The sequence below is a fragment of the Microbacterium sp. EG9 genome (genome assembly GCF_059759475.1).
In genome coordinates, this window is the sequence record NZ_CM186217.1 from 731,399 (window position 1) to 787,315 (window position 55,917).

Sequence of the window (55,917 nt, forward strand, 5' to 3'; positions counted from 1 at the left end):
CGCTGGGCAGGGCCCTCTACGTTCTGCCGTGCAGGGCATCACTGACCTCGTGGATGGCTTCAACGGGCTTCCGGAAGGTGCGCAGTCGGCCGTCTATTGGGTCGGAGTGGTCACGGCCGCCGCCGCCCTTGCTGGGGGGACATTCCTGCTCGCAGTGCCTAAGATTGCGGCCTACCGGGCGGCGGTAGAGCTGCTCAGCCCTGCTGCGCAACGCGCTTCACGAGCGATCGGCGCGCTGGCTCGTGTTGGAGCGATTGGTGCCGCCGCGGGCGCCGCAGCGTGGGGTGTGGATGCCCTCTCGAATGCTATCGCGCAGGGTCTACTGCCATCTGCCGACAAGATCGACAACCAGATGCGTCAGGCGAAGTCTGGCGTTGATCTGTTCGCGGCTGCGCTCAACAGCGAGGGCATCACCAATACGCAGCAAGCGACGAAACTTCTGCAGGGTCTTGGTGGCGAGCTCGACGCTGTCGCGAAGAGTGACTTCTGGAACCCGCGATCGACGTCGGGTACTGCGGTGACGGTAGCTAACAAGCTCGCTGACATCGCGAACTCTGGCGACATGGCGACGTTCTCGGCTCAGTTCCGTCGCCTCGCGAGTGATGCGAAGCTGACTGATGCGCAGATGCAGACGTTCATCCAGACGAACGAGCCTCTTGCGGACGCTCTGACGAAGCAAGCAACGACCGCTGGCCTCACTGCTGACGCCCAGACTCTGTTGAAGATTGCGATGGGGGATGCCGAGGCATCCACTAAGACGGCGTCGGACGCGTATCTCGATCAGGCGAAGCAGGTTGATGGTGTCCGCGACGCATTGAAGAACCTGTACGACCAGATGGACGCTCAGAACAACGTGCAGCAGAAGGCGATCACTGCGAACGCCGACTGGTTGAAGGGCCTCTCGGGGATCACGGCGGAAGTCGAAGCGCAGAAGAAGGCCTTCGAGGACGCGAACGGAACCCTGGACGGGTTCACGCTGTCGCTTGATGAGTCGACGACTGCTGGCTCCTCGAACGCGGCGATGCTCGCTGGTATTGCTGGTGATGCTCGGGATGCTGCCAAAGCTCAGTACGACGTGGACCAGACGACGATGGGCGCGAAGGAGTCGGCGGATAAGTACGCTGCGACTCTCGCGGATCAGCGGCAGAAGTTCATGGATTCTGCGGTTGCGGCGGGTTTCAACAGGGACGAAGTGCAGAAGCTCGCGGATAGGGTGTTTGCCCTTCCGACGTCGAAGCAGATCGATCTTCTTGTTGACACGTCGAAGGGGTTGACGGAGGCGGAGAAGTTCGCTGAGCGGATCGCGCAGATTCGTCCGATCATGACGATCGACACCCAGCCTGGAACGCTGGTCCCAATCGGGCGTCTGGGCGGCTACGCCGAGGGTGGTCCTGTGCGCGGTCCTGGCACGGGGACGAGCGACAGTATCCCTGCGCTTCTGTCGAACGGTGAGCACGTGTTGACGGCGGCGGAGGTCGCACGGATGGGCGGTCATGGTGCCGTGCTGCGGATGCGTTCGTCTGTGATGCGTGGTTCCGTGCCTCGTTATGCCGAAGGCGGGCCGGTCTACGCGACGTCTACGACATTCGTCACGCCCCGGGCGCAGCCGATCAGCCTGGACGGGATGCGTCTGAGCGGAACCCTTGATCTCGGCGACGGGCTCTCGGGGTATGTGAACGGGATGATCACGGCGTATGACAAGTCGCAGAAGAAGGCCGCTCAGCGTGGTTGGGATGGGAGCTTCTGATGGCATCTACGGTGACCGCGTTCTCGGACATGGCCCCGTCGCCTCGTGCGGTTATCGATATCGATGATGCGGACCTGGACCCGTCGTGCGTGACGGCTCAGGTGATGCAGGTGTCGCAGTGGGGGAGTGTTCCGGTTGAGAACACTCCCCGCACTGTGGCGGGTGGTTTCGTGGTGTATGACTACACGATCCCTGCTGGCGTTTCGGTGGTGTATCGGGTGCGTCAGTTCGATGCGTCGGGGAATGACATCGGCTTGGTGTTGAACATGCCGGTTGAGGTGGAGATCCCGTTTGGTCGGGTGATCCTGTCTGATCCGTTCGCTCCGGCGACGGTGGTGGCCCTGGATGGTGAGGCGCAGTTCGCTGGTCAGCGGGGCCGTTCGCGTCCGTCGAAGGTGTACCAGGCGGGTACGAGATCGTTTGCGATGTCGGGTTTGATGTCGGCGTTTCAGCAGGTGAACTTGTCCTGCTACACGGACACCGTTGATGATGCGGACAAGCTGAGCGATGTTCTGGATCAGCCGGTCGTGTTGGTGCGGACGCACCCGCGTACGGGGTTGCCGGGATCGTTTTACGCGACGATCCCGACCCCGACGGCTGACTCCACCGATCATGCCCGTTTCGGGCGGGACACGAACCTGTGGCTCATGTCTGGGTCGGAAGTGTCGCGCCCGTCGGTTGACGTGCTGGTCCCGGTGTACACGTACGCGCTGTACAAGGCGTACCTGGATGCGAAGTACCCGCCCGAGGCAACGTACGACGATGCGGCGGCCGAATGGGCTACGTACATTGAGGCGATCCGTAACCCGCCGTCGCTGGTCTGAGGGGGTCTGATGCTTCAGGTTCCCGTGGACGTGGCGGCGGCTTTGGAAGATTCGGTCGAGTCTGAGGCTACTGCGGTGGCACAATATCGCGGCCAGTCCGTCGCCCTTGATCTGCACCCTGATGGTGGGTTCTCGTGGGATGCGAACGGGGAGATTCAGAGCAACGGTTCGATCCGGGTTTTCGGGTTCGGTGATTCTCTGGTCCCGAAAGCGCGGGACGCTTTCCTCGCCCCGTACGGGCAGGAGGTGTCCGTTTCCCGGATTGTGAAGTTGCGGTCAGGGGATTACACGATCCCGTTGGGCGTGTACCGGATCACGGGGAACGACGGCGGCAGGGAGACGTTCCGGTGGGAGCGGAAACAGGTCACCGTTGATGCGCCGTACGTTCTCCACGACGACCTGTTCGATGACGTGTTCGACGACGAGTTCCCGGGGTATGTGACAGGTGGGCCGTTCACGTATCTCGAGGAGCCGACGCTCACTGGTCAGGTTCTTGACTGGGAGGTGGGCGTTGATCTTGCTGACCGGTTGCGGATGCTGCAGCGGGCGAAGATCGTCAACCCTGCCTCGCCGCCGGCGGGTGCGACGGTGTATTCGGAGTTGCAACGCCTGACGTTGTTCCCGTTGATGCAGTCGGCTGATGTCCCTGATGTGCCGGTTCCTGCGGGGACGGTGTATGAGGATCGACGGTCTGCGGTGTCGATGCTCGCTGGGTTTGCTGGTGCGAAGGTGCGGGTGACGCGGCAGGGTGCGTTGACGTTGCGCCCGGCTGACAGGTGGGCGACGGAGACGGTTCTCGATTTCGACCTTGATGGTGTTGTGGAGGCGTCCGACGCGCAAACCGACGAGTTCGTGAACTATGTGTGGGCGCACTCTCCGAACGGGGATTTCTCCGCGTTCGCTGCGTTCACGGATGATACGGACCCGCGGTCTGTGGCGAATGCGGGGCAGGCGGACTACGAGCATGTGTCCCCGGTGTACGACTCTGCTGCTGCGGCGACGGCTGGTGCGCGGACTGTTCTTGCGCGCCTGTTGAACCGTCGATCGCGGACGGTGACGGTCAAGTTGGGTGCGGTGGGGCTGCTGCTTGACCTGTCCGATTTTGGTCGTGTCACGGACAGGGCTACGGGCAGGGCGTGGACGGGTGAGGTGTCCGCTATCAGCATCCCGAACGATCCGACGGAGACGGTGCAGGTGTCGTTGATTGTGGCGGAGGATTCATGACCGACGAGGAACGGTTTTACGAGCTCGCGCAGGGTCGGGCGGACTCTACAGAGGGCATTTGTGTGGATGTGCTGTGGGGTTCGAGGACGGTCCTGGTCAACACGAATGGTGTGGAGGCTGAGTACCCGTGGGAGGGTCCGCCGCCGTGGCCTGGTGATCGGGTGCGGGTTGTGAAGGCTGGGGTTGGGAATGTCGTCTGCACGTTGGTGATGGGTGCCCCGTTGGGGACAGTGTTGACGACTGCGGCGGGGGTCGCGACGGTCGACGGCGACGATGGTCAGCAGTACGTGTACCCGCATCTTGGGGCTGCTCCGGCTAATGGGGCTCGGGTCCGGTTGGATCATGCGGGCCGGTGTGTTCCCGCGGGGACGTACTCGGTGGAGCCGGCTGGGTCCGATTTCGTGACCCCGCCACCGCCTCCTGCTACGGGAGGGTCCGCCACGTTCACGCCGACATGGTCAGGGTCGTGGCGTCTGGGGACGCTGGACAATTCGGGTGTCGAATCGTCGCAGAACCGTGTCGCTGGTGTTGGTTTCGGGGATCAGATCGTGAACACGATCCCGGCGGGCGCGACGGTCACGAAGTGTGTGCTGCTGCTGGTGCGGGAGTGGAACAACTCCTACTCGCCCGCGGCGGTCAAGTTCGGGGTTCACGGGTACGGGACGATCCCGACCGTGCTGGCGTCGGGTGACCTGTCAGGGCTGGTTTCGGTGGGGCAGGACGAGACCAGTAAGGACATCTCCGGTTTCGCTGCGGCCCTGAAATCGGGGTCTGCGAAGGGCGTCGGGATCTACCCGGATTCCGGTTACTGGATTCGTTACGCACCCGCGCCGACGGGTGTCCGCATCTACATGGAATGGACGAGCTGATGGCTGATGTGACTGGTGGTACTCCGCCGACGGGTTCTTCCCCGTTCCGCCCTCCGGATGATTTCGCTTCGGTGTACGCCCACTTCGGTGACCCGTCGATGTTCACGGCGGCGACGAAGTCTGCGTTGCCCGCGTCGGGGAACTGGAATGGTCGCATCCTCGGCGTGACCGACATTGCGGCGGTGTTCGTCTGGTACGGGCAGTGGGTCGGGGTCGCGTCGAAGGAGACGGCCCGCGGGTCTGTTGTCCCGGTTGCCGGTTCTGGATTCACGCTCTCGAACAACAACTTGTACATCCGCTCGGGATTCGTGCTGGGCTCCATCGACGTGGTGAAGAGTTCGGACATCGCTCATGCCGACGTGATGCTGACATTCCCCGTGGGGGCTCGACCCGTTGAGGAGTACGTGGTGCAGGCGACGATGGGCCCGTCGCCGTCTCAGATTGTGCCGCTGAACGTCAGCACGTCTGGGGCGTTGACGGCACTGACGCCGCCGGCTGGGCGCCGCTCGGCGACGGTGAAAGTCATCTACCCGGTCCCGATGTGAGGTGAGTGATGAGCGCACCGCAGAACGTCCTCGACTTCTACGCGGAACGGTACTGGTCGTTGCCGTTCGGCGCGCAGGGTGACGCGTACACGATCGTGCCCGGCCGGCACATCGGCATGGACATCCTCGCCGGGAACGGGGAGGACATCCCCGCCCTGTGGCCGGGACGGGTGGCCGCGGTCGTCCTCACGGGCACGATGGCGTGGGTTGTCGTGGTGCTCGGCACGGACGGCAACTACTACTTCTACTGCCACATCGCCAACGACCGTCTCCCTACGGTGGGTGACACGCTTGAGCAGGGCGACCGTGTGGGGCGGGCTGCGAACGGCCCGAAGACTCTGCCCGCGATCTCTCCCGACTTCCCCGGGAGCGCGTGGACGGGCCGTCACCTGCATCTCGTGGTCACGACGAACCCGACCGCGGCGTACTCGTTCGTGCCCGGCTACCGGACGCTCGATGCGTTCACCGACCCGGCCATCATCATCCGCTCCGTACTCGCGGGGACGTCGGCGGACACGTCCCGCCCCTTCACCCCGCAGACCGCACCCGAACCCGAGCCGACAGGAGTTCTCCCCATGCCGAACATCAGCATCATCTTCAACCTCGACGCGCCCGGGCAGAAGCAGCAGGTAGCCGTCGGTCCGCGGGGTCGGGTCGCCCTGAACGGGCAGACCGCTGACCTCCTGAACCGGTGGATGCGGTGGCAGATCGGCGGTGGGGACGTGTCGAAAGCCGCTGGCATGTCGGTCGCGGAGATGGACCTGCTCATCAGCAGCGTCCTGTCGAAGATCTCGTGATCCGCCGCCTCTGGGCGGCATCCGTGTGGGCGCCGGGCGTCGTGCCCGAGGATGATCCATGGCGCACGGCGAAACGGGTGTGGCTGCCGCTGTTCGACGTGATCATGATGTCCGCCGGCGTACATGCGGTTGTGTACGGTTCGCTGCTGCTGGACCGGCTCTATGGCGACGCGACGGACCTCATCGGTGCCGTGTTCACCCTGGTCGCTTTCGCGTGCCTGACGGGGGTCGTGTGGCCGCGGATGTGGCCCGTCGAGATGATCGGGAAGATCCTGCTCGTCTCGCTGATCGTCGGGTACGTGTTCGGGATCATCCTGTCACCGTCGCCGGAACAGATCACGGCGAAGGAAGCCCCGAACTGGTTCATCGTGTCGATGATCCTCGGGCTCACCATGCTGCCGATCGCGCGACTGGACCGCCTGATCGACGAGTGGGTCGAACGGCGGGCAACGCGGCGGCGGGGAGGCCGCGCATGAACGACGGCATCCTGATCGCACTCCTCTCGTTCGTCTCTGCGGTGCTGATTGCGCTGCTCGCCTGGCTCCGGTTCCGCCGCAAGGATCGCGCCGACGCTGTCGACGTGGAGGAAGGCACGATCTCTGCCCGCTTCAAGGATGCGGACGCGCTCATGCGGTACATCGACGAACGGGTCGAGGAGCGCACCAAGGCACTGACGCTGAAGGTCTCGGAGATGAGCACCGCGCTTGAGACGGTGAAGCGCGAGTCCCACGAGATCCACGATGCGGTGCGCACGCACTTCTACCAGCTGTGGATCTGGGATCAGAAGGGTCGCCCTGGTCCGTTGCCGATGCTTCCTCCGACGATCCTTACCCGGCTAGGGATCGCTGATCCCCTCGAAGACACACACCCATCCCTGAAGGAGCAGTCATGACCGATCAGATCGTCCCCGCTGCGGTGCAGCTCGCCGCGAAGCGTGGTTTCGTCCGCACGTTCACGCAGTCGCTCGCGTCGGTGATCCCGATCACCGCGATCGCGATCCCCTCGACGGGTGATGCGCTTCTCGGCATCGGTCTGGGTGTCGCCGGCGCTGTCGTGTCCGCGGTGCTCGCGGGTGCCGCCTCGTACCTGTCGATCACGTCGAAGGGTATCCCCGGCGACTATGCGGATGCGACGCTCGTGCAGCAGTCGGTCTTGGAGCCGTCGGAGGCGGAAGCGGATCAGCAGGCCGCGGCCGCGCGCGTGCTGCTCCGCCGTGACCTGAAGGGGTAACTCGTGACGGTCGTGAACTTGACCGTCGATGAAACGATTCTCGGCGGTACGGGCGCGGCGACCAGCGGCCGGGTGACGGTCGACTACTTCGCCGGCACCAGACGTTTCGTCCGGGTTGACGGTGAAGTGGTGACGCTCCCGAAACCCGTCATTGTCACGTACGCGGATGGTGAGCTCGCGGCACCGCTCATCCTGGAACCAACGGGTGATGTGTGCTGCGCGCATCGTGATCCGTTCCGACGCGACCGGTGCGCAGCTCCGCCGGTACGTCACCATCCCCGACACGGGTCCCGTCGATTTCGGCGCGCTCGTTGACGTGGACCCTTCCTTGTTCACCCCAGTCACGCCGGATGAGTCGTTGCGGGACTGGATTGAGAACGAGATCACCACGCGCACTATTGACCGGTTCTGAGGAGGACCAGTATGACGTTCACTCCTGGCCAGACTGGCCACACAGCGGAACACAACAGCATCCGCGCAGATCTCGACGGGCGCCTCTCAGACGGAGAGCTTGGGGCCAACTTCGTTCGGGTCCGCACTTCTGATGGGCATCCCCTTCCGCCTTCGACGGTGGTCGTGATCACGCTCGACAGGACCCTCGCCGAGGTCACCGCAACACCGACTGCCGATATCTACGACATCACCTTCGAGGAGGCCTGAAATGGGAGGACTCGCCAAGAGCGCTGATTTCCGCACCTTCAACCTGCCGCCCGGGCTGCTGCCCGAGGGGTACGACCAGGTCATCTCCGATGACACGTTCAACGACGGGTACGACGGGTGGCAGGACCATTCGGAGCGGAACGGCTCCGCGACGTCGTGGAACCCGCCGATCGGCCTGTCGCAGCAGCGCACGTTCAACGGTTCCCGCCATTCGCTGAAGCTGTCGACGGGAACGTCGACGACCGCGAACGCCGCCTATGGCGGGTCGTGCAGCGCGTACAAGCGCGGTGCTCGCACCCACGAGACCGGGTTCCTGCTGCTGCTGCAGTGGATCGCGTACCGTGGCACGGCGGAGCAGGCCGCGCCTCGTTCGATCCACATGGGCATCGACACGCAGAAGATCGACAACTCGTCTCGCATGTTCCCGAAGCTGATCCTTCAGCGGTGGGTCGGCTCCGGCCCGGACGTGTTCGCGCCGAAGTACTCGATCATCGACGACTCCAGCAACTCCGTCGACATCCCGGGTGCTGCGGCCGCAAGCGAGACGAGCCCGACCGCCGGGCAGGGCGTGGTCTTCGGGTGGAACGAGAACAAGGCCGGCTTCTTCCCCCAGGCCCTCGTCGTCAGCCTCGACGCGAACAGCGGCGTCGGCGCATACCACCGGGCACTCCTCGGGGGGAAGTGGTTCGACCTGACGGGCCTCGGCGCGGGCCGTGGTGCGCAGTCACCGCAGCTCACCACCGGCGGCGGGGGCTCCTCGTACGCGGGTGGGCAGAACATCGGCAACTCGATCTTCAACCGCACCGCGACCGCTGACGGGCCGGCTGCCCTGTTCATCGGACGGTCCACGCTGCTCCACTACCCGGAAGGGACGGTGTTCCCCACATCATGACCGCACACACGATGGTCCTCGGAGCCGACCGCACTGTCGACTCCGGCAACAACGCGACCCGCTACTTCCCGCAGAACCCGATCGAGTTCGGGATCTACTCGCGGGTCACGTTCCAGATGTACTGCTCCGCCGTCACCGGGTCACCGTCCGACTGGACGATGACGTACAAGTTCCAGTGGGCAATGGAGCACACGACCGGGGCGCAGTTCGCGGCCGCACCGTCGTGGAAGGACTTCTCCGCCGCAGACATCGCCACGTTCGTCGTGGGCGGTGCGGACTGGACTCCCATCACGACCGCGGACGCCAACCCTCGCATCCAGCAGCGGACGCTCCTGCGCCCGCCGAGCCTCGTCCGGGTGATCGCGACCCCGTCGTACACGGGCGGCTCCTCACCCTCGAACACCGTCACAGGCCTCGCGATCTGCGAGTTCTGAGCTCACCACTAGAACAGCCCCGGCTTCTCTTCGGAGAGGCCGGGGCCGTTTCTGCGTTGATCATCCGTTCAGGATGCCCTTCGACGTGAGCATGTCTGCCAGCAGCGGCGCGATCCTCTCCGCGTACTGCGGTGTGAGGTGGGTCGCGTCACGCTTGATGAGGGTGGTTCCAGCGAACGCGGGGCACGCCGTCTTCACGCAGAACCACTCCCGGGTGTCCAGGTAGGCGGTGTTCTCCGCGGGGAGTGACGCCTGCTCCGCCTGCGAGAACGGGAACCACGTCTCCGGGATGGTGAACGCACACGCCTGCGGCTTCGAGATCTTCGTCGCGCATTCGACGGGATCCTTGCCGCGGGGCGGCTGCGAGAGGATCACGAACGTGCCGTAGCCGCCGCTGATGCGATCAAGCATCGTCTTCGTCGCGTCGCCCCAGTGGGCGGCGTCGCTCGCGTAGCCGGTCGGGTCTTGGAAGTTCGTCCCGTAGACGTTCGAGGAGATCACGATCTGCGGATGGATCCGGTTGATCGTGTCGACGACGATGTCCTTGTGGCCTCCGCACGCGGCGGTCACGCCGTCGTCAGGATTGACGGTGTCGGCGTTCACGAACGGGCATCCGATCATCGTCAGCGCGATGACCTCCCAACCGCGCGGCTCGAAGACGCTGCGGATAGCGGGGAGCCAGGCGACCGCAATCGAGTTCCCGACCACGACGACCGTGCGCGACGGGTCACCGACGGTGATCTCCGCGCAGTCCTTCCCGTCCGGGTTCGCTGGGGCGCACCCGTTCGCATCGGCGTTGTCGAACTTGATCGAACCGAGCTCGTCGACGGTCGGGGACAGATCGGGCCATGCGGTTGCCGCGAGCGCTGCGGAAAGCTCAGCCTGAATCGCTGACTGCCCTCCGCCCGGAGTGGGGCTGGCCGTGGGCGTGGACGTGACGACGGGTTGAGGGTTGGTCGCGGCGGTGCTGCTGGGACGCGGGGTGAGCGCGAGGATGACGAGCACGCCGGTGATGAGTGCGACAGCGCCGAGGGCGGCGAGCTGCTTCCCGAGGTTCGGTTCGTACCCGCGGTGGTGGCGGTGGCGCCGGCGCGACCGCGTCTGACGCTCGGGCTCCCAGAGTGAGGAGCGTCGGATCGGGTCCTCGACGAGGTGGTAGGAGACGATCGCGAGGGTGAACATCGCACTGATCGTGAGCAGGTAGAACGTGAGGTCGGGGGTGGGGAAGAACTCGCTGGCGAAGATGATGACGGGGAAGTGCCACAGGTACAGGGAGTAGGAGATGTCGCCGATGTAGTTGGAGACGGGGTTGGTGATGGGCCAGATGAAGCGGGCGGGCGCTCCGGTGCCGGCGATGATCACGAGGGCGGTCGCGGTGACGGGTAGTGCGGCCCACGGGGCGGGGAAGCCGGGGCCGGCGCTGACGAGGAAGACGCTCGCGACGATGCCTGCGAGACCGACCCACGCGATGATCGGACGCGCCCAGTCGGGGAGCTTGCTGAACACGGGTGCGATCACGGCGATCAGCGCCCCAAGCCCGAGCTCCCACGCTCGGGAGAAGGTCGAGAAGTACGCCCACGTCGGGTGGGTCGCGGTCTCGTAGAGCGCCCACCCGAACGATGCGACCGTGATGAGGGAGATCGCGGCGAGCACGACGCCGCGTGCGTGTCGCGCGGTTCCCCTCGTGGATGCCACGACCCAGAAGATGAGGAGCATCAGCCACGGCCACACGAAGTAGAACTGCTCTTCGACGGAGAGGGACCAGTAATGCTGCAGCGGGGAGACAGCGGTCTCCGCACCGAAGTAGTCGGTGCCCTGCAGTGCGAAGTGCCAGTTCGCGCCGAAGAACGTCGCCCAGATCCCGTCACCGATGGTCTGTTCGAAGCGGACCCGGTTGAAGATCAGCCATGCGGCGATGAGCGTGACGATGATGACGAGCATCGCGGCGGGGATGATCCGCTTAATGCGTCGACGGTAGAACCCCCAGAAGGAGATCGTGCCGGTCTTCTCGTGCTCCCGCAGCAGCAGCGAAGTGATCAGGAAGCCCGAGATCACGAAAAACACATCGACGCCGACGAACCCGCCGGTGGGCCAGTGGAAGAGGTGGTCTGCGATGACCGCGAGAACCGCGATCATGCGCAGCCCTTGGACGTCTGGACGGAACGCTGACTTCTTCACGCCCGAGGGGGCGACGCGGTCTACGACAGCGGCAACGGCGGGACCTGAGGGCATGGGGGTGCTCCTATCTCATCGATGAGCATAGGGAACACACATGACCGTCGTGTAACGGTTCCGCCGGTGGTCAGCCGACGCTCGCGGACTGGTAGTAGAGGATCGCCGCCCAGACGAGCACGCCGACGCCGATCATGAGGACGCCGACGCCGGTGAGCTGCCAGAGGATCAGTCGGCGCGCTGCTGGGGGGAGGTCGCGGTAAGCCATGCGCGGATCATACAGATGCGGTGTTTCGTCAGATCGCTCGCACGCTGAGGAGCGTCCACCCGTCGGGCACCTTCGCCTCGAGCTGCGTCATGGTGTCGGCTTCGATCTCGCGGATGCCGTCGCGGCGTTCGATCGTCCCGGTCGCCTTCAGCGAGGTCGACCCCGCCGTCATCGTCACGGGCGCCTTCGTGAGCTCCCACCCTGCCGGCACCTGCGCGACCAGCTTCGCGTGCACGTCGGCGAGGGAGTCGCCTTCGACGTCGACGGTGCGGGTCTCCACGGGGCGGATAAGGCCGGTCAGCATGCTCACCAGCCTACGGTCGCACCTGCGGGGCGCCGTGCACGGGAGCATCCCGCCGTTCCCGCCCGAGCGCGACCCACGCGTCCGCACCGGGGATCTCGAGCAGCGCATCACTGAGGGTCCGTGTGTGGTCGTCGCCGTAGTATCCGACCCATGATCCGGCGACGCGCGCGAGGATGTCAACACGTGCGCCGGCGATGCGGTGCAGTTCGACGATGACGGGCGCCGCATTGGTCGTGTACCGGTGGCGGGAGCAGGTCGCGGCGAGGAGCACGTCGAGGGCGGTGTCGGGGTCGAGACCTGAGCGGGGCATGCGGTGAGCGTAGGAGACACCGACGACATCGGTGTCGGTGGCCGCGCGCACACTGTCGCCATGCCAACTCCGACGATCCCGCAGCTGCTCGACTTCGCGGCCGCGCACCCGGTCGTGCGCGGTGAGGTGGAGAACCAGATCCGCCGAGACCTCGGGATCACCCCGGCACGGTACTTCCAGCTCCTCGGACGCGCGGCCGCATCACTCGAAGGCCAAGCGCACGACCCGATCACCGCACACAGGGTGTTGCGCGGTTCAGCCGGGCGTATGCACCATGGGATGCACCATGGCTGACTTTTGTGTGCCCCCGACAGGAATCGAACCTGCGACCTTTGGTACCGGAAACCAACGCTCTATCCCCTGAGCTACGGAGGCGTACCGATCGAGGGTATCACCGCTGCAGCGCCGCGACCGCCGCCGCGAGCCGCTCCGCGAGGTAGCGGTGCCCGGCGGTCGAGGGGTGCTGGCGCCCGGCACCGGCGTCGATCACCTGCGCGTAGTTCGCCGGCGTGATCCACCGCTCCCGGACGGGGGAGATGTACCACCAGCCGCGCGCAGCGGCCGCGGCGGCGAGATCCGCGTCGATCCGCGCCGTCGCCGCTTCGACGGGCAGCACCTGCGGCGCCGTCCCGAGGATGACCACCTGCGCGCGCGGGAGCCGATCCGCCAGGGCGTCCCACGCGGCATCCACCGCCTGCCGATAGCCCGCCGCCGGCTCGCGTCGATCGTTGATCGAGCCCTGCACGATCACGAGGTCCGGATCGAGCCGCGGGTCGAGCGCCGCGATGCGCGTGGCGTAGTCGGGCCCGTCGATCCCGGGTGTGAGATACCCGGAGCCGCGCACGCCGTCGACCACCGTCGTCCAGCCGGCGAGCTCGCCGACCACGGCGGCGTAGCCGAGGGCCGGTGATGCGGCTGCCGAGCCGTACGTCCAGGAGTCGCCGAACACCAGCACCGTGGGGTGATCCGGCAGCACGAGGGATGCCGGTGCCACCGCCACGGCGTCGCTGCCGGCGGCCGTGACCGCGGCCGGTGCCGGGTCGGCGATGCGCATCGCGAGCTGCCAGACGCCCACGCCGCAGGCGACCGCGACGAGCGTCGCGAGCGTCGCCCGTGCGCCCGCCGGAAGGCGGCGACGCGGGCGGCGGACGGCGGACATGCGACGAGAGTAGGTCACGGTCGGCGCAAACCGGAATCGGCCGTCGGGGACCCGCGTGAGAGGGTCCCGACATCCGTGTGCGCGACCGCCTCCGCGGCGTGCGAGGATACTGCGGTGCAACGCCTCGTGACCGCCGAACTGGACCTCGATCTCGGGGCCTCCGTCGACCTCATCTTCCAGATCGCGGCGGCCCAGCCGGCCCCGGTCCTGCGCGAGGAGTTGACCTTCACGCAGGGCGATCGCGTGTACACCCCGACGGAGATCATCGACCAGTCCGGGAGCCGGCTGCACCGCCTTCTGGGCGAGTCGGGACGTCTCGAGGTGCGCTACGAGGCGCTCATCGAGGGCCACGTCGCCCAGCGCGCGACGAGCGACCTGGAAGCCATCACCTACCTGCGCCCCAGCCGCTACTGCCAGTCCGACGAGGTCTTCTCGCAGGCGCGGCGTCAGTTCCGGGGGCTGCAGGGCCTCGACCTCATCGCGGCCGTCAGTGAGTTCGTCGCCTCCAGCACGACCTACACGCCGGGGCTCAGCCAGGGCACCGACTCGGCCGTCACCACGCTGATGACCGGCCAGGGCGTCTGCCGCGACTACGCGCACGTCGTCATCGCGCTGCTGCGGGCCATGGACATGCCGGCCCGCTACGCCGCGTGCTTCGCGCCGGGGCTGCGCCCGATGGACTTCCACGCCGTCGCCGAGGCCTACCTCGACGGCAGCTGGTACGTCATCGACGCCACCCGGCTCGCGAACCGCCGCTCGCTGGTGCGCATCGCGACCGGCCGCGACGCCGCCGACTGCGCGTTCCTCAGCTACCACGGCGGCTACGTCGGCCTGCAGCGGATGCGCGTCGACGCGTGCGTCCTGCCGGACGACGCGTCCGACGTCGCGGCGCAGGATGCCGCGGCCGCGGCATCCGACCCCGCTCTCGACGACTTCGCCGAGCTCGTCCAGCTCGCCTGACCCGGCCGGGCCAGGCGGGCCGCCACCGCGGCCGTGGGGCTCGACGCGCCTGCGCAACTCCGCCTGTAGGCCACCAGGCTGCGGCTATCGCTCCCGCGCGCACGACCGAGCTGGAGTTGCGCACGCCAGCGGCGCGCGGATGCGGCCCGAGTCTCCGGCCGCGCCAGCCGGGCCGCCACCGCGGCCGTGAGGCTCGACGCGCCTGCGCAACTCCGCCTGTGGGTCTGCTGTCCGCAGCTTTCGTGGCTTCGCAGACGTCTCAGGTGGAGTCGTGCCGGCGCCGGTGCGCGGGGCGGGCCCCGCAAGACCCCGCACCTCACGACGGATGCCGAGCCGCGCACGCAGGTTGCGGGCGGCACGCGCCCGTAGACTTGACGGGCTATGAACCCCGACGCCCTCTCCGCCGCCCTCCTCGCCGTCATCGCCCCGCTCGCCGAGGCGCGACGCCCCGGTGCGAGCGCCGGTCTGACCGCGGCCGACCTGCCGCTGGAGCGGCCGCGCAACCGCGACCACGGCGACTGGGCGTCCAACGCCGCGCTGAAGCTCGGCAAGGCGGTCGGGGCGAACCCGCGCGAGTTCGCGCAGGAGATCGCCGACGCGCTCGCCGCCACCGACGGCGTCGCGAGCGTCGAGGTCGCCGGTCCCGGCTTCATCAACATCCGTCTCGAGGCGGGCGCCGCCGGTGCCCTGGCCCGGACGATCGTCGAGGCCGGCGCGGCCTACGGCACCAACGAGACCCAGCGCGGGCAGAGCATCAACCTGGAGTTCGTGAGCGCGAACCCCACCGGCCCGATGCACATCGGCCACACCCGGTGGGCGGCCCTGGGCGACGCGATCGCGCGGGTGCTCCTGGCCAGCGGTGCGACGCTCGTGCGCGAGTTCTACATCAACGACGCGGGCGCGCAGATGGACCGCTTCGGCCGTTCCGTGCTCGCCGCCATCAAGGGCGAGCCGACCCCCGAGGACGGCTATCCGGGCTCCTACATCGACGACCTCGCCCGTCGCGTCCTCGCCGAGCTCCCGGGCATCCTCGACCTGCCGGCGGAGGACCAGGTGGTCGAGGCGCGCGATCGGGCGTACGCCCTGCAGCTGGCCGACCTGCAGGCGTCGCTGGAGAAGTTCAACGTCCACTTCGACGTGTTCTTCAGCGAGCGCACGCTCCACGCCCACGGCCCGAACGGCGAGCCGAGCCTCGTCGACGAGGCCGTCGACCGCCTGCGCGCCCAGGGGCACGTGTTCGACCAGGACGACGCCGTGTGGGTGCGCACGACCGACTTCGGTGACGACAAGGATCGCGTGATCCGTCGCTCCAACGGCGAGTACACCTACTTCGCCGCCGACGCCGCCTACTACCTCAACAAGAGCGACCGCGGCTTCGCGCACAAGATCTACCTCCTCGGCGCCGACCACCACGGCTACGTCCACCGCCTCAAGGCGCTCGCGGGCGCGGCGGGCGACGACCCCGAGAAGGACATCGAGGTGCTGATCGGCCAGCTCGTCTCGGTCAACGGCGCGCGGCTGTCCAAGCGCGCCGGCAACATCATCGAGCTCGACGACCTGCGCGACTGGCTCGGCACCGATGCGCTGCGCTACTCGCTCGCGCGGTACCCCGCCGATTCGCCGCTGACCCTCGACCCCGAGATCCTCACGAAGCGCACGAACGACAACCCCGTCTTCTACGTGCAGTACGCGCATGCCCGCACGCACAACGTCGCGCGCAACGCGGCGGACTCCGGCGTCGACCGCAGCGCGTTCGTGCCCGAGCTGCTGGACCACGAGAGCGAGTCGGCCCTGCTCGGCGCCCTGCAGGAGTTCCCGCGCATCGTGGCCTACGCCGCCGAGGTGCGCGAGCCGCACCGTGTCGCGCGCTACCTCGAGGAGCTCGCGAGCCTGTACCACCGCTGGTACGACACCTGCCGGGTGACGCCGCTGGGCGACGAGCCGGTCACCGACCTGCACCGCACGCGGCTCTGGCTCAACGACGCGACCGGTCAGGTGCTGCGCAACGGACTCGGACTCCTCGGTGTGAGCGCGCCCGAGCGGATGTGACGTGAGCGACCAGCACCCCACCCAGCCGCTTCCCGACCCGACGGCGCAGTGGGTGCTGTCGACGGATGCCGCGGCATCCGCACCGCGACGACGTCGCAGCCGCCGCTGGCCGTGGCTGATCGCCGTGCTCGCGGTCGCGGCGCTCGCCGTCGGCGCGTGGTTCGCGGGGGAGTACATCGCCCGCGGTGTCGTGGAGCGGACGATCCGCGAGCAGGTCGTGTCGCGGCTCGACCTCCCCGCCGATCAGCAGATCGACGTCGCCGTCCCCGGTCAGATGCTGCCGCAGCTGATCGCGGGCCGTCTCGACGAGGTCACCGTGTCCGCCGCGGACGTCCCGCTCGGGCAGCTCACGGGCGACGTCGAGGTGCACGCCGCGGGTGTGCCCGTCGGCGGCGACCAGCCGCTGCAGAGCGCGTCGGCGACCGTGCGTCTGGACGAGGCCCAGGTGCGGGCGCTGCTCGGCACCGTCGAGGGCTTCCCGTCGGATGCCGTCACGCTCGAGGCGCCGGACATCGTGATGTCGACGGAGCTGAGGCTGTTCGCCCTGGCGGTGCCGGTCGGGGTGAGCCTCGCGCCCTCGGCGTCGGACGGCGACCTGGTGCTCACGCCGCGCACGCTGCGGGTGTCGGGCGCCGAGGTGTCGGCCGACGTGCTGATCGACCAGTTCGGCGCGGTCGCGCGCACCGTGGTGCGCGACTGGGACGTGTGCGTGAAGCAGTACCTGCCCGCCGGGCTCACGCTGTCCGCGGTGCGCGTCGACGGATCGCAGGTGGTCGCGGACGTCGCGGTCGATCCGCGGATCACCGTCGACACGGCCCTGCAGCAGAAGGGCACGTGCAGCTGAGGCGGGGCGGGCCCGGGGCGTCTCGCGGGGGTCGTCACATGCGTGAGGCGGCATGCGGGGGTGCCCTAGACTTCTAGGACTGCCGGGCGTGACGTGACCGTCGGCAGCCCGACCCCACACGATTGGTTCCGCACGTGTCCGCCGCCTCCGACCGCCCGCTCGTGCCCGCGTGGCTCACCGTGCCGGACGATGCGAACGCGCTCGCCGCGGCTGTCTGGCCGGCCTCGGCCGCCCGCGACGACGACGGCCAGCTGCTCATCGCCGGCGTCGGCGCCGCCGCGCTGCGCGCCCGCTTCGGCACACCGCTGTACGTCCTCGACGAGGATGCCGTGCGCCGCCGCGCCCGCGAGGTCCGCGAGGCGTTCGCCGCCGCCGCCGCCGGCCACGGGGTGCAGGCCCGGGTCTACTACGCCGGCAAGGCGTTCCTGTCGACGGAGATCGTGCGGTGGGTCACCGAAGAGGGACTCGCGGTCGACGTCGCCACCGGCGGTGAGCTCGCCGTGGCCCTCGCCGCCGGCGCCGACCCGTCGCGGCTCGGGCTGCACGGCAACAACAAGTCGGTGACCGAGCTGGAGCGCGCCGTCGAGATCGGCATCGGCTCGATCGTCATCGACTCCCGCATCGAGCTCGAGCGGCTCGCCGCGATCGTGGAGCGCCGCGTCGCCGCCGGGGCCGAGCCGCAGGCGGTCCTCGTCCGCGTGAACAGCGGCGTGCACGCCGAGACGCACGACTTCCTCGCGACCGCCCACGAGGACCAGAAGTTCGGGTTCGCCCTCGCCGACGCCCCGGCCGTCGTCGCCCGCATCCGCGAGCTGCCGGGCCTGCGCTTCGTCGGCCTGCACTGCCACATCGGCTCGCAGATCTTCGGCGCGCGCGGCTTCGAGGAGTCCGCGGCTCGCGTGGTCGACCTCCACGCGCAGCTGCTCGCCGGCGGCGACATCCCCGTCCTCAACCTGGGGGGCGGCTTCGGCATCGCCTACACGTCGGTCGATACGCCCACGCCCATCGCCGCGCTGGCCGACGGCATCGTCGACGCCGTCGCGCGCGAGTGCGAGGTCCGCGGCATCCCGCTGCCTCACCTCGCCTTCGAGCCGGGCCGCACGATCGTCGGCCGCGCCGGTGTGACCCTGTACGAGGTGGGCACCGTCAAGCCCGTGCAGGTCAGCGACGAGCTCGAACGGCTCTACGTCAGCGTCGACGGCGGCATGAGCGACAACGCGCGTCCGGCGCTGTACGGCGCGCAGTACTCCGCCCGTCTCGCATCGCGCACCTCGGATGCCGCGCCCGCCCTGGCCCGCGTGGTGGGCCGCCACTGCGAGTCCGGCGACATCGTCGTCGACGCGGAGTACCTGCCCGGCGACGTCACCCCCGGCGACCTGCTCGCCGTGCCCGCGACCGGCGCCTACTGCTTCTCGCTGTCGAGCAACTACAACTACGTGCCGCGGCCGCCGGTCGTCGCCGTCCGGGACGGCGCGGCACGGGTGATCGTGCGCGGCGAGACCATCGACGACCTGCTGGCGCGCGACCTCGGGGTCGCCTCCGGCTCCCCATCCGGCGAGGAGAACGAATGACCGACTACCGTCGACTGCGTGTGGCCCTGCTCGGGGCGGGGGCCGTCGGGTCCCAGGTCGCCGCGCTCCTGCGCAAGCACGCGGACGAGCTGGCCGACCGTGCCGGCGCCGCGCTCGATCTCGTCGGCATCGCGGTGCGCAACCCCGACGCGCCGCGCGACGCGGACCTGCCGCGCGAGCTGTTCACCACCGACTCCGAGCAGCTGATCGTCGGCGCCGACATCGTCATCGAGCTGATGGGCGGCATCGAGCCCGCCCGCACCGACATCCTGCTGGCGTTGTCGTCGGGCGCCGACGTGGTCACCGCCAACAAGGCACTGCTGGCCACGCACGGCCCGGAGATCTTCGACGCCGCCGATCAGGTGGGCGCGTCGGTGTACTACGAGGCCGCCGCCGCCGGTGCGATCCCGATCATCCGGCCGCTGCGCGACTCGCTCGCCGGCGACCGCGTGCAGCGGATCATGGGCATCGTCAACGGGACGACCAACTACATCCTCGACCGCATGGACAGCGTGGGCAGCGGTTTCGACGAGGTCCTCGCCGACGCGCAGAAGCTCGGCTACGCGGAAGCGGACCCCACGGCGGACATCGAAGGCTACGACGCGGCGCAGAAGGCGGCCATCCTCGCCTCGCTCGCCTTCCACACCGCCGTCCCGCTCGACGCCGTGCACCGCGAAGGCATCACGCGCATCGACAAGCAGGCGATGGATGCCGCCCGTCACGCCGGCTACGTCATCAAGCTGCTGGCCGTCTGCGAGCGCCTCGCCGACGCCGAGGCGGACTCGCCCACCGGCGAGGCGATCTCGGTGCGCGTGTACCCCGCCCTGATCCCGCGCGAGCACCCGCTGGCGAGCGTGCACGGCGCCAACAACGCGGTCTTCGTCCAGGCCGAGGCGGCCGGGAACCTGATGTTCTACGGCGCGGGCGCCGGCGGCGTGCAGACGGCGTCCGCCGTGCTCGGCGACGTCGTGTCGGCGGCGCGGCGCCACATCGCCGGCGGGGTCGGGGTCGGCGAGTCCACGCGCGCGAACCTCCCGGTGCTCCCGATCGGCCGCGTCACCACGCGCTACCAGATCACCCTCGAGGTCTCCGACGAGCCGGGTGTGCTCGCGACGGTGGCCGGCATCCTCAGCGAGGGACGCGTGTCGATCGCGACGGTCGAGCAGACGATCGAGCCGACCGTGCCCACCGAGGCCGAGGACGCTCCGGGCGTCGCGCGGCTGGTCATCGGCACCCACACGGCACGCGAGCAGGACCTCAGCGACACCGTCGACCGTCTCGCCGCCAGCGGCGTGGTCGGCCGCGTCGTGTCGGTCCTGCGCGTCGAAGGCAATTGATCCGGGGAAACTGAACTCGCGGTCGCGGCACCGCAAGAAGGAGATGGACATGGCACACGTCTGGCAGGGAGTCCTGCGCGAATACGCCGATCGGCTCGGCGTCACGGAGACGTCGACGGTCGTGACGCTCGGCGAGGGCGGCACGCCCCTGATCCCCGCCGCGGCGCTCTCGCAGCAGACCGGCGCGAACGTCTTCATCAAGTTCGAGGGCATGAACCCGACCGGCTCGTTTAAGGACCGCGGCATGACGGTCGCGCTCTCGCGCGCCGTCGAGCACGGCGCGAAGGCCGTCATCTGCGCCTCGACCGGCAACACGTCGGCATCCGCCGCCGCCTACGCGGCGCACGCGGGCATCACGGCGGCCGTGCTGGTCCCGGAGGGCAAGATCGCGATGGGCAAGCTCAGCCAGGCGGTCATCCACGGCGGTCGGCTGATCCAGGTGCGCGGCAACTTCGACGACTGCCTCGAGATCGCGCGCGAGCTCGCCGACAACTACCCCGTCCACCTCGTCAACTCGGTCAACCCCGACCGCATCGAGGGGCAGAAGACGGCCGCCTACGAGGTCGTCTCCCAGCTCGGCGACGCCCCCGACTTCCACCTCATCCCCGTCGGCAACGCCGGCAACTACACGGCCTACTCCCGGGGCTACCGCGAGGAGGCCGCGCGCGGCGTCGCGACCAAGGTGCCGCGCATGTTCGGCTTCCAGGCCGAGGGCTCCGCGCCGCTCGTGCGCGGCGAGGTCGTCCGCAACCCCGAGACGATCGCCTCGGCGATCCGCATCGGCAACCCCGCCTCGTGGGAGCTCGCCCTCGAAGCGCGCGACGCGACCCAGGGCTGGTTCGGCGCCATCGACGACGCGCGCATCCTCGCGGCGCAGAAGCTGCTGGCCAGCACGGCCGGCGTCTTCGTCGAGCCGGCCAGCGCGATCGGCGTCGCGGGCCTGCTGGACCGCGCTGAGGCGGGCGTGATCCCCGCCGGCGCGACCATCGTCATCACCGTCACCGGCCACGGCCTCAAGGACCCCCAGTGGGCCCTGCGCAACGCCGACGGCACCGAGGTCGAGCCCACCGTCGTCGACGCGACGACCAGTGAGGTCGCGTCCGTCCTCGACCTGGCATGACCGCGGCAGAGGCGGGGCGTGCCGTCGCGGTGCGCGTGCCCGCGACGAGCGCCAACCTCGGGCCGGGCTTCGACACGCTGGGCCTCGCGCTGAGCTCGTACGACGAGCTCGTCGTCACGGCGCTGCCCGAGCCGGGGCTGGAGATCGTCGTCTCGGGGGAGGGCGCCGCCGACGTCCCCACCGACGCCTCGCACCTGGTCGTGCGGGCCATGGCATACGCCTTCGAGGCCTCCGGCCGTCCGATGCCCGGCATCCGTCTCGTCGCGCACAACACCATCCCGCACGGGCGCGGCATGGGCTCGTCGGGCGCGGCGGTCGTCGCCGGGCTGCTCGCGGCCCAGGGGCTGCTCGCCGGCGACGTCGAGCTCGGTCCCGACACGCTGCTGCGGCTCGCGACGGAGCTCGAGGGACATCCCGACAACGTCGCACCGGCGCTGTTCGGCGGCCTCACGATCGCGTGGATGGACGAGAACGGCCCGCAGCACAAGAAGCTGCTGGTGCACCGCGGCGTGGCTCCGCTCGTGTTCGTCCCCGACTTCACGATGTCCACGTCGGTCGCGCGCGGGCTCGCGCCCCTGCAGGTCACGCGCGAGGACGCCGTCTTCAACGTGTCGCGCTCGGCCCTGCTGATCGCGGCGCTCACGCAGAGCCCGGAGCTGCTGATGGCGGCCACCGAGGACAAGCTGCATCAGTCGTACCGGGCCCAGGCGATGCCGGCGACCGACGAGCTCGTTCGCGCCCTGCGTGCCCGCGGCTTCGCGGCGGTGGTGTCGGGAGCCGGACCGAGCGTGCTCGTGCTCGCCGACGGTCCCGGTCAGCGTCTCGCGGCCGCGGAGGTGGCGGCCACCGTCACGGACACTCCGTGGGAGCCGCGCATGCTCGCCGTCGACGTCAGGGGTGGTACAGTGAGGAACCATACGGAGGGTGCCACGGCGTGACCGTGAATCTGGCCTCCGTCGCAATTCTGCGAACCACCGCATAACCCTCACGTTGCACCATCGCGCGTCTGAGCTAGACGTGCATGCGCGCACGAGAGCGGTAGCGCCTGTCGTGGACGGCGCGATGCGGACGGTCCCCGTCCACATGCCTACGAAGGAGAACTCGTGGAGTCCCTCTCCGAGATCCAGACCGAGAACATCGAGAACGTCGAGAACACGGAAGCCGCCGGCGACGCCGCCGCGACCGAGGTGACCGACGCCCCCACCGCCGAGGAGACCCCGGCGGAGGAGAACCCCGTCGAGGAGGCCGCCGCGGAGGAGGCTCCCGCGGAGGAGGCTCCCGCGGAGGAGCCCGTCGCGCCGGAGGAGCCCGCCGCCGAGGCCGTCCAGAGCGAGGCCCCCGACGTCGAGGTGCCCTCGGATGCCGAGGCCCCCGCCGCCGCGAGCGAGGAGGCGCCGGTCGTCGAGAAGCCCGTCAAGGCGCCGCGCAAGCGTGCCCCGCGCCGTGCGAAGAGCACCGACGTGCCGGCCGCCGAGGCGACGGATGCCGAGGCCCCCGCCGCCGAGACCGCCGCCGCCGAGACCGTCGTCGAGACCGCCGACGCGCCCGCCGCCGAGAGCGCGGACGCGCCCGCTGAGACCGTCGCGCCGGCGGAGACCCCCGACACCGCGGCTGCGGCGACCGACGCCGTCGCCCCGTCCGGTGAGGGCGAGACCGCTCCTGCCCAGGACGAGACGGGTGCCGACGCTGCAGCCGCCGACGCCACGGCATCCGGCGAGAACGCGGCCGAGGGGGAGACCCCGAGCCGCAGCCGCAGCCGTTCGCGCAGCCGCAGCCGCAACCGCGGCCAGCGCGGCGAGAACGCCCAGGCCGCGCAGAACGCCCCGGCCACGCAGGGCGGCCAGAACGCGCCGGCCGCTCCCGCGGCCCCCGCCGAGGACAACACGTCGAACGACGACGCCGACGAGCAGGGTCAGGGACGCGGTCGTCAGCGCAACAAGCGTCGCGGCGGACAGAACCAGAACGGCGACGAGTTCGAGACCGAGATCGGCGAGGACGACGTCCTCATCCCGATCGCCGGCATCCTGGACGTGCTCGACAACTACGCGTTCGTGCGCACGACGGGCTACCTGCCCGGCGCCAGCGACGTCTACGTCTCGCTCGGCCAGGTCAAGAAGTACAACCTGCGCAAGGGCGACGCCGTCGTCGGCGCCATCAAGCAGCCGCGCGAGGGCGAGCAGTCGAGCCGCCAGAAGTACAACGCGCTGGTGAAGGTCGACGCCATCAACGGCCTGTCGGTCGACGACGCCGCCGAGCGCGTCGAGTTCGGCAAGCTCACGCCGCTCTACCCGCAGGAGCGCCTGCGCCTGGAGACGGCGCCGGAGAAGCTCACGCAGCGCATCATCGACCTCGTCGCCCCGATCGGCAAGGGCCAGCGCGGTCTCATCGTCGCGCCGCCGAAGGCCGGCAAGACGATCGTCCTGCAGCAGATCGCGAACGCGATCGCGACGAACAACCCCGAGGTCCACCTCATGGTCGTGCTCGTCGACGAGCGCCCCGAAGAGGTCACCGACATGCAGCGGACGGTCAAGGGCGAGGTCATCGCCTCGACCTTCGACCGCCCGGCCGAAGACCACACGACCGTCGCGGAGCTCGCCATCGAGCGCGCCAAGCGCCTCGTGGAGCTCGGCCGCGACGTCGTCGTGCTGCTCGACTCGATCACGCGTCTCGGCCGCGCCTACAACATCTCGGCGCCCACCAGCGGCCGCGTGCTCAGCGGTGGCGTCGACGCGTCGGCCCTGTACCCGCCCAAGCGCTTCTTCGGTGCCGCCCGCAACATCGAGAACGGCGGATCGCTCACCATCCTCGCGACGGCGCTCGTGGAGACCGGCTCCAAGATGGACGAGGTCATCTTCGAGGAGTTCAAGGGCACCGGCAACAGCGAGCTGCGCCTGTCGCGTCAGCTGGCCGACAAGCGCATCTTCCCGGCCGTCGACGTCAACGCCTCGTCCACGCGCCGCGAGGAGATGCTGCTGAACCCCGACGAGGTCAAGATCACCTGGAAGCTGCGTCGCGCCCTCGCCGGCCTCGACCCGCAGCAGGCCCTCGAGGTGGTCCTCGGCAAGCTCAAGGAGACGAGCTCGAACGTGGAGTTCCTCTACCAGATGCAGAACGTGCAGATGAAGTCGGTGTCCACGACCGCCGGCGGCCACAGCCACGGACACGAGAACAGCATCCGCTGAGCGGGACCGTGTTCGAGTCCGTCCAGGCGCTGATCGACGAGCACCGCGCGGTCCAGGAGGAGCTCTCCGACCCCGCGGTGCACGCCGATGCCGCCCGCGCGAAGCGCGTCAACCGTCGCTACGCCGAGCTGTCGAAGATCGTCGCGGCGCACGACGCGTGGCGTGCGGCGGACGACGACCTCGCCGCCGCGCGTGAGCTCGCCCGTGAGGACGACGCCTTCGCCGACGAGGTCCCGGTCCTCGAGGAGCGGGTCGCCGCCGCGCAGGAGAAGCTGCGGCGCCTGCTCATCCCGCGCGACCCCGACGACGCGCGCGACGTGATCCTCGAGGTCAAGGCGGGGGAGGGCGGCGCCGAGTCGGCCCTGTTCGCGGCCGATCTCCTGCGGATGTACCTGCAGTACGCGGCATCCATGGGGTGGAAGACCGAGCTGCTGGAACGCAACGAATCCGATCTGGGCGGCTACAAGGACGTCCAGGTCGCGATCAAGGGCAGCTCGACCGACCCCGCGCAGGGGGTGTGGGCCCACCTCAAGTACGAGGGCGGCGTGCATCGCGTGCAGCGCGTCCCCGCGACCGAGTCGCAGGGGAGGATCCACACGTCGACGACGGGTGTCCTCGTCTTCCCGGAGGTCGACGAGCCCGAAGAGGTGCAGATCGACGCGAACGACCTCAAGATCGACGTGTTCCGCTCGTCGGGTCCGGGTGGACAGTCCGTCAACACGACCGACTCCGCGGTGCGCATCACGCACCTGCCGACCGGCATCGTCGTCTCGATGCAGAACGAGAAGAGCCAGCTGCAGAACCGCGAGGCCGGCATGCGGGTGCTGCGTGCCCGGCTGCTCGCCAAGCAGCAGGAGGAGCGGGATGCCGCGGCATCCGACGCCCGCCGTTCGCAGATCCGCGGCATGGACCGTTCCGAGCGCATCCGCACGTACAACTTCCCCGAGAACCGCATCGCCGACCACCGCACCGGCTACAAGGCCTACAACCTCGATCAGGTCATGGACGGCGCCCTCGGGCCCCTCATCGAGTCGGCCATCGCCGCCGACGAAGAGGCGCGGCTGGCGGCGCTCGGCGGCGACTGACCGCGTGGGTCGTCGCGCGCCGACGGATGCCGCTACGCTCGCGTCATGATCACGTTCCTCCTGCGCGCCCTCGTCTTCCTCGCGTCGGCGGCGGTCGGCCTCATCGTCGCCGACATCGTGCTGCCCGGCTTCACGATCGACTGGCGCAGTCCGTTCGGGTTCATCCTGGCGATCGTGATCTTCGCGGTGCTGCAGAGCGTCCTCGCCCCGTGGCTCGCGCGCGTCGCCCAGCGCAACGCGCCGGCCTTCCTCGGCGGCATCGGCATCGTGTCGACCTTCGTCGCGCTGCTCGTGACGGCGATCATCCCGGGGGCGGGGCTCACGATCGGATCGCCCTGGTGGACCTGGGTGGTCGCCCCGATGATCGTGTGGGTCGTCACCGCGATCGCGGCGTTCCTGCTGCCCGCGGTGCTCCTCAAGAAGAAGGTCGAGAGCCGCCGCGCGTCCTGACGATGCGTCAGATGTAGTACTCCGGCGTCGTCAGCAGCGCGCGGGTGTCTTCGCCCGCGCGGCGCGTGCGCGCCTTCGCGGGAACGCCGACCAGCACCGAGTCCTCCGGTGCGTCGCGCGTGACGACCGCGTTGGCCCCGATGACGGATCCGGCGCCGATGCGCACGGGGCCGAGGATCTTCGCGCCGGCGCCCACCGCCACGCCGTCGCCCAGGGTGGGGTGGCGCTTGCCCGCGTCGCGGGTGCGTCCGCCGAGGGTGACGCCGTGGTAGAGCATGACGTCGTCACCGATCTCGGCCGTCTCGCCGATCACGACGCCCATGCCGTGGTCGATGAAGAAGCGGCGCCCGATGGTCGCACCCGGATGGATCTCCACCCCGGTCAGCCAGCGCGTCAGCTGCGACAGGGCCCGGGCCGGAAAGCGCCAGCCGCGCCGCCACAGGGCGTTCGCCAGGCGGTAGGACCAGATCGCGTGCAGCCCGGAGTAGAGCACGGCGATCTCCGCCGCGCCTCGGGCTGCGGGGTCGCGCAGCTTCGCGGCGGCGATGTCCTCGCGGACGCGGGCGAACGCCCCGAGTCGCGGCGCGGCGGAGGGGCCGGTGGTGCGGGTCACGTCGGGGATCAGTCCTCGCGCAGGTGCTCGTAGAGCGCCGTGGAGAGGTACCGCTCGCCGAAGGACGGGATGATCACGACGATGTTCTTGCCCTCGGCCTCGGGGCGGGCGGCGATCTGCAGTGCGGCCCAGATCGCGGCGCCGGAGGAGATGCCGACGAGGATGCCCTCCGTGGTCGCGACCTCGCGGGCGACGCGGATCGCGTCGTCGAACTCGACGTCGACGACCTCGTCGATGACGCCCTGATCGAGGATCTCCGGGATGAAGTTCGGTCCGATGCCCTGGATCTTGTGCGGCCCGGGCGTGCCCTTGGTCAGCAGCGGGGAGTCGGCCGGCTCGACGGCGATGACCTTCGCCTCCGGCACCCGCTCCTTCAGCACCTGGCCGACGCCGGTGATCGTGCCGCCGGTGCCGATGCCGGCCACGAAGTAGCCGATCTCGCCGTCGGTGTCGCGGAGGATCTCCTCGGCCGTCGTCTTGCGGTGGATGGCGGGGTTGGCCTCGTTGGCGAACTGCTTGGCGAGGATGGCGCCGGGCGTCGCGGCGGCGATCTCCTCCGCCTTCGCGACGGCGCCCTTCATGCCGAGCGCGGGCTCGGTGAGCACGAGCTCGGCACCGTAGGCCTTCAGCAGCAGACGACGCTCGACCGACATCGACGCGGGCATCGTGAGGATGACCTTGTAGCCGCGTGCGGCGCCGACCATCGCCAGCGCGATGCCGGTGTTGCCGCTCGTGCCCTCGACGATCGTGCCGCCCGGCTGCAGCGCGCCCGCCGCTTCGGCGGCGTCGACGATCGCGATGCCGAGGCGGTCCTTGACGGAGGACGCCGGGTTGTAGAACTCGAGCTTGGCGAGCACCGTTCCGGGCAGGCCCTCGGCGATGCGGTTCAGACGCACCAGGGGAGTGTTGCCGAATGCGCTCGTGATGTCGGGGTGGATGCCGGACATGGCCTGCCTTTCGTGCGGTCGGGTGCCGCCCGGTCGTGCGTGATCGCGTCGCCGTCGGCGTCTCGCACCAGCCTAAGCGCCCGATCTGCTCCGGAGTCGATTGTGACGATTCTTCACGGGTGCACGGGCCTCCCGCGCGGCATCCGCCGGCGGGCGCGACTAGGGTGGGAGGGCTCATGATCCCCCCGCACGATTCCGGCGCGCCCGCACGACGCGCTGCCACCGGCCTGTCCGACCTGCTCCGACGGGCGACGCAGACGCTCGCCGCCGCGGGGGTGCCGACGCCCGACGTCGATGCGGAGCTGCTGGCGGCGCACGTCTGGGGCCGCACGCGCGGAGAACTGCTCGCCGCGGCTCTGCGTGGCGACGACGTCCCCGACGACACGACGGCGTTCGAGGCGCTGATCGCCCGCCGCGCCGCCCGTGAGCCGCTCCAGCACCTCACGGGCACGGCTCCTTTCCGCCATCTCGAGCTGCGGGTGGGTCCGGGAGTCTTCGTGCCGCGGCCCGAGACCGAGATGGTCGCCCAGCTCGCCATCGACGCGCTGCGCGCCGTGCCGGATGCCGAGCCCGTCGCCGTCGACCTGGGCACCGGCTCGGGCGCCATCGCGTTGGCGATGGCCACGGAGGTGCCGCACGCGCAGGTGCACGCGGCGGAGAACGCGCTCGACGCGTTCGTGTGGGCGAAGGAGAACTTCGCCCGGCACGCGCCGCAGGCGCGCCTGGCGTTCATCGACCTCGCCGACGCGTTCCCGGAGCTCGACGGCTCGGTGGCCGTGCTCGTCTCCAACCCGCCCTACGTCCCCGACGCCGCCGTGCCGCGCGACCCGGAGGTGCGCCACTGGGACCCGCCGTCGGCGCTGTACGGGGGAGAGGACGGCCTGGACGTCGTCCGCGTGCTCTCCCGGGTCGGCCGGCGTCTGCTGCGCCCCGGGGGGACCCTCGTGATCGAGCACGGGGAGTGGCAGGGCGGCCCCATCCGCGCGCTGCTGGAGGCCGACGGCTGGCGCGCGTGCGCCACGCATCCCGACCTCACCCTCCGCGACCGGGCGACGACGGCCCTCCGCCCCTGACCTTCCGGTCGTTGAGCGAGCGCAGCGAGTCGAAACGTCGCGCGGGTCAAACGTAGACTGGACACGATATGTCTGAGTTCTTCGACGCCCGCGACACGGAGCAGCTGCTTCCGGGTCTGCGCAAGGCACGGCAGGCGATCGGGCGCGGTGAGCTCATCGTCATGCCGACGGACACCGTGTACGGCATCGCGGCCGACGCGTTCAGCGCCAGCGCCGTCGCCGCGCTCCTGGCGGCGAAGGGGCGCGGGCGCCAGTCGCCCCCTCCGGTCCTGGTCGCGGGCCTGTCGACGATGCGCGCCCTGGTCTCGGACGTGCCGGCTCCCGTGGAGCGACTGGTCGAGGAGTTCTGGCCGGGCGGACTCACGATCGTGCTGCCGTCGCAGCCCTCCCTGTCGTGGGACCTCGGCGACACGGGCGGCACCGTGGCGGTGCGCATGCCCGCCGACCGCATCGCGCTCGAGCTGCTCGAGGACTGCGGCCCGCTGGCGGTCTCCAGTGCCAACCTCACCGGCAAGGCCGCGGCCGTCGACGTGCACAGCGCCTACACGATGCTGCGCGACAGCGTCTCCGTCTACCTCGACGGGGGACCGTCCTCGCACGGCGTCGCGTCGACGATCGTCGACGCGACGGGCCTCGCCGTCCCGGGAGGGCGTCCCGTCCGGGTGCTCCGCGAGGGCGCCGTCCCGCGCGACCGGCTCCGCGAGGTGCTGGGCGAGCTGCTCGAGCCCGACCCCGAGCCGCTCGGCGACGACGCGCCCGCGCCATGAGGTTCTATCTGCTCACCGTCGCCGTGACGGCCGTGGCGACCCTCGGTTTCACCTGGGTCGTCTGGCGGATCGGGATGCGGCTCAAGCTGTACCCCGAGATCCGTGAGCGTGACGTCCACACCACGCCCAAGCCGCGCGTCGGCGGCGTGGCCATGTTCCTCGGCGTGCTGGTGGCCTTCGGCATCTCCTCGCAGATCGGCTACTTCCAGATCTTCTGGGCCGATCCGGCGGTCATCTGGTCGCTGCTCGGCGCCTCCGCCCTGATCGTCGTCGTCGGCGTGCTCGACGACCTGTGGGATCTGGACTGGATGATCAAGCTGGGTGCGCAGTTCCTCGCCGCCGGCATCGTGGTGGGCTTCGGCGGCATCCAGATCTTCTTCATCCCGTTCGGCCAGCAGTTCGTGGTGTCGAGCTTCGCGAGCTTCGCGATGTCGGTGATCGCGATCGTCATCGTCATGAACGCGGTCAACTTCATCGACGGACTGGACGGCCTCGTCGCCGGGGTCGCTCTCATCGCCAACGCGGTGTTCTTCGTGTACACCTACCTCGTCGCGCGCGACACGGGCGCATCGAGCTACTCGAGCCTCGCCTCGTTCATCGCCGTCGCCCTCATCGGTGTGTGCGTCGGCTTCCTGCCGTTGAACTGGAACCCGTCGAAACTGTTCATGGGAGACTCGGGGGCGCTCCTGCTCGGACTTCTCATGGCGTCGTCGGCGATCGTGTTCACGGGCAACCTGCCGCCGGCGCTGCTCGGCGACAACGACGTGTTCGGCCGCTCGCAGCTGCTGGGTGCGTTCATCCCCATCCTGCTGCCGGTCGTCGTCGTGCTGCTGCCGCTGCTGGACTTCGGGATGGCGATCGTGCGCCGCATGGCGCGCGGGAAGTCGCCCTTCTCTCCCGATCGCAAGCACCTGCACCACCGCATGCTCGACATGGGGCACAGCGACCGCGACGCCGTCCTCATCTTCTACGCGTGGACGGCCGTGGTGTCGGTGGGCGTGCTGCTCATGTACATCGGGACGACCCAGAACTGGCCGGGGGACTACGCGATCGGCGGGGTGTTCGTCCTCGTCGGCATCGCGGCCTGCCTCGTCGTCACCTTCATGCCGTCCCGGCGTTCCGCCCCCACCGCTGCCGACGGCGCCGCGGCGCCCCCGTCCGATCCGACCCCGAGGACCTCATGAGCTCCCTGTCCAGCACCACCGTCCTGCGCACGACCCTCCTGTGGTCGGCCCTCGCCACCGGCATCCTGGCCGTCGTCGGCGCGCTGATCGGCTTCGCCGTGGCCGGGACCTCCGGTCTGTGGAGCGCGCTGGTCGCGATCGTCCTCGCGGCGGTCTTCCTCGGGTTCACGGCGGTCACGATCCTCGTGTCCAACCGGTGGTTCGGCGATCCGCTGTACGTGCCGATCTTCTTCGGCGCCGTGATGGGCGGATGGTTGCTGAAGTTCGTCGTCTTCCTCGTCGTGCTGTTCCTGCTGCGGGGTCAGCCGTGGCTGAATGCCGGCGTGTTCTTCATCGCGCTCGTCATCAGCGTGGTGGTCTCGCTCGCGATCGACGCGATCGTGATGGTGCGCATGCGCGTGCCCGTCGTCAGCGACGCCTCGCTGCCCACGCTCGCCGACGTCATCGACGAGGCGCGACGCCCGGCGCCCCCGGAAAGGGGGGATGCCGAGGACGGTCCGCGGCCCGCGGACGATAACCCCTCCCGGGGCTGATAGGCTGTCTCTGCGCCCGTTCGCGCTCCGCGAAACGCGTGCGCAGTGACGCTCACACCGACCATCGTCGCACCGGTTGCATCCGGTGCCCCGAAGCTGGAGCCAGCGCTGTTTACCCAAGCTGCGACACTGATCGCCAAGACCGCCGAAGACGGCGGCTTCCACGGCCCGTCCATCGATGAGTTCTTCCCGGACGTCCTCTTCAGCGTCCTGGGCGTCCCCGTCACGCGGATCCACCTCATCCAGTTCATCGCGACGATCGCTCTCGTGCTGTTCCTGTGGGCCGGAACCCGTCGCATGCGGATCGTGCCGGGCCGTTTCCAGAGCATCGCCGAGATGGGCCTGGACTTCGTCCGCGTGAACATCGCCGAAGACCTCCTGGGCAAGAAGGACGGGCAGCGCTTCCTGCCGATCCTCACCACGATGTTCTTCATGATCCTGTTCTTCAACATCACAGGCATCATCCCGTTCATGAACCTCGCCGGGACGAGCATCATCGCCGTCCCGCTGATGCTCGCGGTGATCAGCTACGTGACGTTCATCTACGCGGGTATGAAGAAGAGCCCGAAGAACTTCTTCAAGAACGCGCTGTTCCCCTCGGGCGTCCCGCCGTTCCTCTACATCATCGTCACGCCGCTGGAGTTCCTGTCGACGTTCATCATCCGCCCGGTGACGCTCACCCTGCGACTGCTGATGAACATGATCGTCGGTCACCTCATGCTCGTCCTGTTCTTCTCGGCGACGCAGTTCTTCCTCATCACCCTCGGCGGCTGGTGGTCGGCTCTGGCGGCGGGCTCGCTCGCCTTCGGTCTGGCCTTCACCCTGTTCGAGATCCTGGTGGCCTTCCTCCAGGCCTACGTCTTCACCATCCTCACCGCGGTCTACATCCAGCTCGCGGTGGCAGAAGAGCACTGAGCGGGCGAGGCTCCCGCCTCTCCCACCCAACCCCGAAAGGAAAAACCCCGTGGACGCAACTACGGTTCTCGCCGAGCTTTCCGGCAACGTCGCGACGATGGGCTACGGCCTCGCGGCCATCGGCCCCGCCATCGGCGTGGGCATCGTCGTCGGCAAGACGATCGAGGGCGTCGCCCGTCAGCCCGAGCTGGCCGGCCGCCTGCAGGTCCTCATGTGGATCGGTATCGCCTTCACCGAGGCGCTCGCCTTCATCGGCATCGCTGCCGGCTTCATCTTCGTCTGATCGCCCGCACCAGTTAAGGAGACAGGATGCGCAATCTTGTCGCGTACGCCGCGGAGGAAGCGGGCCACAACCCGCTCATCCCCGCCTGGTACGACATCATCTGGTCGGGTGTCTGCTTCATCGTCATCCTCGTCGTGGTGTGGAAGGTCGCCCTTCCCAAGATGAAGGTGCTGCTCGACAACCGTGCCGCCGCCATCGAAGGCAACATCGCGAAGGCCGACGAGGCGCAGCGCAAGGCCGAAGCCGCGCTCGAGGAGTACACGGCGCAGCTCGCCGAGGCTCGCAAGGAGGCCGGTGAGATCCGCGACGCCGCCCGTGAGGACGGCAAGAAGATCGTCGCCGAGGCGAAGGACACGGCATCCGCCGAGGCCTCGCGCCTGACCGCCGCCGCGCACACGCAGATCGAGGCGGAGCGCCAGACGGCGCTCGTGTCGCTGCGCAGCGAGGTCGGCACCCTGGCGCTCGACCTGGCCGGTGGCGTCATCGGCGAGTCGCTCTCGGACGACGCCAAGGCGAAGGGCGTCGTGGACCGCTTCCTCGCCGACCTCGAGAAGGCGAAGTAATGGGCAGCGCGACCACTCAGGCACTGGCGACGACCACGGCGGAGCTGACGGCAGCCGGCGTGGGCGACCTCACGGTCGCTCGCGAGCTGTTCGCGGCCGCGCGCGAGATCGCCGACTCGGCGCAGCTGAGCGGCGCGCTCTCCGCATGGGGCGCGCCTGCCGAGGCGCGCGCCCAGGTCGCCCGCGCCGTGTTCGCCGGGTACGGTCCCGTCGCCGTCCGGCTGCTGACCTCCGCGGTCTCGCAGCGCTGGTCGTCGACGCACGACCTCATCTCCGGCATCGAGGAGCTCGCGATCCGCGCCGCCGCGATCGGGGCTCCCGGCACGGACGTCGAGGGCGAGCTGTTCCAGGTCGCACGCCTCGTCGCGGCCAACCCCGAGCTCGAGCTGGCGCTCGGCAGCAGGCGGGGCGACGCGTCGGCCAAGGGCGCGCTGATCGAGAAGCTGCTCGGCGGCCGGGCGGGAGAGGCCACGGCCCTCATCGCCTCGCAGCTGGTGCAGCAGCCCCGGGAGCGCCGTGTGCGCTTCCTTCTGAACCGCGCGCTCCAGCTCGTCGCCGACCAGCGCGGCAAGAAGGTCGCCACCGTGCGGGTGGCCGGCGCGCTCGACGCCGCGCAGCAGGATCGCCTCGCGGCCGCGCTGAGCGCCCGCTACGACGCCGACGTCACCGTGAACGTCGTCGTCGACCCGGAGGTGCTGGGCGGAATGCGCGTGGAGATCGGTGACGACGTCATCGACGGGACCGTCTCCTCCCGAATCAACGACTTGCGCCAGCGCCTCGCTGGCTAGAACAGAAGGAACACCATGGCAGATCTGACCATCAGCCCCGACGTCATCCGTGACGCGCTGAAAGACTTCGTCGCCGCCTACGAGCCGGCCGGCGCCGCCGCCACCGAGGTGGGCACGGTCGTCGACGCCGCCGACGGCATCGCGCACGTCGAGGGTCTTCCCGGCGTCATGGCGAACGAGCTCGTGCGTTTCGACAACGGCGTGGAGGGCCTCGCGCTGAACCTCGACGAGAACGAGATCGGCGTCGTCGTGCTCGGCGAGTTCTCCGGCATCGAGGCCGGCCAGAAGGTCACCCGTACCGGTGAGGTCCTGTCGGTCGCCGTCGGCGACGGCTACCTCGGCCGCGTCGTCGACCCGCTCGGCAACCCGATCGACGGCCTCGGCGAGATCGCCACCGAGGGGCGCCGCGCCCTCGAGCTGCAGGCGCCCGGCGTCATGCAGCGCAAGAGCGTGCACGAGCCCATGCAGACCGGCATCAAGGCCATCGACGCGATGATCCCCGTCGGCCGCGGTCAGCGTCAGCTCATCATCGGCGACCGTCAGACCGGCAAGACGGCCATCGCGATCGACACGATCATCAACCAGAAGGCCAACTGGGAGTCGGGCGACGTCAACAAGCAGGTCCGCTGCATCTACGTCGCCATCGGTCAGAAGGGCTCCACGATCGCCTCCGTCAAGGGTGCGCTCGAGGATGCCGGTGCCATGGAGTACACGACGATCGTCGCGGCCCCGGCATCCGACCCCGCCGGCTTCAAGTACCTCGCGCCCTACACGGGCTCGGCCATCGGCCAGCACTGGATGTACGGCGGCAAGCACGTCCTGATCATCTTCGACGACCTGTCGAAGCAGGCCGAGGCCTACCGCGCCGTCTCGCTCCTCCTGCGCCGCCCGCCGGGCCGTGAGGCGTACCCCGGCGACGTGTTCTACCTGCACTCGCGTCTGCTGGAGCGTTGCGCGAAGCTGAGCGACGAGCTCGGCGCCGGCTCGATGACGGGTCTTCCGATCATCGAGACGAAGGCCAACGACGTCTCGGCCTACATCCCGACCAACGTGATCTCGATCACCGACGGCCAGATCTTCCTGCAGTCCGACCTGTTCAACGCCAACCAGCGTCCCGCGGTCGACGTGGGCATCTCGGTCTCGCGCGTCGGCGGCGACGCCCAGGTCAAGTCGATCAAGAAGGTCTCGGGAACGCTCAAGCTCGAGCTGGCCCAGTACCGCTCGCTCGAGGCGTTCGCCATGTTCGCCTCCGACCTCGACGCGGCATCGCGCCGTCAGCTCGAGCGCGGTGCGCGTCTGACCGAGCTGCTCAAGCAGCCGCAGTACGACCCGTACCCCGTCGAGGAGCAGGTCGTGTCGATCTGGGCCGGCACCAACGGCAAGCTCGACACGATCGCGGTCGAGGACGTGCTCCGTTTCGAGCGCGACCTGCTCGACTACCTCAAGCGCAACACGACGATCCTCGACACGCTCCGCGACACCAACGTGCTCGACGACGCGACGGTCGCCGAGCTCGAGAAGGTCACCGACGCCTTCATCCTCGAGTTCCAGGGCGGCAAGGGCCAGGCCATCAACAAGCCCGGTCACGAAGAGGTCGCCGCCGCGCACGAGGAGGACGTGAACCAGGAGCAGATCGTCAAGGGCCGCCGCGGCTGACGCCCGGCGCGATCTGAGACAGAGAATCCATGGGAGCACAACTCAGGGTCTACAAGCAGAAGATCTCTTCTGCTCAGACGACCAAGAAGATCACGAAGGCGATGGAGCTCATCGCGGCTTCGCGCATTCAGAAGGCGATGGCGCGCGTGCGCGCCTCCTCGCCCTTCGCGCGCGCCGTGACACGGGCCGTCTCCGCCGTGGCGACGCACTCGAACGTCCAGCATCCCCTCACGACGGAGCGGGAGACGATCCGCCGGTCGGCGGTCGTCATCTTCGCCTCCGACCGAGGGCTCGCCGGTGCCTTCAACTCGCAGATCCTGCGCGAGGGCCTGCAGCTCGGTGAGCTGCTGCGCTCCCAGGGCAAGGAGGTCGAGTACTTCCTCGTCGGGCGCAAGGCGGTGGGCTACTTCCAGTTCCGCCGCATGGCGTCGGCCGGCGAGTGGGTAGGCGACACCGACACTCCGCACTTCAACACCGCCGAGCAGATCGCGGGCGCCCTGCTGGACGCCTACGACCGCGGCGGCGAGGAGGAGGGCGGCGTGGACGAGATCCATCTCGTCTTCAACCGGTTCGTCAGCATGATGACCCAGGAGCCGCAGACCGTTCGTCTGCTGCCCCTCGAGGTCGTCGAGGCGGACGAGGTCGTCGAGTCCGCCGGCGCGGGCACCCAGGTCTACCCGCTGTACGAGTTCGAGCCCAGCCCCGAGGTCGTCCTCGACGCGCTGCTGCCGGTGTACGTGCAGAGCCGCGTGTTCAACGCGCTCCTGCAGTCGTCGGCCGCGAAGCACGCCGCGACCCAGAAGGCGATGAAGAGCGCCAGCGACAACGCCGACAAGCTCATCACCGACTACACCCGCCTGCGCAACAACGCGCGTCAGGCCGAGATCACTCAGCAGATCGCCGAGATCGTCGGCGGTGCCGACGCCCTGGCATCCGGCAAATAACGCCCACACCGAAAGAGACAGACAATGACTGCCACCGCCACCGCCGAACAGGCCGAGACGACGGTCGTCGGGCGCGTCGCACGCGTCACCGGCCCGGTCGTCGACATCGAGTTCCCGCACGATGCGATCCCCGACATCTACAACGCGCTGAAGACGACCATCACGATCGGCGACGACGCGACGGAGATCACCCTCGAGGTCGCGCAGCACCTCGGCGACGACCTGGTGCGCGCCATCTCGCTCAAGCCCACCGACGGCATGGTCCGCGGCCAGGAGGTGCGCGACACCGGCGGCCCCATCACGGTCCCGGTCGGCGACGTCACCAAGGGCAAGGTGTTCAACGTCACCGGCGACATCCTGAACCTCGAGCCCGGCGAGACCGTCGAGATCACCGAGCGCTGGGGCATCCACCGCCAGGCGCCGAACTTCGACCAGCTCGAGTCGAAGACCGAGATGTTCGAGACCGGCATCAAGTCCATCGACCTGCTGACGCCCTACGTGCAGGGTGGCAAGATCGGCCTGTTCGGCGGCGCCGGTGTCGGCAAGACCGTCCTCATCCAGGAGATGATCCAGCGCGTCGCGCAGGACCACGGCGGTGTGTCGGTGTTCGCCGGTGTCGGTGAGCGCACCCGTGAGGGCAACGACCTCATCGGCGAGATGGAGGAGGCGGGCGTCTTCGACAAGACCGCGCTCGTCTTCGGCCAGATGGACGAGCCGCCGGGGACGCGTCTTCGCGTCGCGCTGTCGGCGCTGACGATGGCGGAGTACTTCCGCGACGTGCAGAAGCAGGACGTGCTGCTGTTCATCGACAACATCTTCCGCTTCACGCAGGCGGGCTCCGAGGTGTCGACCCTTCTCGGCCGCATGCCGTCGGCCGTGGGCTACCAGCCGAACCTCGCCGACGAGATGGGTGTGCTGCAGGAGCGCATCACCTCCACGCGCGGTCACTCGATCACCTCGCTGCAGGCGATCTACGTGCCGGCCGACGACTACACCGACCCGGCGCCGGCCACGACCTTCGCGCACCTCGACGCGACGACCGAGCTCTCCCGCGAGATCGCGTCGAAGGGCCTCTACCCGGCCATCGACCCGCTGACCTCGACCAGCCGCATCCTGGACCCGCGCTACATCGGCGAGGACCACTACCGGGTGGCGACGGCCGTGAAGCAGATCCTGCAGAAGAACAAGGAGCTGCAGGAGATCATCGCGATCCTCGGTGTCGACGAGCTGTCCGAAGAGGACAAGATCGTCGTCTCGCGCGCCCGCCGCATCCAGCAGTTCCTCTCGCAGAACACCTACATGGCGAAGAAGTTCACCGGTGTCGAGGGCTCCACGGTCCCGATCAAGGAGACCATCGAGTCGTTCGACGCCATCGTCAAGGGCGACTTCGACCACGTGGCCGAGCAGGCCTTCTTCAACGTCGGAGGCATCTCCGACGTCGAGGAGAAGTGGGCGAAGATCCAGAAGGAGAACAGCTGACATGGCGCTGACCGTCACCCTTGTCTCCGCGGAGGAGGAGGTCTGGCACGGCGAGGCGAATCTCGTCGTCGCCAAGACCGTCGAGGGCGAGATCGGCTTCATGACCGGTCACGAGCCCGTGCTCGCGATCCTCGCCGAAGGGCAGGTGCGCATCACGCAGCCCGACGGGACGAAGGTCGTCGCCAGCGCGCAGGACGGATTCCTGTCGATGGAGGGCGACGAGCTCACCATCGTGGCCGGCCACGCCGCACTCGCGTCTCGCTGAAAACCTCGAGAAACCACTTCCCTCTCGACAAACCACCGCTCCGGTGGTTCGTCGGCAGGGGAGTGGTTTCTCACTGTTGGGAGGCGTGATGCTGATCCTGCTGCCGCCGTCGGAGACGAAGCGTCCCGGCGGACGGGCGTCCCGGCCGCTGGATGTCGGGTCGCTGGCCCTTCCCGCGTTGACCGACGCCCGCGAGGCCGTGATCGATGCGCTGATCGCCCTCAGCACGGACGAGGACGCGGCGGCCGCCGTGCTCAGACTCTCCGCGCGCCAGCGCGGCGACATCGCCGACAATGCCGCACTGCGCCGCGCGCCGACGATGCCGGCGATCGATCGCTACACGGGCGTCCTCTTCGACGCCCTGGATGCCGCGACGCTGGAGCCCGCGGCGCGCCGCTGGCTCGGCGCGCATGTCCTCATCCACTCCGCGCCGTTCGGCCCGGTCGCCGCGCTCGACGCGATCCCCGCCTACCGTCTCGCCGCGGGCACTGCGCTCCCCGGCATCCCGCCGCTGCGTCGCCACTGGGCCGGCGCCGTGTCGTCCGCGCTGGCGGCCGAGGCTCCCGCGTTCGTCCTCGACCTGCGCTCGGAGGCCTACGCGACTCTGGGGCCGGTCCCGTCCGGACTCCGCTGCGCCTACCTGCGGGTCGTGACCGTCGGCGACGACGGGACCGCTCGGGCCCTCAACCACTTCAACAAGGCCGGCAAGGGCGCCCTCGTACGCGCCCTCGCCCGGACCCGGCCGCGCATCTCCACGATCGACGCGCTGCTGCGCTGGGCGACGGCGAACGACGTCGTCCTGCGCGAAGGTGCGGCGGGCGAGATCGAGCTCGTCGTCTGACCTCCCTCGTGGCGTCAGTCGCGTGAGGTGTTCGCGGCCGTGCGCTCGGTGTTCTCGGCGATCGCGACCAGCGCGACGCCGGCCTCGATGACGAACCGCAGCACGACGACCGCCAGGAACGCGAGCACGGGGACCACGATGAGCGTCGAGAGGATCAGGGCGATGCCGCCGCCCGGGTTCCACCACAGCGAGCCGATTCCCGAGATGATCCCGCCGAGGAAGCTCGCGATGAAGGCGATGCCGATGGCGACCAGCCCCACGAGGTAGAAGACGCTCGCGAGACGGCGGGTGATGAACCGCGTGAACGACAGGTCGAACAGGGCGGAGAGGAAGCCGCGGCCGATGTCGTCGAGATCGCCCACGAGCCGGGGCACCCCCGTGTCGTCGACGCCGGCGATCCCCTCGGGGCGGGGCACCTCGCGGGCGGCCTCCTCTGCGGGTCGCTCGGGCAGGGGCGGCGGTGTGGGTGCGGACGGATCGGTCATGGCGTCTTCCTCCGGATGGCGGTGGGCGGGATGGGGACAGGCTATCGATCGGCGCGACCGCCCCGGGAAGACCCACCGCAACAGACGTCGCGCTCGTCGGGGCACTACCAATACGATGTGAGCCGAGCGGGCCAGGGTGGTCGTGCTCGACGGCGAGACTCGCCGGGGGAGGTTTTCATGGATGACTACTCGGGAGGCAGCGCGGCTGCGGCTGCGGCTGCCCTGATCGCGCTCGCATTCTTCATCTTCATCTTCGCGGTGATCGGCTACGTGATCAGCGCTTTCTTCTTGATGAAGATCTTCGACAAGGCCGGTGTCCAGGGCAAGTGGCGCGCCTGGGTCCCGATCTACAACTTCATGGTGTTCGCCAAGCTCGGCGACGTCAGCCCGTGGGTGATGCTCGGGGCCATCCTGGCGTCGGGCCTGCTGAGCCAGATCCCCGTCCTCGGATGGATCATCGCCCTGCTCCCCATCGTCGTCGGGGCGCTGGCCGCGTGGCGCGTCGGCCTCAAGCTCCAGAAGGAGACCCCCTGGGTCATCCTCTACGTGCTCCTCGGCATCGTCTGGCTCGGCATCCTCGCGTTCGACAAGTCGCGCTGGAACCCGAGCGTCGCACCGGCACCGTGGGCCGCGAACGGCTTCCTCGCCGACCGCACCGTGTGGCAGGGCGTTCCCGTCCAGGCCACCGGCGCCGCTCCGGCCGGGTACCAGCCGCCGGCACCGCCCGCGGGATACCAGCCGCCGGCGCCGCCCACGTACCAGCCGCCCGCGGCCACGCAGCCGCCCGCGGCGCCCGAGCCTCCGACGACGGAGCCCCCCGCGGCTCCGGAGCCGCCGCGCTCCTGATCGCACCTTCTCACCTCGACCGCCCGGGTTCGCTCACAGCGCACCCGGGCGGTTGAGCGTGGACGGCGCGCGGGCGTAGCGTCGTCTCGCGCTCATCTCACGCTCATCTCGTGGGGCGCGGGAAGGTGGTGCCGTGCTCGGCAGGATCCTGGTGCGCTACATCGCACCGTCATGGCCGCTGCTCGTGCTGGTCGTCGTCTTCCAGCTCGGCCAGTCGGTCGCCTCCCTGCTGCTGCCCACGCTCAACGCCGACATCATCGACAAAGGTGTCATCACCGGCGACATCGGCTACATCTGGCAGACCGGCGGCGTCATGCTCGGCGTGAGCCTGGTGCAGATCGTGTGCTCGCTCATCGCCGTGTACTTCGGGTCGCGGCTCGCGATGGGACTCGGCCGGGCGCTGCGCGCGGACCTGTTCCATCGCGTGGTGGCCTTCTCGCAGCGGGAGGTGGGCCAGTTCGGCGCGCCGTCGCTGATCACCCGCAACACCAACGACGTGCAGCAGGTGCAGATGCTCGTGCAGATGTCGGCGACGGTCATGGTGGCCGCTCCCATGCTGGCCATCGGAGGCATCGTCATGGCGGTGCGACAGGATGCCGGGCTGTCCTGGCTCGTCGCGGTGTCGGTCCCCGTGCTCCTGGTGATCGTGTCGCTCATCGTGGTGCGGATGGTGCCGGCCTTCACCAAGATGCAGGCCCGCATCGACCGGATCAACCAGATCATGCGCGAGCAGCTCACCGGCATCCGCGTGGTCCGCGCCTTCGTGCGCGAGGACGAGGAGCGCGCCCGGTTCACCCGCGCGAGCGAGGACGTCATGGAGACGGCGCTTCGCGCCGGCAACCTGATGGCGCTGATGTTCCCCGCGGTCATGCTCGTGATGAACCTCTCCTCCGTCGCCATCATCTGGTTCGGCGCCGCGGAGGTGCAGGACAACGGCGTGCAGATCGGCACGCTCTTCGCGTTCCTGAGCTACATGATGCAGATCCTCATGGGCGTCATGATGGCGACCTTCATGTTCGTGATGATCCCGCGCGCGGCCGTGTGCGCCGACCGCATCGGCGCCGTGCTGGACACCGAGCCCTCGGTCCGCGCCCCGCAGACGCCGGTGCCGGCCGCGCACGGCGGCGGTCGGGTCGTGTTCGACGACGTGGAGTTCACCTACCCCGGTGCCGAGGCGCCGGTGCTGCAGGGCATCAGCTTCCAGGCCGAGCCGGGCACCACCACCGCGATCATCGGCTCGACCGGGTCGGGCAAGTCCACGCTCGTCGGGCTCATCGCGCGCCTCTTCGACGTGACCGGGGGCAGTCTCACGGTCGACGGGGTGGACGTGCGCACGATGGATCCGGACGATCTCTGGGAGCGGGTGGGGCTGGTGCCGCAGCGGGCGTTCCTGTTCGCGGGCACCGTCGCCTCCAACCTCCGCTACGGCGACGAGGACGCTACCGACGACCAGCTGTGGCGGGCGCTGGAGCTCGCCCAGGCGAAGGACTTCGTGACGGCGCTCCCGGGAGGGCTCGAGGCCCAGATCGCGCAGGGCGGCACGAACGTCTCCGGCGGCCAACGTCAACGCCTCGCGATCGCCCGCGCGCTCGCCAAGCAGCCGGAGATCTACATCTTCGACGACTCGTTCTCGGCGCTCGACCTGCAGACCGACGCGGCGCTGCGCCGAGCCCTGGACATGCATCTGCCCGGCGCCACGCGCATCGTCGTCGCCCAGCGCGTCTCGACGATCCAGAGCGCCGACCAGATCATCGTCCTCGACCACGGTCGCATGGTCGGCATCGGCGCGCACGAGGAGCTCCTGGAGACCAGCGAGACCTACCGCGAGATCGTCGAGTCGCAGCTCGCCGCGCAGGAGGCATCGTGAGCGGCCCGGGGCCCCGCGGCCCGCGCGGCGGCCCGATGGCCGGGGGCGCGCCGGTGCAGAAGGCGCAGAACTTCGGCCCGAGCGCGCGTCGCCTGCTCGCCACCCTGCGCGTGGACAACGCGAAGCTCGTGGTCGTCCTGATCCTGGGTGTGCTGTCGGTGGGGCTGTCGGTGCTCGGACCGAAGATCCTCGGCGAGGGAACGAACGTCGTGTTCGCCGGATTCATCTCGATGCAGGTGCCGGCCGGGGCGACCAAGCAGCAGGTCATCGACCAGCTCGTCGCCAGCGGCAATCAGCAGCAGGCCGACATGCTCTCCGCGATGGACTTCACGCCCGGCGCCGGCATCGACATGGGCCGGCTCGGCACCATCCTGCTCGCCGTCCTCGCGATCTACGTGTTCGCGGCGGTCTTCAACTGGCTCCAGGCCCGCCTGCTCAACGGCATCGTCCAGCGTGCGATGCACGGGCTGCGTGTCCGCGTGGAGGAGAAGATCCACCGCCTGCCCCTGTCGTACTTCGACGGCGTGCAGCGCGGAGAGCTCCTCAGCCGCGTGACGAACGACGTCGACAACATCGGCCAGACGATGCAGCAGACGCTGTCGCAGGTCATCATGTCGCTGCTCACCGTGGTGGGCGTGCTGGTGATGATGTTCGTGATCTCGCCGCTGCTCGCCGTCATCGCGCTCGTCACGATCCCGCTGACCGTCCTGGTCACCGTGCTGGTGGCCCGCCGTTCGCAGAAGCTCTTCGTGGCCCAGTGGAAGGCCACCGGCATCCTGAACGCACGCGTCGAGGAGACCTTCTCGGGCCATGCCGTCGTGAAGGTCTTCGGGCACCAGCGGGCGGTGGAGCAGGACTTCGCGGTGGAGAACGAGGAGGTGTACCGCGCGAGCTTCGGCGCGCAGTTCCTCTCCGGCGTGATCATGCCCGCGATGATGTTCATCGGCAACCTCGTCTACGTCGGCATCGCCGTCGTCGGCGGTCTCCAGGTGGCCGCGGGACTGCTCTCGATCGGCGATGTGCAGGCCTTCATCCAGTACTCGCGCCAGTTCACCCAGCCGCTCAGCCAGCTGGGGTCGATGGCGAACCTGCTGCAGTCCGGCGTCGCCAGCGCCGAGCGCGTGTTCGAGCTGCTGGACGAGCCCGAGCAGGAGCCCGATCCCGATCCGGCGGCGACCGCGCCCGCCGACGCCGCTCACCTCGAGTTCGACGACGTGAGCTTCCGCTACGTGGCCGACAAGCCGCTCATCGACGGGCTGACCCTCGAGGCGCAGCCGGGCAGCACCGTCGCGATCGTCGGGCCCACGGGTGCGGGCAAGACCACGCTCGTGAACCTCATCATGCGTTTCTACGACGTGGATGCCGGGGCGATCGCGCTCGACGGGGTCGACACCCGGCGGATGACCCGCGACGACCTGCGGGCACGCACCGGCATGGTGCTCCAGGACACGTGGCTGTTCTCGGGCACCATCCGCGAGAACATCGCGTACGGGCGTCCGGAGGCGTCGGAGGAGGAGATCGTCGCGGCGGCCACGGCCGCCTATGTCGACCGGTTCGTGCACGCCCTGCCGGAGGGCTACGACACGGTGCTGGACGACGAGGCGACGAATCTGTCGGTCGGTGAGCGCCAGCTCATCACGATCGCCCGCGCCTTCCTCGCCGATCCCCGCATCCTGATCCTCGACGAGGCGACCAGCTCGGTCGACACCCGCACCGAGCTGCTCATCCAGCGGGCGATGTCGCGCCTTCGCACCGACCGGACCGCGTTCGTGATCGCGCATCGGCTCTCGACCATCCGCGACGCGGACCTGATCCTCGTGATGGAGGAGGGGTCGATCGTCGAGCAGGGCACCCACGAGGAGCTGCTCGCCGCGCGCGGTGCGTACCGCCGGCTCTACGACGCGCAGTTCGAGGCGCCCGTCGACGACGAGGGGATCGCCGACCTTCCGGCGAGCGGTGCGCCTGTCGGCGGGGTGCGGGGCTGAGGCGTCCACTAGAGTGGGACCGTGCCCGAAGCCGCGACCCATTCGCGCACCATCCCTCTCGCGGACGGTGTGCTCGAACTGCAGTGGTCGGAACTGACCCACCGCGGTCGGCGGCGCGAGGTCAATCAGGATGCGGTCCTCGCCGAGTATCCGCTCTTCGTCGTCGCCGACGGCATGGGCGGGCACATCGGTGGGGAGATCGCCAGCAGCAGCGCGGTCGCGCGCCTGGAGTCGATCGCCGCCAAGGGCGAGGTGACCCCCAAGAGCATCGAGAAGGCGCTCGCACGGGCCGTCGCCGACATCGCCTCGCACCCCGATGCGACCGACGACGGGACGGGCACGACCGTCACCGGCGTGTACCTCGACACCTCGACGCCCGAGCCGACCTGGGTCACCCTCAACATCGGCGACTCCCGGGTCTACCTCTTCCGTGACGGCGGCCTCGCCCAGGTGACGACGGACCACTCCGTCGTGCAGGAGCTCATCGCCGCGGGACGGCTGAGCCCGGAAGAGGCGGAGAACCACCCCTACGGCAATGTGATCACCCGCGCCGTGGGCCCCTCCGACGGCGTCGCGCCCGACTACGTCCGCCTCGAGGTCATCGACGGCGACCGCTTCGTCATCTGCAGCGACGGGCTCACCAAGGAACTCACGGACTACGGCATCCTGCATTTCCTCCTGCAGCACGACGACCCGAGTGCGGCGGCCGACGACATGCTCGAGGCGGCGCTGGAGAACGGCGGCCGCGACAACATCTCGATCATCGTCCTCGACGTCCACCGCACCGGTTCCTCCCCGGCAGCCGACTGACGCCTTCCCTCCACCGATCGTCCGCATCCGCGGTCGGCGCTGTCCACGGGCCGGTTGACTGCCGGCATGAGCGATGTCGCCGCCCGTGAGCACGATCTCCTCCGCCTGCCGTCGGTGCCGCCTCCGCCGGTGCGCGCACCGGTGCCCGTGCTGGCGGCGATCGTCCCGGTCGTCGGCGCACTCGTCCTGTGGCGGGTGACGGGCTCGACGTACGCCCTGTGGTTCGCGGCGCTCGGACCGCTGCTGGCCGTCGCCTCCTTCGGTGACGGGCTGCGCGCCGCGCGCCGCGCGCGACACGCGGCCCGTCGCGCCGCACGCGGCGAGCTGACCCGCCTGGGCCGCGAGGTCGAGACACGCCATGCCGAGGAACGTGCGCGCGCGTGGGGCCGCACTCCCGACGTCGCGGCGCTGTGCGGCGACGACGCCGAGATCTGGCGGGCGGTCCCCGGCCGCGAGAGCTGCCTCGTGGTCGGGCGCGGAGCCGGTGTCAGCGGTCTGCGCATCGAGGGCGACGCCGCCGACGAGGCGGCGCGTGCGCTGCGCCGTCGCGCCCGCGAGATCGAGGACGTACCCGTGACGATCCCGCTGGACGCGGGCATCGCCGTGCGCGGGCCGGCCGTGCTCGCGGCATCCGTGGCCCGGGCGCTGCTGCTGCAGGTGTGCCTGGTCCACCCTCCCGGTCGAGTCCGGGTCGCCGACCCCGCGGCGCTGAGCACGGTCCTCGCGGTCGCCGGCGAGCTGCCCCACGCCCACGCGACGGCGGGGGCGGCCGTCGTGGTGACGGATGCCGCCGCGCGCGTTCCCGCCGGCGCCGACATCCCCATCGTCGTCATCGGTGAAGACGATCCCGTGCCGCCGCGGTGCGCGGCGGTGCTCACGCTCGCCGGGGGAGACCGGGGGCGGCTGGATCACGACGGGAGCACCCGCTCGGTGCAGGTCGAGGCCGTCTCGGCCGCCCAGGCCGCCGAGATCGCGTCGGCGCTCGCGGCGCGGGCGCACGGCCTCGGACACCGCACGGACGAGGCGACCACCGTCGACGACCTCGCCGTCGACGAGCCCCGTCCGGGCAGCTTGCGCTGTCCGCTGGGAGTGAGCGCGGGCGAGGTCGTCTCCCTCGATCTGGTGACCGACGGTCCGCACGCCGTCGTGATCGGCACGACCGGCAGCGGCAAGAGCGAGCTGCTGTGCACGTGGGCAGCCGGCATGTGCCGGGGCCGTGATGCGACCGAGGTGGCCCTGCTCCTCGTGGACTTCAAGGGCGGGCGCGCATTCGACGCGCTCGCGGCCCTCCCGCACGTGACGGGCGTGCTCACCGATCTCGACGAGCAGGCCGCGGTGCGGGCGGTGGAGAGCCTTCGCGCCGAGATACGGCATCGGGAGCGGACGCTCGCCGCGCACGCGGCGAAGGACATCGACGAGGCGGCCGGTGCCCTCGCGCGCCTCGTCATCGTCGTCGACGAGTACGCGGCCCTCGTCAACGCCCATCCCGAGCTGCAAGAGCTCTTCGCCGATGTGGCGGCGCGCGGGCGGGCGCTCGGGATGCATCTCGTGCTCGCGTCGCAGCGGGCGACCGGCGCCTTCCGCGACGCCGTCCTGGCCAACGCGCCGCTGCGGATCGCGCTGCGCACCACCGACGCGGCCGACTCCCGCCTCGTGCTCGGCACCGACGACGCGGTGCGACTGTCGGGGCGCCCGGAGGGGCGGGGGATCGCGCTGATCCGCGGCGCGGCGGACGATGAGCCGCGGCGCCTGCGCGTCGCCCGCTGCACCGCGCGCGCCCTGGAGGCGATCCGGCTCGGGGCGGGAGCGCAGCGTGCGCGGGCGCCCTGGCTTCCGCCGCTCGCGCCATCCGTGCCTCTCGAACGGGTCGCCCGCCCGGGACGGATCGTCCTGGGGCTCGCGGACGAGCCGGACCGGCAGCGTCAGGAGGCGGTGGTCCTCCCCGAGGATGCCGCGGGTCTCGCCGTCGTCGGGGCCGCCGCGAGCGGGCGCACGGGAGTGCTCCGGACGGTCGCGCGCCAGCTTCGCGTCGCTCCGCTGTGGGTTCCTGCGGACGCGGAGGGCGCGTGGGACGCGGTCGACGCTCTGCTGCGCTCCGCGACCGGCGGCGCCGTGTTGATCGACGACCTCGACGCCCTCGTCGGCCGGTTCCCCGCGGAGTACGCCGTCGAGTTCGTCGCCCGTCTGGAGCGCATCGTCCGTGACGCGCGCCGGGCGGGCCGGCTCGTCGTCGTCTCCGCGGCCCGGATCTCGGGCCCTTCGGCGCGCATCATCGAGCTCCTCCCGCATCGCGCCCTGCTGTCGCTCGCGACGCGCGCCGACCACGTCGCCGCCGGCGGCGACTCCGCCCACTTCCTTCCCGATCAGCCGGTGGGGCGCGGACGCTGGGGGAGGCTCCTCGTCCAGTTCGCCCACACCGACGCGCCGGAGATGCCCGCTCCGGGCCCCGCGCCGCCCGTGTGGTCACCGGCGGGCGCCGTCGGCGGTGTCGCGGCCGTCGTGGCGGGTCCGGGCGCCGACCCGCGCGGCCTCGCCGCGGCCTGCGCCGCCCGCGGAGCGCGTCTGCTGACCGTCGCGGAGGCCGCCGCATCCGACCTGATCGACCCGGCGGCGCCGCCGCCGGGTGCTCCGCGCGAGACCCTGGTCGTCCACGGCGCCGCCGACGAGTGGCTCGCGCAATGGCGTCTGCTGGCGCGCGTCAGGTCGGCGCACGAGCTGCTGATCGGCGCGGAATGCCTCCCCGAGTTCCGCGCCGTGACGGGTCGGCGAGAGCTGCCGCCGTTCGCCGCGTCCACGGCTGGGCGCGCGTGGCGGGTCGTTCCCGGACGGGAGTGCGTGCGGGTCCGCCTGCCGCCGGGGCGCCGATCAGACGGTCGGGCGGATGCGTCCCACCTCGCGGCCCCCGCCGGTGATCTCGAGGGGGAGCTGCGCCATCGTGGCGGCGGCGTCCTCCGCGGTCAGGGCGCCGACGCGGGCGAGCAGTGAGAGGGCCACCGCCGTCGCCACCCGACCGCTGCCGTCGAGGGTCTTGAGCGCGACGGTCGTGCCGTCGGGAGCCGTCATGATCATGACGCCCTCGGCGCCGCCCTTGGCGAACACTCCGAGGCGCTCGATCGCGATCGTGTCGGGCCGCCCCGGGCCGTCGATCGCCCACGGGTTCTCCCGCACCGCGCGCACGAGCGCGCCGGCCTGGCGATGCAGCGCGAACGGGGATCGCTCCGACGCCGTGCCGATCCGGTGCGCCGCGCGCGCCAGGGCGGTCAGGCTCATGGCGTACACCGGCGCCCCGCACCCGTCGATGGCCATGGTCGACACCTTCGTGCCCGTCAGGCGCTCGATCACCTCACGGATGTGCACCTGAAGCGGATGCTGCGGGTCGAGGTAGCTGCCCGGTTCCCACCCGTTCGCGGTGCAGGCCAGCAGCATCGTCGCGTGCTTGCCCGAGCAGTTCATCCGCACCCGTTCGGGCTGGCCGAGCTCGCGCACGAGCTCGTCGCGCGTCGCGGTGTCGCCGGGCCATGCCGGAGGGCATTGCAGGCTGTCCTCGCCGAGGCCGGCCCGTCCCAGGATCTCCCGAACCACCGCGGCGTGCCGGTCGGTGCCGCTGTGGCTCGCCGTCGAAAGCGCGAGCTGCTCGCCCTCCAGCGTCACGCCCGCCGTCAGGCAGCCCAGGGCCTGCAGCGGCTTCATGCTCGAGCGCGGCAGGATGGGCGCCTCGACGTCGCCGAGGCTCAGCCGGACGACGCCTTCCGCGTCGAGCACGATCGCCGCGCCCGCATGCCGCGACTCAACGAAGCCGCTGCGCTCGACGACGGCGAGCTCGACGGCGTCGCCGACCGCGATGGTTCCGTTGCGCGCGGACGATCGGGCGGAGGCGTGAGGATCTGACACGCAGAAGAGCCTACTTCCCTGCGCGCATCGGCCGCGGCGGTCGCGGATGGCAGACTGGCCGCATGAACGGTGAGCATCGCTACGCGCTGCACAGCAGGTGGACCGGCAACCGGGGCACCGGCACGAGCGGATACCGGGACTACGACCGCTCGGTCACGATCTCGGTCGACGGCAAACCCGCCCTCGACGCCTCGAGCGACCGGCCGTTCCGCGGCGACCCGGCGAAGTGGAACCCCGAGGACCTGCTGCTGGCGGCGCTGTCCGAATGCCATTTGCTGTCGTACCTGCACGCGTGCGTCCAGGCCGGCGTCGTCGTCGTGTCCTACGAAGACAGCGCCACCGGCCTGATGACGGAGGACGGCCGCGGCGGGGGGTCGTTCTCCGAGGTGACCCTGCACCCCCGGGTCGAGGTGGCCGCGGCATCCATGGTCGCCGCCGCCGAGGCGGCCCACGCGCAGGCGCGTGAGTGGTGCTTCATCGCGAACTCCGTCAACTTCCCCGTGCGGCACGAGGCCGTGGTCGTCGTCGCGGGTGTCAGCGACGCTCGCGCGGGGGTCAGCGACGCTCGTGGGGCAGGACCTGCTTGAGCCGCTCGACGGGATTCGACGCGGGAGCCTCGTTGTAGGCACCCGCCAGCTCCTGGCCGGAGAGGGCGTGGATGGCCGCCATGATCTCGTCGGTGGCCTGCCGGCGGGCGCGGCCCGAGTCGGCCGAGCCGTGGTGCGACAGATCGAGCGGCTCGCCGAAGCGCACGGTCACCCGCGGCCGCAGACGCGGGAACTTCGCGCCGACCGGCATGATCTCGTTGGTGCCGACGAGGCCGACGGGGATGACGGGCGCTCCGGTCTGCAGGGCGAGGAAGGCGACGCCCGTGCGGCCCTTGTAGAGGCGTCCGTCCAGCGAGCGGGTGCCCTCCGGGTACAGCGCGGTCGACCAGCCCTCCTCGAGCATGCGGCGCTGCTGATCCAGGGCGTCCAGGGCGGCCTGTCCCGCGCCGCGCTGGACGGGGAACGCGCCGACGGCGTAGAAGAACTGCCGCGAGAACCATCCCTTGATCCCGGTGCCGTCGAAGTAGCTCGACTTCGCGAGGAACCGCACGGGGCGCGGGGCGGCCATCGGGATGACGAAGGAGTCGATGAACGACAGGTGGTTGCTCGCGATGATGACCGCGCCCTTGCGGGGGAAGTTCTTGCGGCCCTCGATGCGCGGCCGGTACACGAGGCGGGCGAGCGGCGCCACGACCCAGCGGCCGATGACGTAGGTCGGGCCGATGCCGGTCACGTCGTGGGGGCCCGTCTCGGGCGGCGCCTGTTCGCCGGCGGCGTCGGGGGCGGGCTCGGCGGATGTCACCAGATGAGGGTACTCCCGATCGCATGCCCGATCACGCATGCCCCGCCAGGGCTCGCCGACGATCTCCCAGCGCGCACAGAACAAAGTGCGAGAGGATGGGCGGGTCCCGTCTCCCATCTGTGAGGTCCTCATCGTGCGCCTGCGCCCGCTCGCCGCTCTGTCCATCGCCGCCGTCTCCGCCGTCCTCCTCGTGGGATGCTCCGGTTCGGGCGGCGACGCCGCCACGCAGAGCCCCAGCGCCGACGCTGCGGCCGACCTCTGCTCGGCCCAGGTCGCCGCCGGCACCGCGGTCGACGCGGTCACCGTCAGCGGAGACGCGGGTACGTCTCCGACGCTGTCCTTCACCGCCCCGCTGCAGATCGACAAGCTCGAGGCGAAGACCATCGACAAGGGCACCGGGACCCCCGTCGCCGCGGGCGACTTCATCTCCTACGCGATGACCGCCTACGACGCCGAGACCGGCGAGAAGATGGGCGACATCGGCTACCAGGCCGGTCAGCTGCTGCCCGCCCAGATCTCCGCGTCGAGCCCGCTCGGCCAGGTGCTCGGCTGCGGCGCCCCGGGCGAGCGCGTCGTCGCGACCTTCCCGGCCAGCGAGCAGGGAGCGGCACAGGTCTACGTCGTCGATCTGCTCTCGGTGGTGCCGAGCGCCGCGTGGGGGGCCTCCCAGGAGCCCGTCGCGGGCATGCCCACCGTCGCGCTGGCCGACAACGGCGCCCCCACGATCACGCTGCCGGGCGGGAACCCGCCGGCCGAGACGCAGATCGCGACGCTCAAGAAGGGCGACGGCGCGACCGTGCAGAGCGGCGACCAGGTGCTGGTGCAGTACACCGGCGTGCGCTGGTCGAACGGCGAGACCTTCGACTCCACCTGGGACAAGGGCGGTGTCCCCACGAGCTTCAGCACGACGGGGGTCGTCGAGGGCTTCCGCAAGGCGCTCGAGGGACAGACCGTCGGCTCGCAGGTGCTTGTCGTGATGACCCCCGCCGACGGGTACGGCGAGGGCGAGATCAACACGACCGACCTGAAGGGCGAGACGCTCGTGTTCGTCGTCGACATCCTCGGCGCGCAGACCTCGCAGAACCAGTAGCCCCGATCGGTCGCCGGTAGGCTGACGGGATGCGCCGCATCCTGATTCTCGGCTCCACCGGCTCGATCGGCACGCAGGCGCTGGACGTGATCCGCGGACGGCGCGACAGGTTCGAGGTCGTCGGGCTCGCGGCCGGCAGCAGCGCCGACGCGCTCGCCGCGCAGGCGGCGGAGTTCGGTGTGGAGCACACCGCGCTCGGCGCGGTCGAGGCCGAGCAGCTCGTCCGCGACGTGGATGCCGATGTCGTGCTCAACGGCATCACCGGATCCGTCGGGCTGGGTCCCACTCTCGCGGCGCTGGAGTGCGGGCGCACGCTCGCGCTCGCCAACAAGGAGTCCCTCATCGTCGGCGGCGAGCTCGTCACCGCGCGGGCGGCTCCCGGGCAGATCGTCCCGGTCGACTCGGAGCACTCGGCGATCGCGCAGGCGTTGCGCGCCGGCGCGGCCGACGAGGTGCGCCGGCTCGTGCTGACCGCCTCGGGCGGTCCGTTCCGCGGTCGCAGCCGCGCCGACCTCGCCGACGTCACCCCGGCGCAGGCGCTGGCGCATCCCACCTGGGACATGGGCCGCGTCGTGACGACGAACTCCGCGACGCTGGTCAACAAGGGCCTGGAGGTCATCGAGGCGCACCTGCTGTTCGGCATCGACTACGACGCCATCGACGTCGTCGTGCATCCGCAGTCGATCGTCCACTCGATGGTCGAGTTCGTGGACGGATCGACGATCGCGCAGGCGTCTCCGCCCGACATGCGCCTGCCGATCTCGCTCGGCCTGGACTGGCCGCACCGGGTCGGCGGCGTCGGCGTGCCACTGGACTGGACGCGCGCCGGCTCGTGGACGTTCGAACCGCTCGACGAGGACGCGTTCCCCGCCGTCGCGCTCGCCAAGAGCGTCGGCCGCGCCGGTGCGACGTATCCGGCCGTGTTCAACGCGGCCAACGAGCAGGCCGTCGACGCGTTCCACGAGGGGCGGCTCTCGTTTCCCGGCATCCTCGACACCGTGCGACGGACCGTGGAGGCGCACGAGGCGCCGTCGATGCTGTCGCGCGACGCCCTGACCGAGGCGGAGGCGTGGGCGCGCAGGAGCGCCGACCGGATCATCGCCTCCGCGTGAGGTCGCCGCCCCGGCCGTGCGCCCGGGCGGAGAAGAGGACCGGACCGCCCACAGGGGATGGGGGAGAGCGGTCCGGTCCGGGGCCCGGTCGTCGATGACCCGGCCGCGCGGCCGCGGAGGGGAAGCAGCGGTCCGCGTTCGCGAGAGGAGCCGACGTCAGTAGGTCACCAGGCCGTGCGCGCGGAACTGCGCGCGCACCCGTTCCACGAGGGCGACGGAGGGCGGCTCGGTGTCGGCGAGTCGGTACTCGCGGCCGAGGGCGTCCCACTTGTCGCGGCCCATCTGGTGGAACGGCAGCACTTCGACGCGCGTCACGGCGCCGGGTCGGATCTCGTTGAGGGATGCCGCGTAGGCCGCGACCGCCTCGATGCCCTCGACGTCGTCGGTCAGGCCCGGCACGAGGACGTACCGGATCCAGATCTCGGGGCCCTCGGGGCGGGCGGCCAGGCGCCGACCGAAGGCGAGGGTCGGTTCGAGATCGCGACCGGTGATCTCCCGGTAGGCCTGCGGGTCGCCGCTCTTCACGTCGAGCAGGACGAGATCGACGTCGTCCAGCATCGCGTCCGACGCCGCCGCGCCAAGGTAGCCGGAGGTGTCGATCGCCGTGTGGATGCCGCGCTCCTTCGCGCCACGGAGGATCCGTGCGGCGAAGGCGGGCTGCATGAGCACCTCTCCGCCGGAGAGGGTGATGCCGCCGCCGGTGGCGCGGAAGACCGCGGTGTACCGGGAGATGCGGGCCAGCAGCTCATCGCTCGTGACGGGCTGGCCGTCCTTCATCGCGAGCGTGTCGGGGTTGTGGCAGTACAGGCACTGCAGCGGGCATCCGCTGAGGAACGTGGTCAGTCTCGTCCCCGGTCCGTCGACCGCCGTGACCAGCTCCCACGAGTGCACGGAGCCGAGGCGGCCCTCGCGCATCGCCGTGAGGCGTTCGTGACGGTCGACGTCGGAGACCTCGAGTCCGTCGACGCCGGCGCCCGTGCGCCGATGGGCGGGCGCCTGGAGGGGGACCTCCAGGCGCACCGCGTCATCGGGGAGGGAGGCCGGTACCGTGTTGCACGGGTGGCGGAGCATCGCCCTGGCCATGGTCCTCAGCTTCTCTCGGGGGTCACATCGAGCCGTGGAAGGTCCGCGACAGGACGTCCAACTGCTGCTCACGGGTCAGGCGCACGAAGTTGACGGCGTAGCCGGAGACCCGGATGGTCAGCTGCGGGTAGTTCTCCGGGTGCTCCATGGCGTCCTCGAGCGTCTCGCGGTTCAGCACGTTGACGTTCATGTGGTAGCCGTGCGAGCCGACGTAGGCGTCGAGGAGGCCCGCCAGGTTGCGCACCTGCTCGTCCGTCGTGCGTCCCAGGCCGCTCGGCACGACCGTGTTGGTCAGCGAGATGCCGTCCTGCGCCTGCGCGTAGGGGATCTTGGCGACCGACAGTGCCGACGCCAGCATGCCGTGCGTGTCGCGACCGTTCATCGGGTTGGCGCCCGGGGCGAACGGCTCGCCGGCGCGGCGACCGTCGGGCGTGTTGCCCGTCGCCTTGCCGTAGACGACGTTCGAGGTGATCGTGAGCACCGACTGCGTGGGCAGGGCGCCCCGGTACATCGGGTGACGGCGGATCTTCGACATGAAGCTCTCCACGAGGCCGACGGCGATCTGGTCGGCCCGGTCGTCGTCGTTGCCGTAGCTCGGGAAGTCACCCTCGGTGAGGTAGTCGACGACGATGCCGCGCTCGTCGCGGACGGGGGTCACCGTGGCGTACTTGATCGCCGCCAGCGAGTCCGCCGCGACCGAGAGTCCGGCGATGCCGCAGGCCATCGTGCGCAGCACGTCCTTGTCGTGCAGGGCCATCTCGATCCGCTCGTACGCGTACTTGTCGTGCGACCAGTGGATGCAGTTGAGGGCCTCCACGTACGTCTCGGCCAGCCAGTCCATCGTCTTGTCGAAGCGTTCCATGACGTCGTCGAAGTCGAGGGGGCCGTCGCCGACGGGCGCCGCGACCGGCGAGACCTGCTTGCCGGTCACCTCGTCGCGTCCGCCGTTGATCGCGTACAGGAGCGTCTTGGCGAGGTTCACGCGAGCGCCGAAGAACTGCATCTGCTTGCCGACGCGCATGGGGCTCACGCAGCACGCGATGGCCGCGTCATCCCCCCACGCCGGGCGGATGATCTCGTCGGACTCGTACTGCACGGCCGAGGTGTCGATCGACACGCGGGCGCAGTAGTCCTTGAACCCCTGCGGCAGCTCGGGGCTCCAGAACACGGTCATGTTGGGCTCGGGGGCCGGGCCCAGGTTGTAGAGCGTCTGGAGGAAGCGGAAGGAGTTCTTCGTGACGAGCGGGCGGCCGTCCTCGCCCATGCCGCCGATGGTCTCGGTGACCCATGTCGGGTCGCCCGAGAAGAGGCTGTCGTACTCGGGGGTGCGCAGGAAGCGGACGATGCGCAGCTTGATGACGAAGTCGTCGATGATCTCCTGGGCCTCGGACTCGGTGATGAGCCCGGCTTCGAGATCGCGCTCGATGAACACGTCGAGGAACGTCGAGGTGCGCCCGAGCGACATCGCGGCGCCGTTCTGCTCCTTCACGGCCGCGAGGTAGCCGAAGTACAGCCACTGCACGGCCTCGCGGGCCGTCGTCGCCGGACCGGAGATGTCGTAGCCGTACGACGCGGCCATCTGCTTCAGCTCGCCGAGCGCGCGGATCTGCTCCGCGTGCTCCTCGCGCATGCGGACGACCTCCTCGCTGAACGGCGTCGTGTCGAGCCCGAGCTTGTCGACCTGCTTCGCGGCGATGAGCTGGTCCACGCCGTAGAGCGCGACGCGGCGGTAGTCGCCGATGATGCGTCCGCGGCCGTACGCGTCGGGCAGTCCGGTGATCACGTGCGAGCTGCGGGCGGCGCGGACGTTGGGGGAGTACGCGTCGAAGACGGCCTCGTTGTGCGTCTTGCGGTACGTCGTGAAGATCTCCTTCAGCGTCTCGTCGACCTCGTACCCGTACGTGTTCAGCGCGCCCTCGACCATGCGCCATCCGCCGTTGGGCATGATGGCGCGCTTGAGCGGCGCGTCGGTCTGCAGGCCGACGATGACCTCGTCGTCCTTCGCGATGTAGCCGGGACCGTGGGCCGTGATGCCGGCGGGCGTGTGCGCGTCGACGTCGTAGATGCCCTTCTCACGCTCGACGGGGAACATCGCCGACAGCGTGTCCCAGACCCGGGTGGTGCGCGCCGTCGCTCCCGTCAGGAACGAGGCGTCCCCGAGGTAGGGGGTGTAGTTGCGCTGGATGAAGTCGCGCACGTCGATCGCGTCCTGCCAGGGGCCGGCGGTGAAACCGTTCCAGGCGGCGGGCTGCGTGTCCTGTGCGGAGGGGGTGACGGTGGTCATGATTCGCTTCCTCAGATCCTCGTGGGAGCGGCCCGTCCACCCATCCGTGGTCGGGTCGTGACCCCAGCATACGACCTGTGGTCAGACCACAACGGGACTGTGGAGGAAGTCGACAGGAGAAGCGGGCGAGGCGCCGCCCGCAATGTGGTCAGGCCACAAAGGGGAAGCGCCTCGCGAGAGAGCCCGAGCGGAGCTCAGAACGGCCGCGTCGGATCCGATGGTGTGATGGA

Annotated in this window: 58 protein-coding genes and 1 tRNA gene (2 of these 59 only partly in view); 45 read left to right on the forward strand and 14 right to left on the reverse strand. The window is 69.9% G+C overall.

Annotated elements, in window-relative coordinates; translation table 11 throughout:
• The 13 genes from AC6CQV_RS03370 to AC6CQV_RS03430 all read left to right on the forward strand — a co-directional run.
• Positions 1-1,747, forward strand: partial view of a phage tail tape measure protein gene (locus AC6CQV_RS03370; RefSeq protein WP_498260287.1) — the 3' portion only. Its footprint begins 1,082 nt before the window's first position; 1,747 of the gene's 2,829 nt are visible here — the last part of the coding sequence; its start codon lies beyond the left edge, outside the window; its stop codon occupies positions 1,745-1,747.
• An 11-nt stretch (positions 1,748-1,758) separates the two neighbouring features.
• A complete protein-coding gene (locus AC6CQV_RS03375; protein WP_498260288.1) occupies positions 1,759-2,571 on the forward strand; it encodes a hypothetical protein in 813 nt (270 codons plus the stop codon).
• A gap of 9 nt (positions 2,572-2,580) precedes the next feature.
• Positions 2,581-3,795: a hypothetical protein gene (locus tag AC6CQV_RS03380; RefSeq protein WP_498260289.1), complete on the forward strand. Its 1,215-nt coding sequence runs from the start codon at positions 2,581-2,583 to the stop codon at positions 3,793-3,795.
• Positions 3,796-4,343: 548 nt separating this feature from the next.
• Complete coding sequence (locus AC6CQV_RS03385) at positions 4,344-4,664, forward strand: hypothetical protein (protein ID WP_498260290.1); 321 nt, start codon at positions 4,344-4,346, stop codon at positions 4,662-4,664.
• Positions 4,652-5,209, forward strand: a complete 558-nt coding sequence (locus tag AC6CQV_RS03390) for a hypothetical protein (RefSeq protein ID WP_498260291.1) — start codon at positions 4,652-4,654, stop codon at positions 5,207-5,209. The genes AC6CQV_RS03385 and AC6CQV_RS03390 overlap by 13 nt, the downstream gene beginning before the upstream one ends.
• Before the next feature lie 8 nt (positions 5,210-5,217).
• Positions 5,218-6,006, forward strand: a complete 789-nt coding sequence (locus AC6CQV_RS03395) for a M23 family metallopeptidase (protein WP_498260292.1) — start codon at positions 5,218-5,220, stop codon at positions 6,004-6,006.
• Between the two features lie 23 nt (positions 6,007-6,029).
• Positions 6,030-6,482 carry a hypothetical protein gene (locus AC6CQV_RS03400; protein WP_498260293.1) on the forward strand — a complete coding sequence of 151 codons (453 nt, stop codon included), beginning with the start codon at positions 6,030-6,032 and terminating at the stop codon, positions 6,480-6,482.
• Positions 6,479-6,898, forward strand: a complete 420-nt coding sequence (locus AC6CQV_RS03405) for a hypothetical protein (protein ID WP_498260294.1) — start codon at positions 6,479-6,481, stop codon at positions 6,896-6,898. The genes AC6CQV_RS03400 and AC6CQV_RS03405 overlap by 4 nt, the downstream gene beginning before the upstream one ends.
• The gene (locus AC6CQV_RS03410) at positions 6,895-7,236 is read left to right on the forward strand and encodes a hypothetical protein (RefSeq protein ID WP_498260295.1); all 342 of its coding nucleotides are present in this window, start codon (positions 6,895-6,897) and stop codon (positions 7,234-7,236) included. Before AC6CQV_RS03405 ends, AC6CQV_RS03410 begins: the two co-directional genes overlap by 4 nt.
• A 166-nt stretch (positions 7,237-7,402) precedes the next feature.
• Positions 7,403-7,648 (forward strand): hypothetical protein, encoded by a 246-nt coding sequence (locus tag AC6CQV_RS03415; protein WP_498260296.1) that lies wholly within the window; start codon positions 7,403-7,405, stop codon positions 7,646-7,648.
• Positions 7,649-7,659: 11 nt separating this feature from the next.
• The gene (locus AC6CQV_RS03420) at positions 7,660-7,896 is read left to right on the forward strand and encodes a hypothetical protein (RefSeq protein WP_498260297.1); all 237 of its coding nucleotides are present in this window, start codon (positions 7,660-7,662) and stop codon (positions 7,894-7,896) included.
• A 1-nt stretch (position 7,897) separates the two neighbouring features.
• Positions 7,898-8,788, forward strand: a complete 891-nt coding sequence (locus tag AC6CQV_RS03425; protein WP_498260298.1) for a hypothetical protein — start codon at positions 7,898-7,900, stop codon at positions 8,786-8,788.
• Positions 8,785-9,222, forward strand: coding sequence for a hypothetical protein (locus AC6CQV_RS03430; protein WP_498260299.1), 438 nt, complete (start codon positions 8,785-8,787; stop codon positions 9,220-9,222). The genes AC6CQV_RS03425 and AC6CQV_RS03430 overlap by 4 nt, the downstream gene beginning before the upstream one ends.
• A gap of 60 nt (positions 9,223-9,282) precedes the next feature.
• On the opposite strand, the gene AC6CQV_RS03435 is transcribed toward AC6CQV_RS03430, so the two are convergent.
• From AC6CQV_RS03435 to AC6CQV_RS03450, 4 genes are all read right to left on the reverse strand, one after another.
• Complete coding sequence (locus tag AC6CQV_RS03435) at positions 9,283-11,358, reverse strand: acyltransferase family protein (RefSeq protein WP_498260300.1); 2,076 nt, start codon at positions 11,356-11,358, stop codon at positions 9,283-9,285.
• A gap of 166 nt (positions 11,359-11,524) precedes the next feature.
• The gene (locus AC6CQV_RS03440) at positions 11,525-11,662 is read right to left on the reverse strand and encodes a hypothetical protein (RefSeq protein ID WP_498260301.1); all 138 of its coding nucleotides are present in this window, start codon (positions 11,660-11,662) and stop codon (positions 11,525-11,527) included.
• A 28-nt stretch (positions 11,663-11,690) separates the two neighbouring features.
• Positions 11,691-11,966: a hypothetical protein gene (locus AC6CQV_RS03445; protein ID WP_498260302.1), complete on the reverse strand. Its 276-nt coding sequence runs from the start codon at positions 11,964-11,966 to the stop codon at positions 11,691-11,693.
• A gap of 10 nt (positions 11,967-11,976) precedes the next feature.
• Positions 11,977-12,276: a hypothetical protein gene (locus AC6CQV_RS03450; protein WP_498260303.1), complete on the reverse strand. Its 300-nt coding sequence runs from the start codon at positions 12,274-12,276 to the stop codon at positions 11,977-11,979.
• A 60-nt stretch (positions 12,277-12,336) separates the two neighbouring features.
• Here AC6CQV_RS03450 and AC6CQV_RS03455 point away from each other — a divergent pair, with 60 nt between their 5' ends.
• Positions 12,337-12,570, forward strand: a complete 234-nt coding sequence (locus tag AC6CQV_RS03455) for a DUF3263 domain-containing protein (RefSeq protein WP_498260304.1) — start codon at positions 12,337-12,339, stop codon at positions 12,568-12,570.
• An 8-nt stretch (positions 12,571-12,578) separates the two neighbouring features.
• Here AC6CQV_RS03455 and AC6CQV_RS03460 read toward each other — a convergent pair.
• Both AC6CQV_RS03460 and AC6CQV_RS03465 read right to left on the reverse strand, forming a co-directional pair.
• A tRNA-Arg gene (locus AC6CQV_RS03460) sits at positions 12,579-12,651 on the reverse strand.
• Positions 12,652-12,667: 16 nt separating this feature from the next.
• The gene (locus AC6CQV_RS03465) at positions 12,668-13,435 is read right to left on the reverse strand and encodes an SGNH/GDSL hydrolase family protein (RefSeq protein ID WP_498260305.1); all 768 of its coding nucleotides are present in this window, start codon (positions 13,433-13,435) and stop codon (positions 12,668-12,670) included.
• 114 nt (positions 13,436-13,549) lie between these two features.
• Here AC6CQV_RS03465 and AC6CQV_RS03470 point away from each other — a divergent pair, with 114 nt between their 5' ends.
• From AC6CQV_RS03470 to AC6CQV_RS03515, 10 genes are all read left to right on the forward strand, one after another.
• Positions 13,550-14,395 (forward strand): transglutaminase-like domain-containing protein, encoded by an 846-nt coding sequence (locus tag AC6CQV_RS03470; RefSeq protein ID WP_060959185.1) that lies wholly within the window; start codon positions 13,550-13,552, stop codon positions 14,393-14,395.
• Between the two features lie 381 nt (positions 14,396-14,776).
• Positions 14,777-16,444: an arginine--tRNA ligase gene (locus AC6CQV_RS03475; RefSeq protein WP_061782503.1), complete on the forward strand. Its 1,668-nt coding sequence runs from the start codon at positions 14,777-14,779 to the stop codon at positions 16,442-16,444.
• Between the two features lies 1 nt (position 16,445).
• Positions 16,446-17,288, forward strand: a complete 843-nt coding sequence (locus AC6CQV_RS03480) for an LmeA family phospholipid-binding protein (protein WP_498260306.1) — start codon at positions 16,446-16,448, stop codon at positions 17,286-17,288.
• Positions 17,289-17,422: 134 nt separating this feature from the next.
• On the forward strand, positions 17,423-18,859 hold the full coding sequence (lysA, locus tag AC6CQV_RS03485; RefSeq protein ID WP_498260307.1) for a diaminopimelate decarboxylase: 1,437 nt from the start codon (positions 17,423-17,425) through the stop codon (positions 18,857-18,859).
• Complete coding sequence (locus AC6CQV_RS03490) at positions 18,856-20,196, forward strand: homoserine dehydrogenase (protein ID WP_498260308.1); 1,341 nt, start codon at positions 18,856-18,858, stop codon at positions 20,194-20,196. The genes lysA and AC6CQV_RS03490 overlap by 4 nt, the downstream gene beginning before the upstream one ends.
• A 49-nt stretch (positions 20,197-20,245) precedes the next feature.
• Positions 20,246-21,316 (forward strand): threonine synthase, encoded by a 1,071-nt coding sequence (gene thrC, locus AC6CQV_RS03495; RefSeq protein WP_060959190.1) that lies wholly within the window; start codon positions 20,246-20,248, stop codon positions 21,314-21,316.
• Positions 21,313-22,254, forward strand: a complete 942-nt coding sequence (gene thrB / locus AC6CQV_RS03500) for a homoserine kinase (RefSeq protein WP_060959191.1) — start codon at positions 21,313-21,315, stop codon at positions 22,252-22,254. The genes thrC and thrB overlap by 4 nt, the downstream gene beginning before the upstream one ends.
• A 165-nt stretch (positions 22,255-22,419) precedes the next feature.
• Positions 22,420-24,498, forward strand: a complete 2,079-nt coding sequence (gene rho, locus AC6CQV_RS03505; RefSeq protein WP_498260309.1) for a transcription termination factor Rho — start codon at positions 22,420-22,422, stop codon at positions 24,496-24,498.
• Positions 24,499-24,506: 8 nt separating this feature from the next.
• The gene (gene prfA / locus AC6CQV_RS03510; RefSeq protein WP_060958901.1) at positions 24,507-25,583 is read left to right on the forward strand and encodes a peptide chain release factor 1; all 1,077 of its coding nucleotides are present in this window, start codon (positions 24,507-24,509) and stop codon (positions 25,581-25,583) included.
• Positions 25,584-25,628: 45 nt separating this feature from the next.
• Complete coding sequence (locus tag AC6CQV_RS03515; protein WP_060958900.1) at positions 25,629-26,033, forward strand: phage holin family protein; 405 nt, start codon at positions 25,629-25,631, stop codon at positions 26,031-26,033.
• Between the two features lie 7 nt (positions 26,034-26,040).
• Here the strand turns inward: AC6CQV_RS03515 and epsC are convergent, their stop codons facing one another.
• A complete protein-coding gene (epsC, locus tag AC6CQV_RS03520) occupies positions 26,041-26,646 on the reverse strand; it encodes a serine O-acetyltransferase EpsC (RefSeq protein WP_060958899.1) in 606 nt (201 codons plus the stop codon).
• Positions 26,647-26,654: 8 nt separating this feature from the next.
• Positions 26,655-27,593 carry a cysteine synthase A gene (gene cysK, locus AC6CQV_RS03525; RefSeq protein WP_061782498.1) on the reverse strand — a complete coding sequence of 313 codons (939 nt, stop codon included), beginning with the start codon at positions 27,591-27,593 and terminating at the stop codon, positions 26,655-26,657.
• A gap of 176 nt (positions 27,594-27,769) precedes the next feature.
• On the opposite strand from cysK, the gene prmC reads away from it, so the two are divergent.
• From prmC to AC6CQV_RS03590, 13 genes are all read left to right on the forward strand, one after another.
• A complete protein-coding gene (gene prmC, locus AC6CQV_RS03530; protein WP_060958897.1) occupies positions 27,770-28,666 on the forward strand; it encodes a peptide chain release factor N(5)-glutamine methyltransferase in 897 nt (298 codons plus the stop codon).
• Between the two features lie 68 nt (positions 28,667-28,734).
• A complete protein-coding gene (locus AC6CQV_RS03535; RefSeq protein ID WP_061782497.1) occupies positions 28,735-29,433 on the forward strand; it encodes an L-threonylcarbamoyladenylate synthase in 699 nt (232 codons plus the stop codon).
• On the forward strand, positions 29,430-30,617 hold the full coding sequence (locus tag AC6CQV_RS03540) for an MraY family glycosyltransferase (protein WP_060958895.1): 1,188 nt from the start codon (positions 29,430-29,432) through the stop codon (positions 30,615-30,617). Before AC6CQV_RS03535 ends, AC6CQV_RS03540 begins: the two co-directional genes overlap by 4 nt.
• On the forward strand, positions 30,614-31,150 hold the full coding sequence (locus AC6CQV_RS03545) for a Cg1360 family ATP-synthase-associated protein (RefSeq protein WP_101306629.1): 537 nt from the start codon (positions 30,614-30,616) through the stop codon (positions 31,148-31,150). The genes AC6CQV_RS03540 and AC6CQV_RS03545 overlap by 4 nt, the downstream gene beginning before the upstream one ends.
• 45 nt (positions 31,151-31,195) lie before the next feature.
• Positions 31,196-32,065 (forward strand): F0F1 ATP synthase subunit A, encoded by an 870-nt coding sequence (gene atpB, locus AC6CQV_RS03550; RefSeq protein WP_101306628.1) that lies wholly within the window; start codon positions 31,196-31,198, stop codon positions 32,063-32,065.
• 49 nt (positions 32,066-32,114) lie between these two features.
• Positions 32,115-32,348 (forward strand): ATP synthase F0 subunit C, encoded by a 234-nt coding sequence (gene atpE / locus AC6CQV_RS03555; RefSeq protein ID WP_060958893.1) that lies wholly within the window; start codon positions 32,115-32,117, stop codon positions 32,346-32,348.
• Between the two features lie 26 nt (positions 32,349-32,374).
• Complete coding sequence (locus AC6CQV_RS03560; RefSeq protein WP_060958892.1) at positions 32,375-32,911, forward strand: F0F1 ATP synthase subunit B; 537 nt, start codon at positions 32,375-32,377, stop codon at positions 32,909-32,911.
• Complete coding sequence (locus tag AC6CQV_RS03565) at positions 32,911-33,699, forward strand: F0F1 ATP synthase subunit delta (RefSeq protein WP_061782496.1); 789 nt, start codon at positions 32,911-32,913, stop codon at positions 33,697-33,699. Before AC6CQV_RS03560 ends, AC6CQV_RS03565 begins: the two co-directional genes overlap by 1 nt.
• Positions 33,700-33,714: 15 nt before the next feature.
• On the forward strand, positions 33,715-35,355 hold the full coding sequence (gene atpA / locus AC6CQV_RS03570) for a F0F1 ATP synthase subunit alpha (protein ID WP_061782495.1): 1,641 nt from the start codon (positions 33,715-33,717) through the stop codon (positions 35,353-35,355).
• Positions 35,356-35,384: 29 nt separating this feature from the next.
• Complete coding sequence (locus AC6CQV_RS03575) at positions 35,385-36,299, forward strand: F0F1 ATP synthase subunit gamma (RefSeq protein ID WP_191008826.1); 915 nt, start codon at positions 35,385-35,387, stop codon at positions 36,297-36,299.
• Between the two features lie 24 nt (positions 36,300-36,323).
• Positions 36,324-37,778 carry a F0F1 ATP synthase subunit beta gene (gene atpD, locus AC6CQV_RS03580; RefSeq protein ID WP_060958888.1) on the forward strand — a complete coding sequence of 485 codons (1,455 nt, stop codon included), beginning with the start codon at positions 36,324-36,326 and terminating at the stop codon, positions 37,776-37,778.
• 1 nt (position 37,779) lies between these two features.
• Positions 37,780-38,043: a F0F1 ATP synthase subunit epsilon gene (locus AC6CQV_RS03585; RefSeq protein ID WP_060958887.1), complete on the forward strand. Its 264-nt coding sequence runs from the start codon at positions 37,780-37,782 to the stop codon at positions 38,041-38,043.
• 88 nt (positions 38,044-38,131) lie between these two features.
• The gene (locus AC6CQV_RS03590; protein ID WP_498260310.1) at positions 38,132-38,884 is read left to right on the forward strand and encodes a YaaA family protein; all 753 of its coding nucleotides are present in this window, start codon (positions 38,132-38,134) and stop codon (positions 38,882-38,884) included.
• Positions 38,885-38,898: 14 nt separating this feature from the next.
• Here the strand turns inward: AC6CQV_RS03590 and AC6CQV_RS03595 are convergent, their stop codons facing one another.
• On the reverse strand, positions 38,899-39,369 hold the full coding sequence (locus AC6CQV_RS03595; RefSeq protein WP_498260311.1) for a DUF4282 domain-containing protein: 471 nt from the start codon (positions 39,367-39,369) through the stop codon (positions 38,899-38,901).
• A 177-nt stretch (positions 39,370-39,546) separates the two neighbouring features.
• Between AC6CQV_RS03595 and AC6CQV_RS03600 the strand changes: the two genes are divergently transcribed.
• From AC6CQV_RS03600 to AC6CQV_RS03620, 5 genes are all read left to right on the forward strand, one after another.
• A complete protein-coding gene (locus AC6CQV_RS03600) occupies positions 39,547-40,215 on the forward strand; it encodes a large exoprotein (RefSeq protein WP_498260312.1) in 669 nt (222 codons plus the stop codon).
• Between the two features lie 133 nt (positions 40,216-40,348).
• Positions 40,349-42,082, forward strand: a complete 1,734-nt coding sequence (locus tag AC6CQV_RS03605) for an ABC transporter ATP-binding protein (RefSeq protein WP_492491247.1) — start codon at positions 40,349-40,351, stop codon at positions 42,080-42,082.
• A gap of 35 nt (positions 42,083-42,117) precedes the next feature.
• The gene (locus AC6CQV_RS03610) at positions 42,118-44,067 is read left to right on the forward strand and encodes an ABC transporter ATP-binding protein (RefSeq protein ID WP_498260681.1); all 1,950 of its coding nucleotides are present in this window, start codon (positions 42,118-42,120) and stop codon (positions 44,065-44,067) included.
• Positions 44,068-44,088: 21 nt separating this feature from the next.
• Entirely contained in the window at positions 44,089-44,877 is a 789-nt protein-coding gene (locus tag AC6CQV_RS03615) for a PP2C family protein-serine/threonine phosphatase (RefSeq protein ID WP_101306622.1), read from the forward strand.
• A 66-nt stretch (positions 44,878-44,943) separates the two neighbouring features.
• A complete protein-coding gene (locus tag AC6CQV_RS03620) occupies positions 44,944-47,862 on the forward strand; it encodes an FtsK/SpoIIIE domain-containing protein (protein ID WP_498260313.1) in 2,919 nt (972 codons plus the stop codon).
• Here the strand turns inward: AC6CQV_RS03620 and AC6CQV_RS03625 are convergent.
• A complete protein-coding gene (locus AC6CQV_RS03625) occupies positions 47,743-48,768 on the reverse strand; it encodes an asparaginase (RefSeq protein WP_498260314.1) in 1,026 nt (341 codons plus the stop codon). The two genes, AC6CQV_RS03620 and AC6CQV_RS03625, sit on opposite strands and share 120 nt — an antisense overlap.
• Positions 48,769-48,830: 62 nt before the next feature.
• Between AC6CQV_RS03625 and AC6CQV_RS03630 the strand changes: the two genes are divergently transcribed.
• Complete coding sequence (locus AC6CQV_RS03630; protein ID WP_498260315.1) at positions 48,831-49,355, forward strand: OsmC family protein; 525 nt, start codon at positions 48,831-48,833, stop codon at positions 49,353-49,355.
• Here the strand turns inward: AC6CQV_RS03630 and AC6CQV_RS03635 are convergent.
• The gene (locus tag AC6CQV_RS03635; RefSeq protein ID WP_101306620.1) at positions 49,324-50,157 is read right to left on the reverse strand and encodes a lysophospholipid acyltransferase family protein; all 834 of its coding nucleotides are present in this window, start codon (positions 50,155-50,157) and stop codon (positions 49,324-49,326) included. The genes AC6CQV_RS03630 and AC6CQV_RS03635 overlap by 32 nt on opposite strands.
• A gap of 94 nt (positions 50,158-50,251) precedes the next feature.
• Here AC6CQV_RS03635 and AC6CQV_RS03640 point away from each other — a divergent pair, with 94 nt between their 5' ends.
• On the forward strand, positions 50,252-51,208 hold the full coding sequence (locus AC6CQV_RS03640) for an FKBP-type peptidyl-prolyl cis-trans isomerase (protein ID WP_061782506.1): 957 nt from the start codon (positions 50,252-50,254) through the stop codon (positions 51,206-51,208).
• A 29-nt stretch (positions 51,209-51,237) separates the two neighbouring features.
• The gene (gene dxr / locus AC6CQV_RS03645) at positions 51,238-52,320 is read left to right on the forward strand and encodes a 1-deoxy-D-xylulose-5-phosphate reductoisomerase (protein WP_060960500.1); all 1,083 of its coding nucleotides are present in this window, start codon (positions 51,238-51,240) and stop codon (positions 52,318-52,320) included.
• A gap of 156 nt (positions 52,321-52,476) precedes the next feature.
• Here dxr and pflA read toward each other — a convergent pair whose 3' ends face one another.
• The 3 genes from pflA to AC6CQV_RS03660 form a co-directional block, all read right to left on the reverse strand.
• Entirely contained in the window at positions 52,477-53,403 is a 927-nt protein-coding gene (pflA, locus tag AC6CQV_RS03650; RefSeq protein WP_498260316.1) for a pyruvate formate-lyase-activating protein, read from the reverse strand.
• Between the two features lie 22 nt (positions 53,404-53,425).
• A complete protein-coding gene (gene pflB, locus AC6CQV_RS03655; protein ID WP_101306617.1) occupies positions 53,426-55,687 on the reverse strand; it encodes a formate C-acetyltransferase in 2,262 nt (753 codons plus the stop codon).
• A 194-nt stretch (positions 55,688-55,881) separates the two neighbouring features.
• Positions 55,882-55,917 carry the 3' end of a Mur ligase family protein gene (locus AC6CQV_RS03660; protein WP_191008819.1) on the reverse strand. The gene runs 1,614 nt beyond the window's last position, so 36 of the gene's 1,650 nt are visible here — the last part of the coding sequence; its start codon lies off the right edge, out of view — the gene reads right to left on this strand; it ends in the stop codon at positions 55,882-55,884.

Excerpts from the sequence above, each read along its gene's own strand:
- AC6CQV_RS03405 (WP_498260294.1), top strand. The coding sequence starts at position 6,479 with ATGAACGACGGCATCCTGATCGCACTCCTCTCGTTCGTCTCTGCGGTG.
- thrC (WP_060959190.1), top strand. The coding sequence starts at position 20,246 with ATGGCACACGTCTGGCAGGGAGTCCTGCGCGAATACGCCGATCGGCTC.
- AC6CQV_RS03610 (WP_498260681.1), top strand. The coding sequence starts at position 42,118 with ATGGCCGGGGGCGCGCCGGTGCAGAAGGCGCAGAACTTCGGCCCGAGC.
- AC6CQV_RS03585 (WP_060958887.1), top strand. The coding sequence starts at position 37,780 with ATGGCGCTGACCGTCACCCTTGTCTCCGCGGAGGAGGAGGTCTGGCAC.
- AC6CQV_RS03430 (WP_498260299.1), top strand. The coding sequence starts at position 8,785 with ATGACCGCACACACGATGGTCCTCGGAGCCGACCGCACTGTCGACTCC.
- AC6CQV_RS03420 (WP_498260297.1), top strand. The coding sequence starts at position 7,660 with ATGACGTTCACTCCTGGCCAGACTGGCCACACAGCGGAACACAACAGC.
- AC6CQV_RS03535 (WP_061782497.1), top strand. The coding sequence starts at position 28,735 with ATGTCTGAGTTCTTCGACGCCCGCGACACGGAGCAGCTGCTTCCGGGT.
- AC6CQV_RS03455 (WP_498260304.1), top strand. The coding sequence starts at position 12,337 with ATGCCAACTCCGACGATCCCGCAGCTGCTCGACTTCGCGGCCGCGCAC.
- atpD (WP_060958888.1), top strand. The coding sequence starts at position 36,324 with ATGACTGCCACCGCCACCGCCGAACAGGCCGAGACGACGGTCGTCGGG.
- AC6CQV_RS03590 (WP_498260310.1), top strand. The coding sequence starts at position 38,132 with ATGCTGATCCTGCTGCCGCCGTCGGAGACGAAGCGTCCCGGCGGACGG.
- cysK (WP_061782498.1), bottom strand. The coding sequence starts at position 27,593 with ATGTCCGGCATCCACCCCGACATCACGAGCGCATTCGGCAACACTCCC.
- AC6CQV_RS03620 (WP_498260313.1), top strand. The coding sequence starts at position 44,944 with ATGAGCGATGTCGCCGCCCGTGAGCACGATCTCCTCCGCCTGCCGTCG.
- AC6CQV_RS03465 (WP_498260305.1), bottom strand. The coding sequence starts at position 13,435 with ATGTCCGCCGTCCGCCGCCCGCGTCGCCGCCTTCCGGCGGGCGCACGG.
- AC6CQV_RS03515 (WP_060958900.1), top strand. The coding sequence starts at position 25,629 with ATGATCACGTTCCTCCTGCGCGCCCTCGTCTTCCTCGCGTCGGCGGCG.
- AC6CQV_RS03560 (WP_060958892.1), top strand. The coding sequence starts at position 32,375 with ATGCGCAATCTTGTCGCGTACGCCGCGGAGGAAGCGGGCCACAACCCG.
- AC6CQV_RS03635 (WP_101306620.1), bottom strand. The coding sequence starts at position 50,157 with ATGCGTGATCGGGCATGCGATCGGGAGTACCCTCATCTGGTGACATCC.
- AC6CQV_RS03380 (WP_498260289.1), top strand. The coding sequence starts at position 2,581 with ATGCTTCAGGTTCCCGTGGACGTGGCGGCGGCTTTGGAAGATTCGGTC.
- AC6CQV_RS03415 (WP_498260296.1), top strand. The coding sequence starts at position 7,403 with ATGGTGAGCTCGCGGCACCGCTCATCCTGGAACCAACGGGTGATGTGT.
- pflA (WP_498260316.1), bottom strand. The coding sequence starts at position 53,403 with ATGGCCAGGGCGATGCTCCGCCACCCGTGCAACACGGTACCGGCCTCC.
- AC6CQV_RS03410 (WP_498260295.1), top strand. The coding sequence starts at position 6,895 with ATGACCGATCAGATCGTCCCCGCTGCGGTGCAGCTCGCCGCGAAGCGT.
- AC6CQV_RS03435 (WP_498260300.1), bottom strand. The coding sequence starts at position 11,358 with ATGATCGCGGTTCTCGCGGTCATCGCAGACCACCTCTTCCACTGGCCC.
- AC6CQV_RS03630 (WP_498260315.1), top strand. The coding sequence starts at position 48,831 with ATGAACGGTGAGCATCGCTACGCGCTGCACAGCAGGTGGACCGGCAAC.
- pflB (WP_101306617.1), bottom strand. The coding sequence starts at position 55,687 with ATGACCACCGTCACCCCCTCCGCACAGGACACGCAGCCCGCCGCCTGG.
- atpA (WP_061782495.1), top strand. The coding sequence starts at position 33,715 with ATGGCAGATCTGACCATCAGCCCCGACGTCATCCGTGACGCGCTGAAA.
- AC6CQV_RS03595 (WP_498260311.1), bottom strand. The coding sequence starts at position 39,369 with ATGACCGATCCGTCCGCACCCACACCGCCGCCCCTGCCCGAGCGACCC.
- AC6CQV_RS03600 (WP_498260312.1), top strand. The coding sequence starts at position 39,547 with ATGGATGACTACTCGGGAGGCAGCGCGGCTGCGGCTGCGGCTGCCCTG.
- prmC (WP_060958897.1), top strand. The coding sequence starts at position 27,770 with ATGATCCCCCCGCACGATTCCGGCGCGCCCGCACGACGCGCTGCCACC.
- AC6CQV_RS03395 (WP_498260292.1), top strand. The coding sequence starts at position 5,218 with ATGAGCGCACCGCAGAACGTCCTCGACTTCTACGCGGAACGGTACTGG.
- AC6CQV_RS03445 (WP_498260302.1), bottom strand. The coding sequence starts at position 11,966 with ATGCTGACCGGCCTTATCCGCCCCGTGGAGACCCGCACCGTCGACGTC.
- AC6CQV_RS03565 (WP_061782496.1), top strand. The coding sequence starts at position 32,911 with ATGGGCAGCGCGACCACTCAGGCACTGGCGACGACCACGGCGGAGCTG.
- AC6CQV_RS03540 (WP_060958895.1), top strand. The coding sequence starts at position 29,430 with ATGAGGTTCTATCTGCTCACCGTCGCCGTGACGGCCGTGGCGACCCTC.
- AC6CQV_RS03475 (WP_061782503.1), top strand. The coding sequence starts at position 14,777 with ATGAACCCCGACGCCCTCTCCGCCGCCCTCCTCGCCGTCATCGCCCCG.
- dxr (WP_060960500.1), top strand. The coding sequence starts at position 51,238 with ATGCGCCGCATCCTGATTCTCGGCTCCACCGGCTCGATCGGCACGCAG.
- AC6CQV_RS03390 (WP_498260291.1), top strand. The coding sequence starts at position 4,652 with ATGGACGAGCTGATGGCTGATGTGACTGGTGGTACTCCGCCGACGGGT.
- AC6CQV_RS03425 (WP_498260298.1), top strand. The coding sequence starts at position 7,898 with ATGGGAGGACTCGCCAAGAGCGCTGATTTCCGCACCTTCAACCTGCCG.
- AC6CQV_RS03450 (WP_498260303.1), bottom strand. The coding sequence starts at position 12,276 with ATGCCCCGCTCAGGTCTCGACCCCGACACCGCCCTCGACGTGCTCCTC.
- AC6CQV_RS03490 (WP_498260308.1), top strand. The coding sequence starts at position 18,856 with ATGACCGACTACCGTCGACTGCGTGTGGCCCTGCTCGGGGCGGGGGCC.
- AC6CQV_RS03575 (WP_191008826.1), top strand. The coding sequence starts at position 35,385 with ATGGGAGCACAACTCAGGGTCTACAAGCAGAAGATCTCTTCTGCTCAG.
- thrB (WP_060959191.1), top strand. The coding sequence starts at position 21,313 with ATGACCGCGGCAGAGGCGGGGCGTGCCGTCGCGGTGCGCGTGCCCGCG.
- AC6CQV_RS03440 (WP_498260301.1), bottom strand. The coding sequence starts at position 11,662 with ATGGCTTACCGCGACCTCCCCCCAGCAGCGCGCCGACTGATCCTCTGG.
- AC6CQV_RS03545 (WP_101306629.1), top strand. The coding sequence starts at position 30,614 with ATGAGCTCCCTGTCCAGCACCACCGTCCTGCGCACGACCCTCCTGTGG.